At 63.8% G+C, this 55435-nt stretch carries 54 protein-coding genes, 6 tRNA genes and 1 other RNA gene (2 of these 61 running past the window's edge); 29 read left to right on the forward strand and 32 right to left on the reverse strand.

Annotated elements, in window-relative coordinates; all coding sequences use genetic code 11:
• From ACUY2Y_RS00830 to ACUY2Y_RS00850, 5 genes are all read right to left on the reverse strand, one after another.
• Positions 1-3275: the 5' portion of an arabinosyltransferase domain-containing protein gene (locus ACUY2Y_RS00830; protein ID WP_448324500.1), read on the reverse strand. The gene continues 136 nt to the left of window position 1, outside the view; 3275 of the gene's 3411 nt are visible here — the first part of the coding sequence; it begins with the start codon at positions 3273-3275; the stop codon falls past the left edge of the window.
• 161 nt (positions 3276-3436) lie between these two features.
• Positions 3437-5440 (reverse strand): galactan 5-O-arabinofuranosyltransferase, encoded by a 2004-nt coding sequence (locus ACUY2Y_RS00835; RefSeq protein ID WP_448324411.1) that lies wholly within the window; start codon positions 5438-5440, stop codon positions 3437-3439.
• 38 nt (positions 5441-5478) lie between these two features.
• Complete coding sequence (locus ACUY2Y_RS00840; RefSeq protein WP_448324412.1) at positions 5479-6243, reverse strand: decaprenylphospho-beta-D-erythro-pentofuranosid-2-ulose 2-reductase; 765 nt, start codon at positions 6241-6243, stop codon at positions 5479-5481.
• Between the two features lie 33 nt (positions 6244-6276).
• Positions 6277-7692, reverse strand: a complete 1416-nt coding sequence (locus ACUY2Y_RS00845) for an FAD-binding protein (protein WP_448324413.1) — start codon at positions 7690-7692, stop codon at positions 6277-6279.
• Positions 7693-7807: 115 nt separating this feature from the next.
• Positions 7808-8029 (reverse strand): hypothetical protein, encoded by a 222-nt coding sequence (locus tag ACUY2Y_RS00850; RefSeq protein ID WP_296146740.1) that lies wholly within the window; start codon positions 8027-8029, stop codon positions 7808-7810.
• 44 nt (positions 8030-8073) lie between these two features.
• Between ACUY2Y_RS00850 and ACUY2Y_RS00855 the strand changes: the two genes are divergently transcribed.
• Genes ACUY2Y_RS00855 through ACUY2Y_RS00865 form a run of 3 tightly spaced genes read left to right on the forward strand, consistent with a single transcriptional unit; the run spans position 8074 to position 9968 of the window.
• Complete coding sequence (locus ACUY2Y_RS00855; protein ID WP_448324414.1) at positions 8074-8559, forward strand: hypothetical protein; 486 nt, start codon at positions 8074-8076, stop codon at positions 8557-8559.
• A 20-nt stretch (positions 8560-8579) separates the two neighbouring features.
• The gene (locus ACUY2Y_RS00860) at positions 8580-9503 is read left to right on the forward strand and encodes a hypothetical protein (protein ID WP_448324415.1); all 924 of its coding nucleotides are present in this window, start codon (positions 8580-8582) and stop codon (positions 9501-9503) included.
• A 6-nt stretch (positions 9504-9509) separates the two neighbouring features.
• Positions 9510-9968 carry a GtrA family protein gene (locus ACUY2Y_RS00865; protein ID WP_210575222.1) on the forward strand — a complete coding sequence of 153 codons (459 nt, stop codon included), beginning with the start codon at positions 9510-9512 and terminating at the stop codon, positions 9966-9968.
• Between the two features lie 22 nt (positions 9969-9990).
• Here ACUY2Y_RS00865 and glfT1 read toward each other — a convergent pair whose 3' ends face one another.
• The gene (glfT1, locus tag ACUY2Y_RS00870) at positions 9991-10941 is read right to left on the reverse strand and encodes a galactofuranosyltransferase GlfT1 (protein WP_210575224.1); all 951 of its coding nucleotides are present in this window, start codon (positions 10939-10941) and stop codon (positions 9991-9993) included.
• A 76-nt stretch (positions 10942-11017) separates the two neighbouring features.
• Here glfT1 and ACUY2Y_RS00875 point away from each other — a divergent pair, with 76 nt between their 5' ends.
• Positions 11018-12004: a hypothetical protein gene (locus tag ACUY2Y_RS00875; RefSeq protein ID WP_448324416.1), complete on the forward strand. Its 987-nt coding sequence runs from the start codon at positions 11018-11020 to the stop codon at positions 12002-12004.
• A gap of 146 nt (positions 12005-12150) precedes the next feature.
• Here the strand turns inward: ACUY2Y_RS00875 and wzt are convergent, their stop codons facing one another.
• Both wzt and wzm read right to left on the reverse strand, forming a co-directional pair.
• The gene (gene wzt / locus ACUY2Y_RS00880) at positions 12151-12954 is read right to left on the reverse strand and encodes a galactan export ABC transporter ATP-binding subunit Wzt/RfbE (protein ID WP_448324417.1); all 804 of its coding nucleotides are present in this window, start codon (positions 12952-12954) and stop codon (positions 12151-12153) included.
• 17 nt (positions 12955-12971) lie between these two features.
• Positions 12972-13868 carry a galactan export ABC transporter permease subunit Wzm/RfbD gene (wzm, locus tag ACUY2Y_RS00885; RefSeq protein ID WP_448324418.1) on the reverse strand — a complete coding sequence of 299 codons (897 nt, stop codon included), beginning with the start codon at positions 13866-13868 and terminating at the stop codon, positions 12972-12974.
• 107 nt (positions 13869-13975) lie between these two features.
• On the opposite strand from wzm, the gene ACUY2Y_RS00890 reads away from it, so the two are divergent.
• Entirely contained in the window at positions 13976-15226 is a 1251-nt protein-coding gene (locus ACUY2Y_RS00890; RefSeq protein WP_448324419.1) for an aminotransferase class V-fold PLP-dependent enzyme, read from the forward strand.
• 78 nt (positions 15227-15304) lie between these two features.
• Positions 15305-15389, forward strand: a tRNA-Ser gene (locus tag ACUY2Y_RS00895).
• A 9-nt stretch (positions 15390-15398) separates the two neighbouring features.
• Here ACUY2Y_RS00895 and ACUY2Y_RS00900 read toward each other — a convergent pair.
• From ACUY2Y_RS00900 to hisC, 4 genes are all read right to left on the reverse strand, one after another.
• Positions 15399-16298, reverse strand: coding sequence for a GDSL-type esterase/lipase family protein (locus tag ACUY2Y_RS00900; protein ID WP_448324420.1), 900 nt, complete (start codon positions 16296-16298; stop codon positions 15399-15401).
• Positions 16299-16522: 224 nt separating this feature from the next.
• A complete protein-coding gene (locus tag ACUY2Y_RS00905; protein ID WP_210575233.1) occupies positions 16523-16906 on the reverse strand; it encodes a phage holin family protein in 384 nt (127 codons plus the stop codon).
• Positions 16907-16933: 27 nt separating this feature from the next.
• On the reverse strand, positions 16934-17362 hold the full coding sequence (locus ACUY2Y_RS00910) for a hypothetical protein (protein ID WP_448324421.1): 429 nt from the start codon (positions 17360-17362) through the stop codon (positions 16934-16936).
• Between the two features lie 33 nt (positions 17363-17395).
• Positions 17396-18427 (reverse strand): histidinol-phosphate transaminase, encoded by a 1032-nt coding sequence (gene hisC, locus ACUY2Y_RS00915; protein WP_448324422.1) that lies wholly within the window; start codon positions 18425-18427, stop codon positions 17396-17398.
• A 79-nt stretch (positions 18428-18506) separates the two neighbouring features.
• Between hisC and ACUY2Y_RS00920 the strand changes: the two genes are divergently transcribed.
• From ACUY2Y_RS00920 to ACUY2Y_RS00935, 4 genes are all read left to right on the forward strand, one after another.
• Positions 18507-18596 (forward strand) — tRNA-Ser (locus ACUY2Y_RS00920).
• Position 18597: 1 nt separating this feature from the next.
• Positions 18598-18673, forward strand: a tRNA-Arg gene (locus ACUY2Y_RS00925).
• Positions 18674-18791: 118 nt separating this feature from the next.
• On the forward strand, positions 18792-20153 hold the full coding sequence (gene mgtE, locus ACUY2Y_RS00930; RefSeq protein WP_448324423.1) for a magnesium transporter: 1362 nt from the start codon (positions 18792-18794) through the stop codon (positions 20151-20153).
• A 69-nt stretch (positions 20154-20222) separates the two neighbouring features.
• Positions 20223-20295, forward strand: a tRNA-Arg gene (locus tag ACUY2Y_RS00935).
• 99 nt (positions 20296-20394) lie between these two features.
• Here the strand turns inward: ACUY2Y_RS00935 and ACUY2Y_RS00940 are convergent.
• Complete coding sequence (locus tag ACUY2Y_RS00940) at positions 20395-21582, reverse strand: IS481 family transposase (protein ID WP_448324424.1); 1188 nt, start codon at positions 21580-21582, stop codon at positions 20395-20397.
• Between the two features lie 283 nt (positions 21583-21865).
• Entirely contained in the window at positions 21866-22924 is a 1059-nt protein-coding gene (locus ACUY2Y_RS00945) for a prephenate dehydrogenase (protein WP_448324501.1), read from the reverse strand.
• A 57-nt stretch (positions 22925-22981) separates the two neighbouring features.
• On the opposite strand from ACUY2Y_RS00945, the gene ACUY2Y_RS00950 reads away from it, so the two are divergent.
• The 8 genes from ACUY2Y_RS00950 (at position 22982) to ACUY2Y_RS00985 (ending at position 28920) form a co-directional block, all read left to right on the forward strand.
• Entirely contained in the window at positions 22982-23506 is a 525-nt protein-coding gene (locus tag ACUY2Y_RS00950) for a tRNA adenosine deaminase-associated protein (RefSeq protein ID WP_448324425.1), read from the forward strand.
• A 7-nt stretch (positions 23507-23513) separates the two neighbouring features.
• Complete coding sequence (locus tag ACUY2Y_RS00955; protein ID WP_448324426.1) at positions 23514-23975, forward strand: nucleoside deaminase; 462 nt, start codon at positions 23514-23516, stop codon at positions 23973-23975.
• A 105-nt stretch (positions 23976-24080) separates the two neighbouring features.
• On the forward strand, positions 24081-24293 hold the full coding sequence (locus ACUY2Y_RS00960; RefSeq protein WP_210575257.1) for a CsbD family protein: 213 nt from the start codon (positions 24081-24083) through the stop codon (positions 24291-24293).
• Between the two features lie 66 nt (positions 24294-24359).
• Positions 24360-24447, forward strand: a tRNA-Ser gene (locus tag ACUY2Y_RS00965).
• Positions 24448-24543: 96 nt separating this feature from the next.
• Complete coding sequence (locus ACUY2Y_RS00970) at positions 24544-26961, forward strand: MMPL family transporter (RefSeq protein ID WP_448324427.1); 2418 nt, start codon at positions 24544-24546, stop codon at positions 26959-26961.
• Positions 26958-28223, forward strand: coding sequence for a tRNA guanosine(34) transglycosylase Tgt (gene tgt, locus ACUY2Y_RS00975; RefSeq protein WP_448324428.1), 1266 nt, complete (start codon positions 26958-26960; stop codon positions 28221-28223). The genes ACUY2Y_RS00970 and tgt overlap by 4 nt, the downstream gene beginning before the upstream one ends.
• 41 nt (positions 28224-28264) lie before the next feature.
• Positions 28265-28504 carry a type II toxin-antitoxin system Phd/YefM family antitoxin gene (locus ACUY2Y_RS00980; RefSeq protein ID WP_448324429.1) on the forward strand — a complete coding sequence of 80 codons (240 nt, stop codon included), beginning with the start codon at positions 28265-28267 and terminating at the stop codon, positions 28502-28504.
• Positions 28501-28920: a PIN domain-containing protein gene (locus ACUY2Y_RS00985; protein ID WP_448324430.1), complete on the forward strand. Its 420-nt coding sequence runs from the start codon at positions 28501-28503 to the stop codon at positions 28918-28920. Before ACUY2Y_RS00980 ends, ACUY2Y_RS00985 begins: the two co-directional genes overlap by 4 nt.
• Here ACUY2Y_RS00985 and ACUY2Y_RS00990 read toward each other — a convergent pair.
• Positions 28917-29591 (reverse strand): queuosine precursor transporter, encoded by a 675-nt coding sequence (locus ACUY2Y_RS00990; protein ID WP_448324431.1) that lies wholly within the window; start codon positions 29589-29591, stop codon positions 28917-28919. The two genes, ACUY2Y_RS00985 and ACUY2Y_RS00990, sit on opposite strands and share 4 nt — an antisense overlap.
• A 19-nt stretch (positions 29592-29610) precedes the next feature.
• On the opposite strand from ACUY2Y_RS00990, the gene gluQRS reads away from it, so the two are divergent.
• Complete coding sequence (gene gluQRS / locus ACUY2Y_RS00995) at positions 29611-30528, forward strand: tRNA glutamyl-Q(34) synthetase GluQRS (protein ID WP_448324432.1); 918 nt, start codon at positions 29611-29613, stop codon at positions 30526-30528.
• 297 nt (positions 30529-30825) lie between these two features.
• Here gluQRS and ACUY2Y_RS01000 read toward each other — a convergent pair.
• Positions 30826-30911 (reverse strand) — tRNA-Ser (locus ACUY2Y_RS01000).
• A gap of 157 nt (positions 30912-31068) precedes the next feature.
• Between ACUY2Y_RS01000 and ffs the strand changes: the two genes are divergently transcribed.
• The 3 genes from ffs (at position 31069) to ACUY2Y_RS01015 (ending at position 33088) form a co-directional block, all read left to right on the forward strand.
• Positions 31069-31165, forward strand: an RNA gene (gene ffs, locus ACUY2Y_RS01005) — signal recognition particle sRNA small type.
• A 91-nt stretch (positions 31166-31256) separates the two neighbouring features.
• Positions 31257-32528: an aminotransferase gene (locus ACUY2Y_RS01010; protein WP_448324433.1), complete on the forward strand. Its 1272-nt coding sequence runs from the start codon at positions 31257-31259 to the stop codon at positions 32526-32528.
• A complete protein-coding gene (locus tag ACUY2Y_RS01015; protein WP_448324434.1) occupies positions 32528-33088 on the forward strand; it encodes a suppressor of fused domain protein in 561 nt (186 codons plus the stop codon). The genes ACUY2Y_RS01010 and ACUY2Y_RS01015 overlap by 1 nt, the downstream gene beginning before the upstream one ends.
• A gap of 22 nt (positions 33089-33110) precedes the next feature.
• On the opposite strand, the gene ACUY2Y_RS01020 is transcribed toward ACUY2Y_RS01015, so the two are convergent.
• On the reverse strand, positions 33111-33755 hold the full coding sequence (locus ACUY2Y_RS01020) for a response regulator transcription factor (protein ID WP_210575292.1): 645 nt from the start codon (positions 33753-33755) through the stop codon (positions 33111-33113).
• Complete coding sequence (locus tag ACUY2Y_RS01025; protein WP_296146271.1) at positions 33752-34429, reverse strand: sensor histidine kinase; 678 nt, start codon at positions 34427-34429, stop codon at positions 33752-33754. The genes ACUY2Y_RS01020 and ACUY2Y_RS01025 overlap by 4 nt, the downstream gene beginning before the upstream one ends.
• Before the next feature lie 92 nt (positions 34430-34521).
• On the opposite strand from ACUY2Y_RS01025, the gene ACUY2Y_RS01030 reads away from it, so the two are divergent.
• Both ACUY2Y_RS01030 and ACUY2Y_RS01035 read left to right on the forward strand, forming a co-directional pair.
• Complete coding sequence (locus ACUY2Y_RS01030) at positions 34522-35202, forward strand: ABC transporter ATP-binding protein (protein ID WP_448324435.1); 681 nt, start codon at positions 34522-34524, stop codon at positions 35200-35202.
• A complete protein-coding gene (locus tag ACUY2Y_RS01035) occupies positions 35199-36593 on the forward strand; it encodes an FtsX-like permease family protein (protein ID WP_448324436.1) in 1395 nt (464 codons plus the stop codon). The genes ACUY2Y_RS01030 and ACUY2Y_RS01035 overlap by 4 nt, the downstream gene beginning before the upstream one ends.
• A gap of 234 nt (positions 36594-36827) precedes the next feature.
• On the opposite strand, the gene ACUY2Y_RS01040 is transcribed toward ACUY2Y_RS01035, so the two are convergent.
• Together ACUY2Y_RS01040 and ACUY2Y_RS01045 are read right to left on the reverse strand one after the other, a co-directional pair.
• Positions 36828-37022 carry a hypothetical protein gene (locus tag ACUY2Y_RS01040; protein WP_259902493.1) on the reverse strand — a complete coding sequence of 65 codons (195 nt, stop codon included), beginning with the start codon at positions 37020-37022 and terminating at the stop codon, positions 36828-36830.
• 383 nt (positions 37023-37405) lie between these two features.
• Positions 37406-37651, reverse strand: a complete 246-nt coding sequence (locus ACUY2Y_RS01045) for a ribbon-helix-helix domain-containing protein (RefSeq protein WP_259902491.1) — start codon at positions 37649-37651, stop codon at positions 37406-37408.
• Between the two features lie 93 nt (positions 37652-37744).
• Between ACUY2Y_RS01045 and ACUY2Y_RS01050 the strand changes: the two genes are divergently transcribed.
• From ACUY2Y_RS01050 to recR, 3 genes are all read left to right on the forward strand, one after another.
• Complete coding sequence (locus ACUY2Y_RS01050) at positions 37745-40279, forward strand: DNA polymerase III subunit gamma and tau (RefSeq protein ID WP_448324437.1); 2535 nt, start codon at positions 37745-37747, stop codon at positions 40277-40279.
• 89 nt (positions 40280-40368) lie between these two features.
• Positions 40369-40728 (forward strand): YbaB/EbfC family nucleoid-associated protein, encoded by a 360-nt coding sequence (locus ACUY2Y_RS01055; RefSeq protein WP_259902489.1) that lies wholly within the window; start codon positions 40369-40371, stop codon positions 40726-40728.
• A gap of 8 nt (positions 40729-40736) precedes the next feature.
• Entirely contained in the window at positions 40737-41363 is a 627-nt protein-coding gene (gene recR / locus ACUY2Y_RS01060; RefSeq protein WP_296146291.1) for a recombination mediator RecR, read from the forward strand.
• Between the two features lie 62 nt (positions 41364-41425).
• Here the strand turns inward: recR and ACUY2Y_RS01065 are convergent, their stop codons facing one another.
• The 10 genes from ACUY2Y_RS01065 to ACUY2Y_RS01110 form a co-directional block, all read right to left on the reverse strand.
• Positions 41426-42154, reverse strand: coding sequence for a type 1 glutamine amidotransferase (locus ACUY2Y_RS01065; protein WP_448324438.1), 729 nt, complete (start codon positions 42152-42154; stop codon positions 41426-41428).
• Positions 42147-43457, reverse strand: coding sequence for a MurT ligase domain-containing protein (locus ACUY2Y_RS01070; protein ID WP_448324439.1), 1311 nt, complete (start codon positions 43455-43457; stop codon positions 42147-42149). Before ACUY2Y_RS01070 ends, ACUY2Y_RS01065 begins: the two co-directional genes overlap by 8 nt.
• A gap of 86 nt (positions 43458-43543) precedes the next feature.
• Entirely contained in the window at positions 43544-44545 is a 1002-nt protein-coding gene (locus tag ACUY2Y_RS01075) for a DNA polymerase III subunit epsilon (RefSeq protein WP_448324440.1), read from the reverse strand.
• A 71-nt stretch (positions 44546-44616) separates the two neighbouring features.
• Entirely contained in the window at positions 44617-45642 is a 1026-nt protein-coding gene (locus tag ACUY2Y_RS01080; protein WP_448324441.1) for a hypothetical protein, read from the reverse strand.
• A 59-nt stretch (positions 45643-45701) separates the two neighbouring features.
• Entirely contained in the window at positions 45702-47519 is a 1818-nt protein-coding gene (gene leuA, locus ACUY2Y_RS01085) for a 2-isopropylmalate synthase (RefSeq protein ID WP_448324442.1), read from the reverse strand.
• 242 nt (positions 47520-47761) lie between these two features.
• Positions 47762-48373 carry a response regulator transcription factor gene (locus ACUY2Y_RS01090; protein ID WP_448324443.1) on the reverse strand — a complete coding sequence of 204 codons (612 nt, stop codon included), beginning with the start codon at positions 48371-48373 and terminating at the stop codon, positions 47762-47764.
• Positions 48370-49515, reverse strand: coding sequence for a sensor histidine kinase (locus ACUY2Y_RS01095; RefSeq protein WP_448324444.1), 1146 nt, complete (start codon positions 49513-49515; stop codon positions 48370-48372). Before ACUY2Y_RS01095 ends, ACUY2Y_RS01090 begins: the two co-directional genes overlap by 4 nt.
• 21 nt (positions 49516-49536) lie before the next feature.
• Positions 49537-50343, reverse strand: coding sequence for an ABC transporter permease (locus ACUY2Y_RS01100; RefSeq protein WP_448324445.1), 807 nt, complete (start codon positions 50341-50343; stop codon positions 49537-49539).
• Positions 50340-51275, reverse strand: a complete 936-nt coding sequence (locus ACUY2Y_RS01105; protein ID WP_448324446.1) for an ABC transporter ATP-binding protein — start codon at positions 51273-51275, stop codon at positions 50340-50342. The genes ACUY2Y_RS01100 and ACUY2Y_RS01105 overlap by 4 nt, the downstream gene beginning before the upstream one ends.
• Before the next feature lie 137 nt (positions 51276-51412).
• Positions 51413-52270 carry a DMT family transporter gene (locus ACUY2Y_RS01110; RefSeq protein WP_448324447.1) on the reverse strand — a complete coding sequence of 286 codons (858 nt, stop codon included), beginning with the start codon at positions 52268-52270 and terminating at the stop codon, positions 51413-51415.
• 129 nt (positions 52271-52399) lie between these two features.
• Between ACUY2Y_RS01110 and ACUY2Y_RS01115 the strand changes: the two genes are divergently transcribed.
• Entirely contained in the window at positions 52400-53665 is a 1266-nt protein-coding gene (locus ACUY2Y_RS01115) for an aspartate kinase (protein WP_448324448.1), read from the forward strand.
• Between the two features lie 32 nt (positions 53666-53697).
• Positions 53698-54729, forward strand: a complete 1032-nt coding sequence (locus tag ACUY2Y_RS01120; RefSeq protein ID WP_448324449.1) for an aspartate-semialdehyde dehydrogenase — start codon at positions 53698-53700, stop codon at positions 54727-54729.
• Here the strand turns inward: ACUY2Y_RS01120 and ACUY2Y_RS01125 are convergent.
• Positions 54726-55190, reverse strand: a complete 465-nt coding sequence (locus ACUY2Y_RS01125; RefSeq protein ID WP_448324450.1) for a hypothetical protein — start codon at positions 55188-55190, stop codon at positions 54726-54728. The genes ACUY2Y_RS01120 and ACUY2Y_RS01125 overlap by 4 nt on opposite strands.
• A 12-nt stretch (positions 55191-55202) precedes the next feature.
• Positions 55203-55435, reverse strand: the 3' portion of a protein-coding gene (locus tag ACUY2Y_RS01130; RefSeq protein ID WP_259902468.1) for an RNA polymerase sigma factor. 310 nt of this gene lie beyond the right edge of the window; only the last 233 of its 543 coding nucleotides appear in the window; the start codon falls outside the window, past its right edge — the gene reads right to left on this strand; it ends in the stop codon at positions 55203-55205.

Consider the following 55435-nt stretch of genomic DNA (forward strand, 5'->3'; position numbering starts at 1 on the left):
TAAGCCGAACCCCAGTCGCGGTGCCAGTCCTGGTCAAGGTAGCCCGGCATCTCGTAGGCAGAGTTCACGGCCTCGGCGGTAGACATCGCGCCGCCGCCCATGAAGTCCTGGAAACCGCTGAGCTGCTCCTTGCCTGGGGCATCCGGAGCCACGCGGAACTGCGGGATCTCCGTGACACCGGCGTAGTGGTTGAACGTGCGGTGGCACGGGAACTGCAGCGCGACCGGCCAGTCGAGCAGACCCGGGGTGTCCGAATCGAAGACATCGGTGATGTGCTCGAGCTTCGGGTTGCGCAGCGGGGTCAGCGCCATCCACTCGTACGGGTCGAGGTTCAAGTCCTCGCCCACCAAGCGCACGACGTTCGCGCCCTCCGGCAAGTCCGAGATGGGGTAGCGGAGGTTGCGCCACTTAACGCGCGGGCCCGGATCCATCATCTCCACCTCGCCGATGTCGGTGACGGAGCCGCCCTCATTGCGGGTGCCGTACTCGAGCTTGATGGTCTGGCCTTCCTTCTCCTCGCCGTTGATGTCGTGGTGCGCCAGACGGCCGGCGACTGAGGTGACCAGCAGCGGCGCTTCCTCGGTGGCTTCCGGCAGCTCGAACCAGGACGTGGTGATCTCGGAGGAAGACTGGGCCTCTTCATCGAAGGTGCCCAGCACCGGGATGCGGTTGTAGTCCAGGTTGAACGGAAGGCGCACCGTGGAGCCGTTGATGCCGATCTGGTCCTCAGAGCGGTTGCCCTGGGTGCCGGCGCGGCTGGTGGACTGGACGGTGTCGGAGGTGACGTCGTCGCCCTTGGTGTTCGAGCCGGTGGCGGTGTCAGTGCCCGTGTTGGTTCCGGCGCTTGCGTTCGAATCTGAATTGTCGGCATTCGCCGCATTCGCCGAGCCCGTAGCAGTGCCTGCACCCGTGTCGGCGTTTGCGGCCGGGTCGTTGCCGATGGCGCCGACGCTCGCCGAGCCTTCGTTGTCCGAGTCGATGTAGGCGGGCACACCTTCGGGGTGGAAACCGCGGACGGTGCCGGACTCGAGCGAGGATCCGAGCGGGACGCCGTCGACGGGGGTGAGGAAGGAGTCGTTGGTGTTCGTCTCCAGCAGCACGTCGCTGCTGAGCTGGCAGGTATTGCCCTTCAGGGAGCGGACGTTGCCCATGCCGACGGAGTAGGCGGGTGCCTGGTCAATAAAGGACTTGGTGAAGGTCAGGCAGGAAAACGCCACGATCAAGATGGAGGCAACGGCAATGGGTGCGGTCATGGCGGTGCGGAAGCGGGAGCCTTCCGCGGCCTCGGCAGCCTCGAATTCTTCGACTCGGCCGGCTTCTTCGGCTTCGGCACGGCGCTGGTTGTAGCGCAGGGACTGGACGACACCGACGATGACGGTGATCAAGCACAGCGCCAGCATGACCGAGCTGGCTTCGATGCCCTTGAGCTGGACGGTCTTGTCCCACCATGGGACGGCGAACGAGGAGACGTACCACCATGCGTTCCAACCGGCCAGCGAGAGCGCCATGAGGAACATCACGGCTGCGAGCGCGAAAGTGCGCGCGCGGGCGGACTGCGCGGCGATCTGGGCAAGCACGACAGCGCCGAGAGCAGCTGCGGCGCCGGCGAGGCCCGCGTAAATGCCGAAGTGGTGGGTCCACTTCGTCGGGGTGAACATGAGGAAGAACATGGACAGCGCGAAGATCGCGAGCATGCGCTTCGTCGGGGCCTTTTCCGCACCCTGCACGCTGCCGAAGCGGGACATGCTCCACAGCACCAAGCCCAGGCAGAACAGCAACGTGAACATTGCGTATCGACGAGTCAGCGACCCGTCCACCGCCGCCTCAAAGAGCGTGGAGTAGCGGACGTACTCGTTGAACCACTCCAGTGCAGGGCCGACCTCCGAACGGACAGAGGTGGCCTCCAGCACCGCCGCGAGTGTCTGGTCGTGGAAGACCGGGATCATCACCGCGAAGCCCAAGCCGAGGAACGGCAGGACGAATGCTCCCTGAGGAGCGATCGAGGTGCGCTCGCGCACGATGCGCAGCAGATGCGGCAGGCACACCAGGAAGACGCCGACGGCGGTCAAGCCAGTCGGGCCGCACGCCAGGGTGAAGGCCGCGAAGACAGTGCCGAACGCGGCGGGCAAAAGGCGTCGCGAAGCGATGGCGCTTTCAAAGGATGCCCAGGTGACAATCGTGCCGAGAGCGATGACCGGCTCCGGGCGCAGACCGTTGTCGTACGGCATCCAAAACGCCAGGAACATGAACGCAGCGGTCCAGTACGCCACGCGCCGGGTGGCAATGGACCTGCCCAGCCGCGGCAGGATCTCGCGGGAGAGCACCCACCAGATGGCGATGCCGGACAGCAGCGTCGGAATGCGCATCCACGCCGAGGCGGTGCTGACCTTCGCCAGAAGCGACAGCAGGTTGTAGAACGGAGCGCCGAACGGCGATTCAGGAACGCCGTACCAGCGGTAATAATTGGCCATGTAGTCCGAGTCGTTGGCCACGCGCGCCATGGTGAGCAAGAAGCCGTCGTCGGAGGTGTTCGCACCGAAGAAGTGCCAGAACAGCAGCAGACCGACGACCACGGCGTCGAGAGGCTTGAAGGAATGCCATTCCTTGCGCAGTGGACGCAGACGCTTGCCGTCTAGCAGGTCGAGGCGCGCCAAGGACCACAGAGCCACGATCGCGGACAAGGTGCCGGCGATCATGGCCAGCCACTTCACTGCGGTGGGCTCAGAGGTGAAGCGGGAATTGATGTCGACGTGGGCGGAAAGGCCGGCGTCGATAAGCTCTTGCGCCTGCTCTTCCGAAAGTTCGCTGTAGATGCCTGTGAGCTGGGGGCGCATGTCTTCGTCGGTCTCTTCTGCGAAGTCCGTGCCCGGTACCTCGACCGTGATGCCGTCGCCCGTGGCGGAAAGGTGCAGCGCCGCATCCTCGGTCTTGCGAGCTTTGTCCAGCTCAGCGGGTGTGAGCTCGAAAATGACCTCGTTGAGCGAGGAGACCGTCAGCCCGCCGTCCTCCGGGACCGTGATGAACAGGCCGCGGTCCAATGCCTCCGTCGAATCCTGCGGCAAGGTGGACAAGATATTCGTCTGATTCGGGTTCAGCGCATCCGTCACGCTCAGCGGAATAGTCAGGTCCATCGACTCCGGCGCCAGCGAAATCAGCGGCGCGTTCACCGAATTGAGCGACCCGTTCTGCGGCCAATCGAAAGACGACTGAACCTGCTTCACCGGCAGAAGCGGCGTGAGAACGAAAAACAGGAACGCCAAGATGCCCGACAGCATCGCCGTCCGGCTCAACCAGCGGGGACTCCTTTTCGACGTGGACGCGACGCGGGTGCTGCCCGCGGTGTCGTTACTAGTCGCGGTGCGCGCGTCTGCCTGGTTTGTTTCTTCCACCTTGCTCACCTTGTTCACGGCGGGTGATTCTACTTTCTGCTTCTTGCTCACTTGTTGCGGACCACCACCACGAACGGGCCGAATTGCTCGACCGTCCAGTCGGCGGAATCGAATGCCTTCGGGTTGAAGAACAACGCCTCATAGTGGACATTCGGCTGACTGGGGAAGATGTCGTGGGCGATGTGGGTCTTCCACGGTTCGTCCGGGTCGTCCTCGCTTCCGCGCAGCAGGAAGACCTCGGGCGCGCGCCAGCGGTTGTTCGTCTCATCGATGGCGGCGGTGAAGGCAGCGGGATCCGACAGCTCGCCAAACGAGCCGCGGGCCCACGACGCGATGTGTTCGTTGCGGGCGTCGAATTCGCCGAGCGGATTCGCATAGTGGCTGGTGAAGGCGTTGAACCCGTGGTACGGGTGGTAGGCCATGAAGTTGATCTCGTCGGTGAACATCACGGTGTCGGCGGGGGTGTAACCCTGCTGTTGGATGAAGTCGTGGATCTGGATGTAGTAGCGCCCCACATCGGATTCGCGCAGGTCAGCGCGTTCGCCATTGCCGTCGGTGCTGGTGTAGGCCTCGTCGATGAAGCTCTCGTTCTCGTCCGGAATCTGTTGGACATAGGCCAGCGTTCCGGCGCCGAGCAGAACGACGAAGACAGCCGTGACAATGCGGTTGCCACGCTCGCCGAGCCTATCCGGGTAGAGCAAGTCCACGCCGACGAGCCGCAGGTCCGCGATCGCGAAAATGCCGGCCGTGGACAAAAGCAGCGCGATGAGCACCTCCACGCGGAAGCCGAGCAGGGTCGTGCCGGTCAACGCGACGACCATGGAACCGAAGACCCAGGCGTAGCAGACGCTCACCGCCGTGGCGAGGTAGGTGATTTCCGGTTCACGGAAGCGCACGATGATGTAGATGAGACCGATCAGGCTGAGCGCGCCGATGGCGGTCAACGAGAAGAACGGCAGCGGGATCGTGGTGCCCTCAGACGGCAGGAAGTGCTGCGCGGTCGACTTCACTGCCTCCGGGCTGCGGATCAGTCCCAGCAGGTACGGAGCCCACGCCACCAGGGCGATCGCGATGGAACCGAAGCCGATCACGGCCAGCTGCCGCACCGGCACCCACCAGCGCTGCCAGCTGGGGCCGGAGGCGATGGCGGTGGCGGTGAAGGTGGTCATCATCAGCGCCAGGATGCCGGTGAAAAGGGTGTAGAAGCAGGCGGAAATGCCCAGATACACCATCAGCCCGATCGTGGAGGCCCACGAGCCGCGCATCGCGCGGAAGCCCATCACGGCGGCGGCGGGAACGCCCATGGCCACGACGGCGGCGTACGGCTCGTCCGGCACCATCGTCAGGCAGATCGCCGTGGTGGTGATAGCGATGCACGTGGCGATCGGCAAAGACCCGAGCAGTTTGCGCCACACCGGCACCAGGGCGGAACCGGCAGCGGCGATGGAGACCAGAGCCCACGGCTGGTACACCTCCCAGCCAGGCATGCCGAGCAGGTTCGATAGGCGCCCGCCAAGCCAGAACCACCCGAGCGGGTAGAACGACGGCAGGTCCACGTAATTCATGTCCTGGTTCGCGGCGGTCTCCGCCATGCGCGTCAAAAACTGGGTGCGGAAGCCCTGGTCGACCTGAATGCCGTCGAGGTACAGCTTTGTCGCGGAAAGCGGAATGCCGAGCGCGGATACGACGAGGCCAGCGGGGGCGAGGGTGCACACGATCTCCGTGAGCACCGTGCGCCAGCGGGGCCGCGGGTTTTCGCCGTCACGCAACCACAGCCAGATCAGCACACCGACGGCGACGACGACCAAAAGGGAGCACGCCGTGGAAAGCGCGCGGGTGACCATGGAGACGTTGAACGCCGCGAGCGACACCGAGTGCAGCACGTACCAGCAGGCCAGCGTGAAAACGGCGCCGCCGAGCAGGGCGCAGACAAAACGCACCAGGGCGGCTGGCGTCGATAAGCCGTCTGGTGCGTACGCGGAAACGCGCCTGCGCTCCGCAATTGTCGATCCTGACTGCCGTTCGCGCTGCTCGGTGAGGTGCTCTGTCATACCTGACAGTCTCCCACAGCGCGGGGCAGTTCCCGGTATTAGAAGCTCAAGCGGCGCATGATCGGTGCCGGGATGTGCTGCAGCACGAGCGAGATCGGCCCGAAGAGCTTGTGCACGAACACATTCGGCTTGCCAGCAAGCGTGGCGTTCACAGCAGCTTTCGCCACATCTTGCTTATCGACGGTCAACGGCGCCTCATCCAGCCCCTGCGTCATCTTCGTGCGGACCTGACCCGGACGGACGACGGTGACCGTCACGCCCGAATCACGCAGCGCTTCGCCGAGCTGGGTGTAAAAGCCGTCCATGCCTGCCTTGGTCGAACCGTAGACGAAATTCGAGCGGCGCACCTTCATGCCCGCAACGGAGCTCATCGCGATGATGCGGCCGTGGCCCTGCTCCTTGAGCTTCTGACCCAGCAGCACGCCAACCGAGACCGGAGCGGTGAAGTTCGTCTGCGCGGAGGCGACCGCCGCCTCCTGGTTTTGCCAGAGTTCTTCCTGGTCGCCCAGGGTACCGAACGCGACGATGGCCACATCCACGTCGCCGTGCGCGAAGGCCTCCTCGATGACGGCCGGGTGGGATGCGGTGTCGAATGCGTCGAAGTCGATCACGCGCACCTCGCCGGCACCGTGGCTGGTGACCTCTTCCACGGCGGCGTCGATACGCGGGCTGTTTTTGCGTGCCGCGAGCGTGACTGCCGGGGAGCCGCCGCGCGATGCGATCTCGTCGACAATCGCGAGACCGATCTCGCTCGTGCCGCCGAGAAGAAGAATGTTCTGTGCCTGTCCAACTGCGTTGAGCATTGTGTTTCCTCTTTTTCTTCAGGTAGGGCGGGGCTAGGAGAGTTCCAAGCGGCGGGACATATCGGAGGCGAAGACCCCGGTCGGGTCGATGGCGCGGCGGGTCTTAAGCCAGCTCTCCATCTCCGGGTACATCTTGTGGAAGTTCTCGGCGGAGGTGCGGGACTCCTTAGCCAGGTAGAGGCGTCCGCCGAACTCCATGACCTGCTCGTCGAGGCGGTCGAGGAAGGCATGCAGGCCGTCGCGGATCGGGAAGTCCACGCACACATTCCAGCCGCGCATCGGGTAGGACAGCGGCGCGCGGTTGCCCTCGCCGAACAGCTTGAACACGTTCAGCGCGGTGTAGTGGCCCGACGACTGGATGTCGTAGATGATCTGCTTGAACGGCTCGACCGCGTCCGTGGGCACCACGAACTGGTACTGCAGGAAGCCTGCCTTGCCGTAGCCGCGGTTCCACTCCGCGATCATGTCCAGCGGCTGATAGAACTGCGTCAGGTTCAAAATATCGTTCTGGCTGGGCGAACCCATCATGTAGTACGCCTCGCCAATCGCCGACAGCGTCAGCTTATTCATGGTCCAGGACGGGAAGATGTCCGGCACCGTCATCAGCTGCGGGGCGGAGAATTTCAGCGGGTTCTTCGCCAGCTTCGGCGCGTATTCTTCCAGCTGCGCCAGCGTTGCCAGCGAGCCGCGGGAGATCGTGGAGCGGCCGGTCTTCGGCGGCGCGGAGATCGCGTCGAACCACGCCGACGAGTAGGTGTAGCCCTCTTCCTGGCCGTGGGAGTGCTCCTCGATCGTCTCGTCGAGAGTCGTGGTGCGCACCGTGTCGGAGATGAAGTAGGCGGTCTCCGTGAAGGTCATCTGGATGCGAGCGCGCAAGATGATGCCGGTCAGGCCCATGCCGCCGACCGTCGCCCAGAACAGGGAGCCGTCCGGGTCGTCCGTGGAGCCCTCCGGCTCCAGGTGCAGCACGCGGCCGTCGGCGACGAGCAGCTCCATGGACAGGACATGGTCGCCAAACGAGCCGGCGGAGTGGTGGTTCTTGCCGTGGATATCCGGGCCGATCGCACCGCCGATGGTCACCTGGCGGGTGCCCGGCAGCACCGGAACCCACAGGCCGTACGGCAGTGCCGCCTTCATCAACTGGTCGAGGGTCACGCCCGAGTCGACGTCGACAATGCCCGTGGACGGGTCAATGTCGTGGATCTTGCTCAGCGCCTGGATGTCGACGACCAAGCCGCCGCCGTTTTGCGCCGGGTCGCCGTAGGAGCGGCCCATGCCGCGCGCGATGACACCGCGGCGACGGTTCACCGGCAGCGTCGCGTTGTCCTCGGCGACCTGGCGGACTGCTTCCTTGATCACATCCACATCCGGCGTGGACAGGACGTGAGCGGTGGTCGGAGCCGTGCGGCCCCAGCCGTAGAGCGATTTCGTGGTGGTGTGAAGTTCCATCTCTTCCATCCCCATAGGTTGTGGTTGCCCATTTGGGCACTGGGGGCCAGCCTACTCCCGGAACTTCGGGTGCCCGGGGGTCAAAATGCCTCGAGGAGGGGGACAGCGAGAAGAATCACAACTCCATGATCTCGCGGATCCGCTCTGGCAGATCCTCCTGGCTCGTGATCGTCGGCTTGCCGGATTGCTGGTATTCGCGCAGTTCTTCGTAGACGATGCCGCGGCTCGTGCTATCTAAAAGCGGCAGTTCCTGCGCCACCAAACGCGTCATGAAATCATCCAGCGGCAGGTCGGTGAGCTGGGCGGCGATGTGCGGGGAATCATCATGATTGGCCATGTGAGCCATCTTACGGCGGGCCTTCACCCCGGTAGGATGGCGGCATGACGGAGCAGACTAAGCAGCAGACAGTCCAGGAGCAGACGGGCGAGGAGCGCATCGACTACAACGCCCTGGACAACACCACCGGCGGCCGGTTGATCCAGGCCGCGTTCGCGGTCGCGTTCACGGCGGTGCCGGACTACGTGCGTTCGACTCCGGGACGCGTGGCGGCCTGGGTGGGCATCGCTGCGGCGTTCGGCGGCACGGTCGCCGCGTTCAACGCCTTCGACGAGGACCCGCGCAATGACCTCACCGCGCGCGTGGAGAACACGCCCGAGACGGGCAGCCCGGCCAAGACATGGGGCCTTCTCCTCGGCGGTCTCGCACTGCTCGTCGGCAGTACGCGCCTGAGCATCGCGGTACAGAGCAAGCTTGCCGACGCCCTGCGCCGCCGCGGCGTAAAGCGCCCGAACACGGTGCTCGGCCTCATCGGCGGCGCCCTAATTTTCGCTGGCTCGGAGGCCGAGGCTCGCGCCACTGCACGTTAATCGGCACTAGGGTGGGGCCTATGCCGAGTACGTTGTATCGACCGCGACGCCGCCAGCAGGTGGCGTCTGTCGTCGACCTCGACGCAGCTCGCGCCCGCCTCCGCGGCGTCCGTCGCAGCCGCACGTTGCTCGTGCGTTGCGGCACATCGCTTGCCGACGAAGAGATCATCCGCCACATCGGCCTTTGCTCCGACAGTTCTCTTGAGGATGTCCAGCGCGCCCTCCACATCGCCTTCGCGGTGCCGGGGGACACGCCCACCCCGAGCCGCTTCACCCTCGCCCCTGCTGATTCCGGCCGGCTCGAACTTACCGCCACCCTCGGCGAATTCCTGCGCGACGGTGGCGACGAATTGTTCTTCCACTGGGGCTTGTGGTGCTTCAGGCTGACCCTGCTCGATACCTATCCCCGCGACAGCGCCACCCCGCGTGCACTCTGTGTCGCCGGTGCCGGTGATTTCGCGGGCTCGCCTTTCGACGTTTCCGCCATCAACGCCCAGCTCCTCGGCCCGTTGGCTGTCGAGAACGTGATGGCTAGTGTCCGCCCCGAGGTCGTCGATGTCGTCTCACGCTCCAAAGCGATGGATTTCATCCCGCTGCTCCAGGCCCTCGACCTGTCACGGCCCGCATACCTCACCCCCTCCGTCGACGACATCCTGCAGACACTGCCGCGCGAGAAAACCCCCCAAGCCCGCGACGCCTTTTGGTGCACGCTCCTCGCCCTGTCTTGCCTTGTCGACGACGCCACCACCGATGACGTCACCGAATCCGCCATGGCGGCCCTTGGCTGGACCGCCGCCGACGGCAGTCCTTTGTGCGCCAGCCAGATCCAGCAACTCTGCGCTGGCTCCCTGGTGCGACTCGCATCCGTGGGGGGATATGGGGCGGGGGGAAGGTCGGCCGTCGATAAGCTTGATCTTTATCGCGCACTGCTTCGGGTAAAGTAATCCGGCGTGTCATCCAAGGTTGAAGTGAGCCGGCCCGCGAACGCGAAGAAACAGCTGGTCAGGTTCCTCGCTGTCGGCGTATTCTGCGCCATGCTCGATTTCGGGCTGACGTATACGCTCACCCACGTTGTCGGCTACGACCGCCTCGTGGCCAAAGTCTTCGGCTGGTGCCTGGGCACGCTCGTCGCGTACCTGCTGAACTCCAAGTACACCTTCCAGGCGAAAATCACAGGTAAACGCGCGCTCGCCGTGTTCATCCTTTACGCCTCTACCCTCGGCGTGCAATGGGTGCTCTACGCCGTGACCAATGCTCCGCTGCGCGCCCTCGGTCTCGTTGATCCGTGGAAGGATGCCGTCTCGTTCGTCATCGCTCAAGGCGTGGCCACCATCACCAATTTCGTGCTTCAGCGCGTGCTCATCTTCCGCGAGCCCTCGCGCGTCGTCATCGAGGAGGAGCCGCGGTAGGTCGCTGCTTCCGGGTTGTAGCTTAGGGGCGCTGGAAGTCTTCCTGCGCGCCCATGCGCAATAGCTTCAGCCACTCCCTGAATTCCTGCGGGCTGCGGCGCTGAACGAGGAAGAACCACCCGAAACGCACCAGCTCCTGCAGCTTCATTTTCTGCATTCCGCGCTGATTGATGATGTACCCGCGGTTGCGGTAGGTGAAATAGCGCTTCGTGTCGTTGTCTGGCCACTGCGCGTGTGCGCGTCCGCCCATGATCGGGTGGAATTCCGCCGACCCGTCCGGATGCAGATACGCCGTGGTCAGCGCCGTTCCGTACTTCAAGCCCGACTGCGCCAGCCGACGGTGGTACTCCACCTCGTCGCCGCGGATGAACAGGCGGTAATCCGGCACTCCGATCCGTTCCATCGCTTTCGCACTGATCAGCGCGCCGTTGAACAAGCTCGCGTACTGGGGCAGGAAATCCCCCTCCAGCTCATCGCGGCGGCGGTGCCACGTCAGGCCTTGTCTTAGCGGAAAAGCGAGGCGGTTCGGGTCGTCGATATTGCACACCACCGGTGAGACCTCTGCGAGCTGCTCCCGTTGAGCGACTGCGTACAAGGTCTCTAGGACGTTCGCGTCCGCCGGACGGCCGTCGTCGTCCGCGCACCAGATCGCGTCCGCCCCCAACGCCAGTGCGTGCAGGAAGCCGTACGCGAAACCGCCCGCGCCGCCGAGGTTTGTCCGCGACGGCAGGTAAACGGCTTTCTCGCCTGCCATTTCATTGACCAGGTCCTGGACTTCAGATTCGCAGCCGTTGTCGACCACGACCACCCAGTTCACCGGGTGCGTCTGGTTCACGACCTGCTCCAACGAGTGCCGCAGCAGCTCCACCCGCTTATGCGTCACGATCACCGCAGCCGTCGTGCCCTGCGGATTCAGCGTTGCATCGGCGTTGGCTTCGGCGTTGTCGCGGGAGCTTCCAGCGGGGGAATTCATGCGCCCCATTCTGCCACGCGGCACGGCTCACACCAGACACGGAACCACCGTGCAGTTCGGGGAAGTCTAACCGTGTATGAACTCGAAGAAACCCACACCTATTCGCAAGACCGTCGCCCTGCGCAACAACATGGATGTCACAGGACTGGTCCATACCTTCCTGCGGGCCGATGGTGTTGGAACCCCAGTCTCACGACAATACTTCACTACTGACCCGGTGTTACTCCCTTTAGAACTCGCAGGTAAAACCTCGCTGTTTCATCCGCGCAAGATTGTTTATCGGGTGCCAGCGGCTGCTCGTGCAGTGGCAATGGCACTAGAACGCCCAGATCATTCGGTAGGGGGAATGAGCGCTTTGGCGATCTACGGCCTCCGGTATTTCGTTGATTCCTGCGATACCGCGCTATACGGCCCAGTTGCCAAAACGGAATTTGGTTCTGTGTATGCGCCAACGGTCTTTCGGGCTTCGGACCGCGAACTATGGGTCGTGAGATATCAGGGCCACAAAATCCGGATATCTACCCCGTACGATGCCTTGACCGAGGCGCTGAAGCATCTTCGTCAAGGCATCAATGCATGGGAAGCTCACTCAATCGCTGGGGTCGATCCGGGCACTGTTCGCGCGATTCAGCTTGTCGACGCCTGCCGTCGCAGGTTCGACCTCGATCCCCTCCAGATTGAACAGGCCGGTAAGCAGCGCCTAGCTCAGAGGTGGCTGCGGAAAGTCCTCCGGCTGTCCAGTGATGGTTCTGATTCACCGAAAGAAACGGAGATGCGCTTGCTGTGCTCTACCGTCTGCCAAGCTCATCGCTTGGAATTGAAAGAGCAGGTGGTGCTCATTGATGACGGGAAGATCTTGACGGTTTTTGACCTCGCTTTACCTGAGTTGAAGATCGGGATCATGTACGACGGTGAGGATCATTTGAGTAGACAACGTCGGAATCGGGATTCGCGGATCAACATGCGAGCCGCGATTTTTGGATGGACAGTGTTAAGGGTGAGCAAGGAAACACTAGGGGCGGTGGGCAAGGCCCTTGATGAGTTGATCCGCAGGCGCTCTTGAAAAAATCGACACGCCAAAATCCGGCGTCTAATAAAAACGCAGGTCATGGCGTTGCCGGGAATCGTTGGCTTGCGGGGGATGTCGATTTTTTCAAGGACGCATTCCGTTCACAGACTGGGAGGTCCACCAGCTGCGTTTGTCTACCGTTAGGCCTCTTCATCGTCCTCCTCGTCGAAGCGGGTGAGAAGGTCGCGGACGTAGTCTCCGGCTTCGGGGCCTTCGTAGGCTTCGACGACTTCGTCGACGAGACCGGCTTGCTTGATCTCGCCCTTGTCCACCCAGAGGGCGGTGTTGCAGAGCTGGGCCAAAAAGTCATTCGAGTGGCTAGCAAACACCAGGATGCCCGAACGCTTGACCAGTTCGGCGAGGCGGACGCGGGCTTTGGCCATGAAGGCGGCGTCGACGGCGCCGATGCCCTCATCCAACAGGAGGATCTCGGGCTCGATGGATGTCACGACTCCGAGGGCCAGGCGCACGCGCATGCCCGTGGAGTAGGTGCGCAGGGGCATGGAGAGGTAGTCGCCGAGTTCGGAGAATTCGGCGATCTCGTCCATCTTGTCTTTCATCTGCTTGCGGGTCTGGCCGAGGAAGAGTCCGCGGATGATGATGTTCTCGTAGCCGGAGATCTCCGGGTCCATGCCGACGCCGAGGTCGAAAACCGGTGCGACCCGGCCGCGGACATCGGCGACACCGCGGGTGGGCTCATAGATACCGCTGAGCAGGCGGAGCAGCGTGGATTTACCAGCACCGTTGTGGCCGACGAGACCGACGCGGTCGCCTTCGCGCAGGTGCAGGTTGATGTCCTTGAGCGCCTCGACAACGACGGTATTGGAGTCGTTCTTCCCGATGGCGCCGCCGGCGGAACTCATGACCGCTTTCTTCAGGGAGCGGGACTTGGCGTCGAAGATGGGGAAGTCGACGCAGGCGTTGTAGGTGTCAATGGAAACCATGGTGTGAACTCCTTGATCTACACCCAGTACGGGACTCGGAAGCGCCACTGGCGCATGGCGATCATGGCGAGGAATAGGCCGATGACGGTGCCGGCCAGCACGATGCCCCAGTGGTAGGCGGCCAGCGGTTCGCCGATGAGCGGGGCGCGGACGACTTCGAGGTAGTGGTAGAGCGGGTTGAGCTCGGCGATGCGTGCGCGCTGCGCGACTTCGCCGCCCTGTTCGCGCAGGGTCTTGGCGGTCCAGACGATCGGCGTGACGTAGAACAGCAGCTGGACGAGGGCTTCGAGCAGGGGAGCGACGTCGCGGAAGCGGGTGGCGATGATGCCGAAGAGCATGGTCACCCACACGCCGTTGATGACCATCAGGGCGAGCGCCGGGATGAACAAGAAGACGTTCCAGCCCAGATCAATGCGGAACACCAGCACGAGGATCAGCCAGATCACCATGTTGTGGGCGAAGAACAGGAGCTGGCGCCACACCAGGCGGTAGACGTGCACAGACAGGGCTGACGGAAGTTGTTTGATTAAGCCTTCGTTCTCGATGAAGACGTTCGCGCCGTCCTTGATGCAGCCGGAGATGAAGCCCCAGACGATGAAGCCCACGGTGACGTGGGGGAGGAATTCACGCACGGAGATCTGGAACAGCATGGAGTACAGCAGGCCGAGGGCGAGGGACATCACGCCGGTGGCGATGGTGATCCACAGTGGTCCGAGCGTCGATCGGCGGTAGCGCTGTTTGATGTCCTGCCAGCCGAGTTGGAGCCAGAGTTCGTGTTGGCCCCAGCCGCGTGCGAGGTCGGAGGCGGCAGCGCCCAGGGTGGTGGACGTGGACGGTGGGGTGTGGTCGTGGGCCGCCGAGGTCATGCGGGAGACGTCGGCAAGCAGCTGTTCGTTGTCCTGCACTTGTCCCACCCTAGTGCCCTGCGGGGGCCAAGTTGTGCAGGCATACTTGTTGCTTGTGGCGTGGGTGGTGTTCAATAGCCACACACTGTGATTTCGTCCGGGAAGGGAGCGTCGGCGTGGCGTACGATGTGGCCAGCGTGCGCGGGCTTTATACCTCGCTTTCGGATGGTTGGACGTATTTGAATGCGCATGATTGCCCGCAGGTGCCGGAGCGTGTGTCGGCGGCGGTGTCGCGGTCGTTCCGGATGGCTACGGCGGTGCCTGCCCCGGAGGTGAATGCGGGATCGCATTCGCGTCAGGCGTTGGGGCGTCCGGAGGGGGAGACGTTCGTGGCGTCGGCACGCCATGCGGTCGCGGATCTCGTGGGGGCGTCGGCGGAGCGTGTGGTGCTGGGCCCGAGTTTGCCTGTGCTCTATGCGTCGTTGGTGACGGGGATGAAGCCGTTGTTCCGGCATGGTTCGTCGCTGGTGACCAGTCCGCTCGACAGGCCGGAGATTACCGCGGCTGTGCGTCGCGCCCCGGCCAAGGTCCGCACGGCTCACGCGGATTTGGGTACGGGCGAGCTTCCTGCGTGGCAATACGCAGAGCTTATCGACGGCTCAACTCGCCTCGTCTCCCTCCCCGCCGCCCATGCGACGCTGGGAACGGTGGCTCCTGTTTCCGCGATTGTCGATCAGGTGCGGGAACGCTCTCGCGCCTGGGTTGTCGTGGACGCCTCTTCTTATGTGCCGTACCACGGGATCGATTTCGATGAGTGGGGTGCCGATGTCGTCGGCATCGATCTCGGTGCGTTGGGCGGGCCGCACATGGCTGCGCTCGTGGTGCGCGATACCGCGATGTTCAAGCGGATGGAATCGCTCAGCGGTGATGAGCGTGTCACGGGCGCGGAGAAGCTGCAGCTCGATGTCTCGCCGGGTCTCGCCGGCGGTGCGACCGCGCTCGTCGACCACCTGGCGGACCTCGTGCCTGATCAGGGCGGGCGCGCCACGCGCCGGGCGCGCTTGACGCGGTCGATGGGGCAGATGACCGCCTACTTGGACGGGCTGCGCGATGATTTGTACACGTTCCTGGGCACCTTGCCCGCCGTCCACATTCTCGGTGTGACAGGCGAAGCCGCCTCCGGGGCAAGCACCGACCGCACCCCGCGCCTGTCTTTCGGCGTCCGGGGAGTGCCCGCGGCGACGGTGTACGAGCGGCTCTTCGACAACGGCATCGTCACCACGCTGACCACGCCGGATCAGGCGACGCCCCTGCTCACCGAGATGGGCATCGAGGAAATGGGCGGCGCCGTCACCGTCGGCTTGGGCCCGTTCAACACGGAGGCCGACGTGGAGCAGCTCATCCGCGTGGTGGCGTCACTGGCATAGAAGGCAGGCATTCCGCCGTTGGCGGAGCCCGCCGTGCCGTGTTGTAAAGTGGGTGAGTCGCAATTGCTTTGCGACGAAGGAGACGTGGCAGAGCGGCCGAATGCACTGGTCTTGAAAACCAGCGAGGGTCACACCTCCGGGGGTTCAAATCCCCCCGTCTCCGCAGGTACAACTACAGGTGGCGGGAAATCTCCTCCGCCATGAATCGCGAGCCAGCCGGCGTCGGGTGCAGCCCCATATTGTGCTGTGCGTGGGGGTCGATCACGCCGGCGACCCAGCGCTGGGAGTCCCGAGCACAGGTGCTGTGGTGGCGCGACGGGTGCATCATTTCCACGTAGGTCGCGCCGGAGGCGGCGGCTGCTGCGCGCTGGTGGCCGCGGTTGGTGTGCTCGATCTGGTGCAGGGTGGGCATCGGCACGCCGAGCGGTGCATTAGGTACCACGTTGATGAAGCACAGGCTGTTGAGGCGGTCCGGTTCGGTGACGGACAAGGAGCCACTGAGAAGAATCTTGGCGTTCGGTGCGGCAGCGCGTGCCTTGGAGACGCCTCGGCGGATGTTGTTGATGTAGTCGCTGCGCATCTTGGCGGCGTTGAACGGCTGCGCGCCACGCTGGATGCCGTAGGGGCCGAAGTCGTTGATGCCGACGGCGATGACGATTGCGCGGGTGCCGCGGTGAATGTCTCCGGCGGCGATGGCCTTGTCGATCTTGCCGGGGATGACGTGCGAGGATTCCGCGGTGCAGGAATAGTCCGAGATGGGTGCGCGGGCGATCGAACCGAGCTGGCGGGGCCAGTTATTGGGGGCTTGCAGGCAGCCGAGGCGGCTGGGGTAGGTGCCCCACACGAAGTGGTGGACGTCGGGAATCGGAACCTTCTTCAAGGTGTTGCGGAGCTCGTCGGGGTTAGAGGTGTAGGAATCACCGAAGGTAACGATGTTGCCGTTCGGCGCGGAATTCGCTTCGGGAACGCCAGCGCCGACGGCGCCGATGCCTGCCGCTGCCAGCGCAGCCGTGGTAAGTAGGCGGGTCAGGCCGAAGCGTCGGGGTGCGCGGCGGGTACGGGAGGCAGACATGGAAACTCGTTTCTTCACTCGGGAGAGGCGGGAGGGCGCAACTGGTCGAATCAATAGTCACATCCGCCACATACGTCACACCATGCTAACTGATTCACGGGGAAACTGACAGCTTGCGCTCAATAAACTTGGAGTCAGCCACATTACTGGGCGCAGCGAGGCAGAAAAAATCCCGCTTCCACGAAGGAAACGGGATGACGCAGGAAGTGCTTGGGGGCCGAGTTTTAGTTCTTGGACTTGTCGCGGGACAGACCGGTGGCCTTGAATACTGCCTCGACGATCCAGCTCGCGATCGCCATGACGATCGCGCCGAAGAATGCCGCCCAGAAGCCGCTGAGCTGCAGGCCGCTGCCGAGCCCGTCGGAGATCCAACCGACGATGGAGAACAGCAGGGTGTTCACCAGCAGGGAGAACAGCCCCAGGGTGACGATCTTCAGCGGAATGCTGATCAGGTTCACAACTGGAGAGATGAAGGCATTGACGAACATGAACACCAGCGCGACCCAAATGAACGCGCCGACGCCACCCATGACCTCAACGCCGGGCACGATTAGGGTGACCAGCCACAGGGCGACCGCAGTCATGACGACATCGATGAGGAAACGCATGATTGATTCTCCTAATTGCTGGGTTGATTAATGCTCAAAAAGCTCGTGGATGATGTGGAATTGGCGGTCGCCAGGGACGTCGATAAGCGCGTTTTGTGCTTTTCGACGCGCGGGGCCGCTCTTTGCCGCAACCACGCGCACCGCGTCGAGGCCGATCGGGCGACGCGTCTCGACGGTCGCGCTCGCGTCGCTGGCGTAGGAAAGCTGCTGCGGATCGAGTGCGGTGTCGATGTCGATGCCCGCTTCGCCGACCGGGACACCGAGCAGGAGAGTGTCCTCGGTGAGCTGCGGGATTGATCGCGGAGTCAGATAAAAAGTAGTGCCGAGCGTGGTGTCCGCGGTGAAGTCTGCGGATGGAACCGGAGCCCAGGCGATCCATGAGGAGACGTTGTCCCGGGTCGGCGTAGCGCCGTCGCCCGAGGCGAAACCAGTGTTGAGAGAGTAATTCAGCTTCATGCCCGCAATCCTAGTGATTTCTATATTTCGGCATCATTTCGTTGTTGAATGAATCGCTTTCCATGCTGAGAGGAATTCTTCAGCTTCGTCACGGTTCGTCACCGTGACGCGCAGGCCCTCGGGGAAGGCGCGGACAAGGATTCCACGGGTTGCCAACTGGCGGGCGAGAGCAGCGGAGTCCACATCCGGCAGCCACACGAAATTGGCCTGGGAACGCAGAGCGCCAATGCCGTCGGCGACCTCGTCGCGTGCCTCGATGGTGTCCTCGACGCGGGCGAGGAGCTCCTCGGAATGCTGTAGCGACGCGATCGCGCCGGCTTGCGCGATAGCGCTGACCTGGAAAGGAATCCCCATCTTGTCCAGCGCTTCGATCAGGTCAGGGGCGCCGAATGCGTAGCCGACGCGGGTGCCAGCCAGGCCGTAGGCCTTGGAAAAGGTGCGCAAGCAGACCAGGTTCGGATAGTCGCGGAATACGCTAGTGCCCTCGACTGCGTCTGGATCTCGGTTGTACTCCACATACGCCTCATCCAGCGCCACGGTCACATGCTCAGGCACGCGCTCCATGAACGCGGCGAACTCGGATCGGGTGATTACCTGACCACTCGGATTGTTGGGGGAGCAGAGGAAGATCAGGGAGGTGGAATCGTCGATAAGCGAAAGCATGCGCTCGAGGTCGTGCTTGCCGTCGGAAAGCAGCGGGACCGGGCGTGCCTGTGTGCCCACGACCTGGCAAAAGATCGGGTACGCCTCGAAGCTGCGCCACGGGAAGATCACGTTGTTTTCCGGCGTCGACGTCGCTTGCACGAGCTGCTGGCACAGCGCGGACGAACCGCAGCCGACCGTGACATTCTCCGGCTCGACACCCAGGTGGAGGGCGAGCGCACGGCGCAATGACACCGCACCCATGTCCGGGTACCTGTTCGCTCCGCGCGCCGCGGCGACCATCGCGTCGACCGCTGGCGGCAACGGGCCCTGCGGGGCCTCATTCGAGGAAAGCTTTAGCGCGTCCGGGTCGCTCTTGCCCGGGACGTAGGACGGAATGTCGGCGAGGTCACGGCGAATCATGCTTTAAGAGTCTATTCCCACGCGCACCCAAATTTTTTGGTCCGGCTGCACCGTTGTGGGTAGTGTGTAACAAGGCTATGGAGATGTGCCAGAGTGGCCGATTGGGGCTCCCTGCTAAGGAGTTGACCTTTCACGAGGTCCGCAGGTTCAAATCCTGTCATCTCCGCCATGCGCCCGTAGCTCAACGGATAGAGCATCTGACTACGGATCAGAAGGTTGGGGGTTCGAATCCCTCCGGGCGCACCACTTATTTTTGCCGGTCAGAGGCTTCTCTGGCCGGTTTTTCCTTTTGCGATGAGTGTTCCTGCGGGGTGAAGTAGATTCGGTGGGCGGATAACGCCCGCGGTGAAGAAAAGAGGACGCCATGGCCACGACGCAGGAGCGTGATGCTTTGCGCGAGCTAGAAAAGCTCGTGGAAACGCGGTTGCGCGGTGACCGAGCCGAAGAGATTTCGGGTCTGCTCGCAGAGGCGAAGTTGAGTGAGATCATCCGGCTCATCGAGCATTCGCCGATCAAACGCGGAGCCGTACTCTTCCGCCTTCTACCGCCGGAGCGTGCGGGTGCCGTATTCGATGCGCTCGATCCGCGACACCAGGCGGATATGGTGCACGCGCTGGGCAGCGACAGCGTCGGCGAGTTCTTCGAGGACATGGGCGCGGAAGACCGCGTCATGCTTCTCGACGAGCTCCCCGGGTCCGTCGCCGAGCGCCTCCTCAAAGAGCTGGGCGAAAAGGACAAAGAGAATACTGACGCGGTCCTGGGATACGAAAAGGGGACTGTCGGCCGCGTGATGTCCCCGGAGATCCCGGAGATCTACGGGTCGATGACGGCGCACGAGGTGCGTGAGCTGCTGCGCCAACAGCACGAGGACCTGGAGACTCTGTACACCCTTCCGGTGATCGACCGGGACCGGCAGCTGACCGGCATCGTGAAGATGCGCCGGCTCTTCCTCGCCGACGGTGATACGCAGATAGCGGAATTGCTGGAGGAATCGCCGTCCGTAATCGCCACCGCGAATGCGGAGGAGACTGCCCGCTGGTTCCTTCCGCTGGCGCTGCTTGCATTGCCTGTGGTGGATTCCGGCAACCGCCTGGTGGGCATCTTCACCTTCGACGAGGCACAGCATGTCGTGGAGAGCGAGGACTCCGAGGACAGTGCGCGACAGGGTGGTTCTGAGGCCCTCAAACAGCCGTATCTGTCCACCCCGCTGACCAACCTGGTGAAGTCGCGCATCGTGTGGCTTCTCGTGCTCGCGGTCTCCGCGATTCTCACCGTCCAGGTCCTCGACGTCTTCGAGGAGAAGATGGAGCAGGCTGTGGTGCTCTCCTTGTTCATTCCGTTGCTCACAGGCACGGGCGGCAACACGGGCAACCAGGCGGCGACGACAGTGACGCGAGCATTGGCGCTTGGCGACGTCAAGAAATCCGATGTCCTCAAAGTCATGTGGCGCGAAGTCCGGGTGGGCTTGATGCTCGGCGCTGTCCTCGGCGCATTGGGCTTTACCCTGGCTACCTTGGTCTACGGGCTGGACATGGGAATGGTGATCGGCCTGACCCTGTTGTCCATCTGCACCATGTCGGCGACGGTGGGCGGCGCTATGCCGATCGTGGCCAAGACCGTCGGCGCGGATCCAGCAGTGTTTTCTAACCCGTTCATCTCCACCTTCTGCGATGCGACGGGCTTGGTCATTTACTTCCTAATTGCGACGTCGATCCTCGGCTTATAACACCTCAGTGACCAGCGGATTTTGCCTGCTGTTCACCGTGGTGTACCGTTACATCTCGTTGCAAAACACGCGCCCGTAGCTCAACGGATAGAGCATCTGACTACGGATCAGAAGGTTGGGGGTTCGAATCCCTCCGGGCGCACGCTTGTCATCAGTCGGGACATAGTTGACAGATCAGTCGCGACATGGTGGACAAACCGGTGTCTTGGTTTTTATTTTTCCAAGGCGCCGGTTTTGGTTTTTAGGTCAGTGGGGGTTGGCCTTTTCGCCAGTAGGGTTTTTGGTAATTGCGGGATGTGTCGATGTAGTGCTCGGCGATGGGTTCGCCGGTTTCTTTTAGTGATGTTGTGATGTGGTTGTCGGTGATGATCATCAGGACTTCTTCACCGCTGTAGGCGCGTCCGATTCCTAGGCTGTAGAGCCTGCCGGCGTAGCGGATGGTGACTTTGCCGCTGGGGGCGACGACGTCGTTGCGGACGCGCCATTCTTCTTCGGGGGTGTGGTTGGGTTCGGCCTTGGGTCCTGTTGTGTATGCCTGTTGTGGGGTGCGCCGCCCAAGTGATCTGTGGGGGCGTTCGGTGTTGTAGTAGGCGGCGAATTCGTTGAGTTGTCGTTGAAGGTGGGGGATGGTTTCGGCGGGTGGTTGGGCGTTGATCCAGCGTTTGAGTGTTTGGTGGAAGCGTTCGATTTTGCCTTGTGTTTGTGGGTGTCCTGGCCGGCCGTTTTTCTGTTGGATGCAGTTGTCGGTGAGGACTTTCTCAAAAGCGTTGCGGCCGCCTTTTCGTCCGGCTAACCGGGCGGTGAACACCAGCCCGTTGTCGGTGAGTGTGGATGCTGGTGGGCCGAAAGTATCGATGAGGCGTTGGAGTTCTGCTGCGACAGCTGGGCCTGTAAATGCTGGCCGGGCGGTGATTGATAGCAGGTAGCGGGAGTGGTCGTCGATGAAGTCGAGGACTTCTACGCGTCTGCCGTCGATGAGAAAGAGGTAGGTGATGTCGGCTTGCCAGCATTCGTTGGGCATGGCGGCTTCAAACCTGATGTAGGAGCTGCGCGGTTTCTTCTGTGGTTGCGGGTCGACGAGTCCGGCGTCAGTGATGATGCGGCGGATTGTCGATGTTGACGGGATGCGAAGCCCCTGCCTGTCTAGGTGGAAGGCGATGGTGTCTGGGCCTGCGTCGAGTCCTGCTTTGGTGAGTTCTTTGCGCATGTCGATGATGTGGTTGCGCAAGCTGTCCGGCACGGCATTTGGGTGGGTGTGCGGTGCACGGGATTTCGGGGCGATGGCCTCTGCGCCGCCGGCGTCGAACTCAGAGAGGATCTTGTAGACGCGTTGGCGGGAGATGCCGAAGCGTTTGGCGACTTTGATGACTGGTTCACCTTGATCACGGACGGCTTTGACGATGGCGAGGTTGCGGTTCGGGCTGTTCATTTGTCAACGATGTCCCGACTGATCCCCACATCGGCACCAGACGCGCGGGGGTAGCGGAAGGTGTCAACGATGTCGCGACTGAGGTGTCAACCATCACCCCAGAATGTTTCGTCAGACTAATTGTCAACCATGTCGCAGCTGAGGTGTCAACCATCAGGAATGCTCCCCCAGGCACGCCGTGTCAACTATGTCATGACTTCAGACACCTCCGGGCGCACGCTTCAGCCCGTGACCTGGCAGCTACGCCAGATCGCGGGCTTTTCTGCTTTCCGTGCACCCCCGTTTAGAACACGTCGATGCGCCCGCCGAGCGACTCGGTCTGACGGAGGGCTTTGACCCAGCCGTGTGCGCCGAGCTGGATGCGCATGACGGGGCGGGAAGAGATCTTGATCGGCGAGACCGATTCGGCGCGGGCGCCCTTGCGCGCACCCATGCGGGTGACGGCGCGGTAGCCAGCGCCGACGAGCTGCTCCAAGTCGGGCTCGGGCGCGGCCAGCGAAGAGCGGGCATCCTGCAGCAGCGGGATGATCTCGTCCAAGGTCTTCACCACGGCATCGGCGTTGGTCTCGCACATCGCGCGCACCAGTTCGGGCTCGGTGCCAGCAACACGGGTTGCGCCGCGGAACGAGCCGGCAGCCAGGGACTGGGCGAGGGTGCCGCCGCGGTCGCCGACGACGGCGAGTGCTTCAGCCAGCACGTGCGGCAGATGGGAGACGCGGGCGACTGCCTCGTCATGCTTCTCCACCGACACGGGGACTGCCTCCGCGCTGCACACGCGCGCGAGCTCGCAGACCTGGCCGAAGATGTCCACCCAGTCCGTGGGAACGCGGCGTCCGGCATCTTCGCATTCTTTGGCGTAGTCGTATGTGATCGCCCAGGCGGCGCGGGTGAACAGGCCGGCGCGGGAGGCACCCCAGCCGGAATCCTCCGTGCCCGACATGGGGTGGCCACCGACGTAACGTTCGCGCATGCCGCGGGCGCGCACCAGCTCGTCGACGGGCTTTTTCACACTGACCACGTCGGTGATGCCGCAATTCGGCGCGTACATCGCGATGGAATCGAGAACGTCCTCCACCGCGTGCATGGGCACGGCGATCACGATGAGCGCGTGGTCGGAGGACGCACGGGAGAGCACGCGAGACAGGTCATCGGAGACATCGAAGCCTTCGCGCGCGGCGTCGCGCATGCCGGAGCGGGAGTGCGTGTAGCCGTAGACCGGTACCCCTGCGGCATCTAAGTCGCGCATGATGGATCCGCCGATGAGCCCCAGCCCGATAATGCAGGTCGTGGGCAGGGTACGCCGCCCTCCGACGCGTGCGTTGGACCCCTGGTTGCCTGACATACCGTGTTGCTCGTTCACGCTGACAAGCTTTCCACAACGCGAGTAGTCTGACTAGGCATGAACGACGGACACGCGGAAGCTGGCTCAGGCGACGGGTATGACAGCGCCTTTGAGGACGGCTACGCGGTCACTGTGGCCAGGCGCGACGGTGAGTGGGTCGTCGCGGAATTCGACGACGATTTCGAGAATCTAGATACGTCCATCAACGCGGTGCGCGGCCTCCGCAGCGAAGGTGCGGCGTTCGCGCTCCTCAATGTCGAGGAGGAGTACCTCGTCATCGTGCGTCCCGGCCCGTCGCGCACGCGCGTGCTCATCTCGGACGCGACGATGGCGGTCGACGATGATTTCGCGGCCGAAGTGCTCGACACCGCGGGCATCGAGATCCCAGACATCGACCCGGATGAGCTGGACAATATCGACGGCTGGGCCGACGGCGACTTCAAGATTCTCGAGGATATCGGTTTCAGCGAGGAGCTCATGAGCGTGCTTATCGACGACTCCGATGACGACCCCTCCGACATCATCGACCGGATCGCTGACGAGCTCGGTTTCATCGACGAGCTCGACCGGGCGCTGAATTAGCCCCGTCATGAGCCAGCTGGAGCAACGCGCCGAACAACGGATGCGCCGCGCCATCGAGGTCGCCCGCACCACACCAGCAAGGGACATCCCGGTCGGCGCGGTGATTTATGGACCGGACGGCACCGAAGTCGCCACCGGGACGAACCGCCGCGAGACGGATCAGGATCCGGTCGGGCACGCGGAGGTCGTCGCCACGCGAGCAGCCGCGCGCGCCCTGGGCACCTGGCGGCTCGACGGTTGCGAGCTCGTGGTCACGCTTGAACCGTGCACGATGTGCGCGGGCGCGATCCTCGGCGCGCGCATGAAAAGCGTGGTCTTCGGCGCGTACGAGCCCAAGACGGGAGCCGTGGGATCGCTTATCGACGTCCTCCGCGACCCGCCCCACCTCCACACCGTCGAGGTGCGCGGTGGCGTCCTCGAGGCTGAAACCGCTGCGCTGATGACTGGGTTTTTCGACTGTTTGCGCTGATCAGTAGTTCGCGCCGTGGATTGACATGGAATCGTTACCCAACCGTCACCTTGATTTCTCTAGCATGGGCCGAGTAAGCGAAATCAACTTAGAAGGAGACAGATCATGGCTGATCTCAACGGCAAGCTGGACCAGGTCAAGGGCGACGCTAAGGAAGCTCTGGGCAACGTCACCGACAACGACGCTCTGAAGAACGAGGGCAAGGCTGACCAGCTCACCGGCGGCGTCAAGGACAAGCTGAACGAGGCTGGCGACAAGATCAAGGACAAGGCCAACGAGGTCGCTGGCAAGATCCAGGATTCCCGCGACGAGAACTAAACCGTCGCTTGAGCCGAGTGCCTAGGAATTTGGTTCACCGGCGACGCTACCGCTACTCTGTTCTGCGGTAGCGTGTCCGAGCGGCCGAAGGTACTCGCCTCGAAAGCGAGTGAGGGTAAAACCTCCGCGGGTTCAAATCCCGCCGCTACCGCCATTTTCAAGAAGTTCGTGGTGTGGGTAGAATTCGGCGAAATATCGCCGTTTTTCATCTCCACACCACGAATTTTTTGTTTTTAGGAAAGGGATCCCAGTGGCGAAGTTCCTCTACCGGCTAGGCAAATGGTCCTTCCTCAATAAGTGGAAGGTCATCGTGGCGTGGTTGCTGCTCTTCGCTGCTGGCGCTGCGGGCGCCGCGACCCTGTCGAAGCCGCTGTCGTCGGACTTCCAGATCACGGGCACCCCGGCGATCGACGCTCTCGAATCGCTCGGCGAGAATTTCCCCGGAATCAGCGACCCTGTCCAAGCGCCCTCGGTGAACTTGGTCTTCAAGGCACCGGACGGGCAACGCCTCGACGACCCGGCGAATATGGCTGCGATCGACGAGACCGTGGCCTATATAGAGGACAACCTGCCGGAGATGGGCGGCAAAGACCGCTTCGGCAATCCCGTCACCGTGTCTAACGCGCAGACAGAGCAGATCATCTCCCAGATGACGGACATGGGTCTGCCTGAAGAACGTGCCAAGGCCGATGCCGATAATGTCCGCCTCTTGTCCGAAGACGCGCGAATCGGCTACACCACCTTCGAATTCGGCGCGGAGACCTCTATGCAGGTCACAGATGAGGAGCGCGCCGTGGTCAACGAGGCGCTCGACCTCGGCCGTTCGAAGGGCCTGCAGGTCGAGGCCGGTGGGCCGGGCTTCGGCGATCCCATCGAGATCAAGACGACCAGTGAGATCATCGGCATCGGCGTGGCTTTCGTGGTCATGCTGGTCACCTTCGGTTCACTCATCGCCGCAGGCATGCCGGTGATCACCGCCGTGGTCGGCGTGGGCTTGGGCACCTTCCTCATTCTCATGGCCACGCGGTTCACGGAGCTCAACGAGGTCACCCCGGTCATGGCGGTGATGATCGGCCTGGCCGTGGGTATCGACTACGCGTTGTTCATCCTCTCCCGCTACAAGCAGGAGCGTGAGCGCCTCCCCGGCCCGGAAGCGGCCGGTCTGGCTGTCGGCACCGCGGGCTCATCTGTGCTTTTCGCCGGCATGACGGTGTTCACCGCCCTGGTCGCGCTGGTGCTGGCGCGCATCGAGTTCCTCTCCTGGATGGGTTTGTCCGCCGCGGCCACCGTGGCCATCGCAGTGCTGGTCGCGATCACGTTGCTGCCAGCCCTGATGGGCCTGCTCGGCGATAAAATCTTCGCCGGAAAAATCCCCGGTGTGGCTGGCAACCCCGGTCCCGGCGACCGCCTTGCGAAAGACTTGGATTCCCGCTCGCTCGGCCGCGCCTGGGTGAACACCGTGCGCCGAGTCCCGGCGCTGGTCATGGCCGTCGTTGTTGTCCTGCTCGGCGTGTGCTCGCTGCCGGTGCTGCAAATGGAAATGTCCCTGCCTTCGGACTCCAACGGCGATACCGACACCACCCAGCGCAAGTCCGCCGACCTCATGGCCGAAGGCTTCGGTGCAGGCGTCAACGCACCATTCCTGCTCGTCGTCGATGCCCACGACGTCAACCCAGACTCGCAGGCACTCGCCCCGTACATGAAGTCGATCCCGGATGAGGCGGTGGAAGGCGCAGGGGACGTCGATAAGCAAAAAGCTGCGTTGTCCTCCTTCATGTACGCGATGGAACGCGCTGGCACTGTGACCGGCGTGCGTCACGCGCAGCTCGTCGGCGTCAACGACGACATGACCGCTGCGCAGATCCTGGCCACGCCGGTGACGGGTCCCGACGACCAGTTCACCGTCGACACCGCGCACGCCCTGCGGGAAATGGATGCTGAGATCGAAGACGCCACCGGTACCGATGTGGGCCTGACTGGCTTTACCGCCGTGCAGATGGACATCACTGAGGAACTCGCCGGCGCGATGCCGCTCTACCTCGGCATTGTGGTGGGCCTGGCGATTCTGCTGCTCATCATCGTCTTCCGCTCGATTCTCGTGCCGCTTGTCGCGGGCTTGGGCTTTTTGCTGTCCGTCGGCGCGGCCTTCGGTGCGACGGTGCTGGTTTTCCAGGAAGGATTCACGGGCCTCGTGAACACCCCGGGGCCGATCCTGTCCTTCCTGCCGATCCTGCTGATCGGCGTCACCTTCGGTCTGGCCATGGATTACCAGGTCTTCCTGGTCACCCGCATGCGCGAGCAGTACACGCGCCTGCGCCGCCCCGGCGACGAACCGGAAGCCGTCCTCGACGCTGTCGAGGAATCCACCGTCGAAGGTTTCGTCCGGGGTGCGCGCGTGGTCACTGCCGCCGCCATCATCATGATCGCCGTCTTCGTCGCGTTCATTGATCAGCCGCTGCCGTTCATCAAGATTTTCGGTTTCGCGCTCGGCGCGGCCGTGCTTTTCGACGCCTTCTTTGTCCGCATGGCCCTCGTCCCCGCCACCATGTTCATCCTGGGCACCACCACCTGGTGGATGCCGAAATGGCTTGACCGCATCTTGCCCAACCTCGACATCGAAGGCGAAGAACTAGAGCGCGAATTTGAAAAGGAGCACGTCAACGCATGACCGACACCCCTCATAAGGCCGATCTCAGCTTCGAGGTAGGCATCCGTCTCGAGGAGGCCCCGGGCCGCCATGGCCGTACCGGCGTGATCCATACACCGCACGGCGACATCCAGACACCCGCATTCATCCCGGTGGCTACCAAGGCGACCGTGAAAACCCTGACCCCGGAGCAGATCCGCCAGACGGGCGCGCAGGCCATCCTGTCGAATGCCTACCACCTCTATCTCCAGCCCGGCCCCGACATCGTGGACGAGGCCGGGGGAGTGGCCGCCTTCGAGAACTGGCACGGCCCCACCTACACCGACTCCGGCGGATTCCAGGTCATGAGCCTGGGCGTCGGGTTCAAGAAGGTCCTGGCCATGGACGTCGCCGGGCTCACCGACGAGGACATCCGCGCCGCCAACAAGGACCGGATGGCGCGTGTCGACGACGACGGTGTCGACTTCAAGTCCTTCATCGACGGCTCCTCCCACCGCTTCACGCCGGAGGTGTCCATGCAGATCCAGCACCAGCTCGGTGCCGACATCATGTTCGCCTTCGACGAGCTGACCACACTCGTGGACACCCGCGCCTACCAGGAGCATTCCGTCGAGCGCACCCGCCAGTGGGCACGTCGCTGCCTGCTCGAGCACGAACGTCTCACCCAAACCCGCCCCGATAAGCCTCTGCAGTCTCTTTGGGGAGTAGTGCAGGGCGCCCAGTACGAGGACCTGCGTCGCCAAGCGACCCACGGCCTGATTGCCCTGGACGAGGAAGCCCGCGCCGAGGGGCGCCGCGGTTTCGGCGGCTACGGCATTGGCGGCGCCCTGGAGAAGGAGAACCTGGGCACCATCGTCGGCTGGGTCACCGATGAGCTGCCGGAGGACAAGCCCCGCCACCTGCTGGGCATTTCCGAACCCGACGACTTGTTCACCGCCATCGAAGCCGGTGCCGACACCTTCGACTGCGTCGCCCCGACCCGCCTCGGTCGCCGCGGCGGCGTGTACACCTTGGACGGCCGCATGAACCTCATGGCCGCCCGCTTCCGCCGCGACTTCACCGGCGTGGACGAGGAATTCGGCGGCTACGTCTCCGAGAACTACTCCCGCGCGTATATCCACCACCTGCTGCGCGCGAAGGAATTCCTCGCCGGCACCTTGTGCACCCTGCATAACCTCGAGTTCATGGTGCGCCTGGTGGACAATATCCGCGCCGCGATCGACGCCGGCGACTACGAGGCCTACCGCGACGAGTTCCTCGGCCGTTATTACGCGGGGCGCTGAAATATCCTAGGATGTAGGTATGTACCTACAGGAGGTGTGGGATGACAACGCTGAGCGCCCGGGAATTCAACCGCGATGTCAGCGCCGCTAAGCGCGCTGCACTAGAAGGGCCAGTGGTGATCACTGACCGCGGCCGTGCATCGCATGTGCTGCTGTCGGCGGAGCGTTACAAAGAGCTCGTGGCGAACACGTCCAATTGGGCGAGCCGCCTCCACATGGAAGAGGACATTGAGTTTGAGCCGCCCCGGATGGATTTCGGTCTGAGGAATCCGGAGCTATGAGTTTCCTGCTGGATACCAACGTGGTCAGCGAGCTTCGAAAGCCCGCCTCAAGAGTCAATCCCGGAGTGTTGGCTTGGTCGACAAAACACCCGCTTGTCGAGCAATTTCTCTCGGCCGTCTCCATCTTCGAGCTTGAGCTGGGGGTGTCGCTGAAGGAACGCCGCGATCCAGTGCAAGGCGCGAAGCTGCGGGCGTGGATCGAAGATCAGGTGAAACCGTCCTTCGAAGGGCGGGTACTACCGTTTGATGCTGCGGTTGCTGCGCACGCGGCTCGCCTGCACGTGGATGATCCTCGCCCTCTGGCGGATTCTTTCATCGCGGCAACAGCGCAGCTACATGGTCTTGCTGTTGTGACCCGGAATGAGCGTGACTTCATCCCATTCCGGGTACCGTGCATCAACCCCTGGTCGGATTAAGCCGTCACCGCGCTCGCGCGCTCCTCGGCGCGGCGCACGGCGGCGATGGTCGGGTAGGTGACCGGCAGCAGGACGACCTCCATGAGGGTCTTCCACAGGAACCCGACGATGACGTAGTTCACGAATGCACCGATGGAATCGATGCCGATCACACCGGCGGCGATGGAGCAGAACAGCAGGGTGTCGGCGAATTCGCCCACGATTGTCGAGCCGATCAGGCGTGCCCACAAATGGTCGGTGCCGAAGCGGTCCTTAATTTTCTGCAGCACCCACGCGTTGAGCAGCTGGCCCACGACGTAGCCGGTGAGCGATGCTAGCATGATGCGCGGCAGCAGACCCAGCACGGCGGCGAAGGTGTCCTGCATGTCGTAGAAGCTGGCGACGGGCATCCAGATCGCAATATAAAAGGACAGCACCGCGAGCACGGCGACACCGAAACCGGTGAACACAGCACGGCGGGCGGCTTTGAATCCGTAGACCTCAGCGATCACGTCACCGATGACGTACGAGATGGGGAAGAGGAAGAACGCGCCGTCGGTGACCAGTGGCCCGAGTTCGACGCCTTTCTGCGCGGTGATATTGGAGATGAGGAAGACCGCGCAGAACACCGCGAGCAGGTACGGGTACGGCGAGCGCGCGATGGGGTGCGTGTGGGAAACGGGATTCGACATGCGCAATATCATTGCACATATGTCTCACTCACAACCTTCAGCCGGCCGTTATGCACCGAGCCCGAGTGGGGATCTCCACTTCGGCAATTTGCGCACGGCGGTGCTCGCGTGGTTGTTTGCGCGTCAGTCGGGCCGCAATTTCTACATGCGCGTGGAGGACATTGATTCGGAGCGTTCCAGCATGGAATCGGCCCGCCGCCAGCTCGAGGATCTCGCGGCGCTCGGCATTGAGTGGGATGAGCCGGTGATTTACCAGCACGAGCGCGGCGATGCGTACGCGGCGGCGTTGGCCACGCTCGACACGTATGAATGTTATTGCTCCCGCCGCGATATCCGGGAGGCGGCGTCCGCGCCCCACGCGCAGCCGGGCATGTACCCGGGCACGTGCCGCGACCTCACGGAAGAGCAGCGCGCTTATCGACGTTCCCAGCTCGCCGACCAAGGCCGCCTCCCCGCCATCCGCCTGCGGGCGCATGTGGATGAGTGGACTGTGTCCGATTACTACAAAGGCGAATTCACCGGCCCTGTCGACGACGTGATTCTCAAACGTGGAGGCAATGTGAACCAGGCGCAGGCGGGGGACTGGGCCTACAACCTCGCCGTGGTGGTCGATGACGGGTTCCAGAATGTGGACCAGATCGTCCGTGGAGATGATCTTCTGGAATCAGCGCCCGCGCAGGCGTACCTCGCCGACCAACTCGGCCTGCCCCAGCCGACCTACGTTCATGTTCCGCTCGTGGTAAATGCCGAAGGAAACCGTTTGGCGAAGCGCGACGGCGCGGTCACTTTGCGGGACATGTTGGCTCACCGAACTATCACAGAAATTGTCGAGCAGCTCTCCGCCTCAGTCGGTGTCGCGGGCGCTACCAGCGCGGATGAGTTGATGCAGAAATTCACGCCGGAAATGCTTTCCTGCGAGCCATTTTTGTGGACATGACGTCAATGAAATCACTTGACCGCACATGGTCCTCACCTGATTGTGATGCCTTTAGGCCCTCCGCGGTGGGGCGGGTGAATCTGTTTACATTGAAAATAATGGGTGGACTTAAACATGCTGGTTAAAAAGTTGGGGCTGGCAAGCAGCCGGCGTGAAATGTAAACAGATTCACCGGCACTCATTGTCGCGCCTGGCTGGAGTCGCGTGGGCCGAGCAATCGGGCGGGGGGAGGGGGAATCAAGCGCCGGGGAAAGACCAAAATTCCCCCAGCCCTTATGTGTGGGCTGGGGGACATTGCGGAGGATGTGGGATTTGAACCCACGAGGGTCGTGAAACCCGCACGCGTTCCAGGCGTGTGACATAGGCCGCTAGTCGAATCCTCCAGCGACGTTTCCCGCCTTGCAAGCATGGCCTGCGCAGCGCGTCGAGCCACTACTTTAGCGGATACTGGGGTGGGGACAAAATTGGTGGTGGGGCGGGGCGTCGATAGGCGGAATGCGTGCTTTTTTGAACTGGTTGCCGCAAGCTACTAGACTCTCCCCCAGGATCTCACGCGGTGTTTATCTTGTGAACTCCCCCAGGGCGGGAACGCAGCAAGGGTCAGCGAGCTCTGGCAGGTGCGTGGGGTCCCTTTATTTCGCGCGGATGCGGTGGGGGCCGCGCCAGCGGGGCGCATGTAATCTGGGCGACGTAAACGGTTCCACTCCTTAAAGGAAGTGATCTCCCCCATGTCCCTGCTCAATCTGGACGCCGCTGCCCGCGAGGAACTCGCGACGAAGGTGCGCGAGGAATATGAAACGCTGAAAAGCCGCAACCTCGATCTCGACCTGACGCGCGGTAAGCCGTCGTCGGAGCAGCTGGACCTCAGCAACGACCTGCTTGAGCTGCCGGGCAAGGGCAACTACGTGGATGCCGCCGGCACGGATGTGCGCAACTACGGCAACCTCAAGGGCATCAAGGACATCCGGGAGATTTGGGGCGAGCTCATCGGGGTGCCGGTGGACAACCTCTACGCGGAGGATTCGTCCTCACTGAACATCATGTTCGACCTGATCAGCTGGTCCTTCATCTTCGGAAACAACGACTCGGAACGCCCGTGGCGCGAAGAAGAGACCGTGAAGTGGATCTGCCCGGTACCGGGCTACGACCGCCACTTCGCCATCTCGGAGAAGTTCGGCTTCGAGATGGTCACCGTGCCCATGCTTGACGACGGCCCCGATGTCGACGCCGTCGCCGAGCTGGTCAAGGATCCGGCGGTGAAGGGCATGTGGGTCGTGCCGATGTTCGCCAACCCGTCCGGTGTGACTGCGACTGAGGAAGTCGTGCGCGCACTCGCGTCGATGGAGACCGCCGCGCCGGATTTCCGCATCGTGTGGGACAACGCCTATGCCGTGCACACCTTCACCGAGGACTTCCCGCAGATCATCGACGTGCTCGGTGCGGCTGAAAAGGCCGGCAACCCGAACCGCTTCTGGGTGATGAGCTCCACCTCCAAGATCACGCACGCGGGCGCGGGCGTGGCCTTCTTCGCGTCGTCGACGGAGAACCTGGAATGGTATGCCTCCATCGCTGGGATCCGCGGTATCGGCCCGAACAAGATCAACCAGCTGGCCCATGCAAAGCTCTTCGGTGACGCCGACGGTGTGCGCGCCCTGATGCAAAAGCACGCGCAGATCCTCAAGCCGAAATTCGACGCGGTGTTGGAGATCCTCGAGGGTCGCCTCGGCGAGTACGAGGTCGCGCGCTGGACGACCCCGGCCGGCGGCTACTTCGTCTCCCTCGACGTTATTGACGGCACGGCCAACCGCGTGTGGGAGCTCGCCCGCGAAGCCGGCATCACCCTGACCAAGGCCGGTTCCGCATTCCCTAAGGGCGAGGACCCGAACGACCGCAACATCCGTCTCGCGCCGTCGCTTCCGCCTCTCGACGAAGTCCGCACCGCCATGGACGGCGTCGCCACCTGCGTGCTGCTCGCGACACTGGAGAAGCTCGAGAACTAGTGACTCCCGCCGAAACACACGCCTGGCTCACTGACGTTCTCGGTCCGATGGACCTGCTGAATGTCAATGGCATGACCGTCGGAGTCGCGCCTGTGCTCCCAGCGGCTGTGACCGTCGGGTTCAGCGAGATCGATAGCGGTCTCGTTGTCGACGACCCGGACGCGGATAGCGCTGGGCTGACCGAGGTTCGCTGCGAAATCATCTGCGCCGCAGACGGCGCGACCCCGCAGCAGCGTGTCATGGCGGTCGCGGGCGCGTGGAACACGCTGGTTAACGCTGGTATTCCCGGTCAGCCGGGTACGGCTCTTCCGGGGCTGGTGAACGACCCGGCGCTGACCGTCCATCACGGCCTGCTTCGCGAACCCGAAATCTTCGATCGCGGGACACCCTTGGTCAACGAGCCCGCCACCGACGACGCTCCGGCACGCATGACACTGCTGCTGGAGCTGGTCCTGCTCACCGACGACGAATACGAGCTCGCTGAGGAGCAGGGGCTCCAGGTGCTCGAGCGCCGCCTCCGTCGCCGTCAGACGAGCCTCGGCGATTGGGCCCGCGAGTAGCCCCGCGATAGGTGATCTCGCGCTAGGTGATCCCGCGCTCGGACAGGTACATCAAGATTGCACGGACGCGGCGGTTCTCCTCGTCGGGCGTGAGCCCTAGTTTCGAGAAAATGGCGGAGACGTGCTTTGCCACAGCGGCGCCAGAGAAATACAGCTTCTCCGCGATCTCGGCGTTGGATAGTCCTTCGGCCATGAGCTCGAGCACTTCCCGTTCGCGTGGGGTGAGCGTGGTCAGCCACTGGGAGCTGGCCGCCATGAGCTCGCTGGCTACATCCGGGTCGATGACAACGCCACCGGATGCGACGGTCTCGCAAGCCTGAACGAAATCCTTCACCTCGGCGACGCGGTCTTTGAGCAGGTAACCGGTACCGCCGTGGCCGCCGGAGAAGAGCTCGCGGGCATAGGCAGGGGCGACGTATTGCGACAGCACGAGCACATTCACTGGGCCGGTTTCGCGCAGCTTGAGTGCAGCCTGAAGGCCGTCGTCACGCATGTTGGGAGGCATGCGCACATCGGTGATCACGAGGTCGGGAGCATGCTTATCGACGGCACCCGGCAGCGCATCCGCATCCCCCACCTGCTCCACCACCTCGTGGCCCCGCCGGGTGAGCAGACCTGCGACACCTTCGCGCAGCAGTGCCGAATCATCGGCGATCACGATCTTCATTGCGCTAACCCACTTTCTCCTCGGTACAGCAATAACGGTATCCGTGCGGTGATGGTGGTGGGGCCGCCTTGGGGTGAATTGAGCTCGATCGACCCACCGAACGCGGCAATGCGCTCGCGCATCCCGTCGAGCCCACCACCAGGCACAATGCGGGCGCCGCCGTTTCCGGAGTCGGTGACAGCGACGTTGAGGGTCGCATCGGAGGTGATGAGCACACTGACGGGGGCGCCGGGCGCGTGCTTCGCGGCATTGGTCAGGGCTTCGGAGGTGAAGAAATAGGCGGCGGCGAGGACGGAGTCGTCGATAAGCGGTAAATCGTGCGGTGCGCGGACGGTGACGTGCGGGCCGTACTGCGCGGCGGCTGTCTCGACGGCTTCGACGAGCCCGCGGTCGGTCAGCTCGCGCGGGTGGATGCCGCGCACGGTGCGGCGCAGGGCGTCGAGGCCGTTTTTGAGGTCGCGGGCGGCTGCGTCGAGAAGCGGCGAGTCTGTTTCAAGCTGCGCTTCGCCGAGCTTCATCGCGGCTGCCACGAAATACTGCTGCGCGCCGTCGTGCAGGTCGCGCTCGATGCGGAGCCGTTCGACCTCGTACGCTTCGGCGATCTTCCGCCTTGATGCCGTCAGCTCGTGGATCGCGCGCGCTGCCTCGGCCTCGTGGTTCTTCTTCCGCCACATGATGTTGAGGGTAGCGGGGTAGTGCTGGCACTACCCGTATTCGGGAGCCTGCGCCATGGTGGACGCGCGCGGCAGACGGTGAAATAGGAACCATGCTCGAACTGAACGACATCACGAAATCATTCACCCAGCAACGGGTCCTCGAAGGAATCAGCCTGAACATCGGCCCCGGCGAATCCGTCGCCATCATGGGCCCGTCCGGCTCTGGCAAATCGACGCTGCTGCACTGCATGTCAGGAGTGCTCGTGCCCGACCACGGCGAGGTCCGCTTCAACGGGCGCGACATCGCATCGCTTGACGACGCCACCCGCTCCCAGCTCCGCCTCGACCACTTCGGCTTCATCTTCCAGGACGGGCAGCTCATGCCCGAACTGACTGCGAAGGAGAACGTGGCTCTGCCGCAGATCATGCGTGGCGAATCACGCTCGAAGGCCCACGCGGAGGCCACGGACATGCTCACGCGGCTGGGGCTGGGAGCGTTTGTGGACCGCTTCCCGGGCCAGCTTTCCGGCGGGCAAGGCCAGCGCGTCGCGATCGCCCGCGCCCTGGCTGGTCCTCCGTCGGTGGTCTTCGCCGACGAGCCGACTGCCGCACTCGACCAGGCCACCGGTCATGAGGTGATGCAGCAGATCACGGCGGTGTCGAAGAAATTCGGTGTGACGCTCGTGCTGGTCACCCACGACCCGAAGATCGCGCAGTGGTGCGACCGCCGGATCGAGATCCGTGACGGCCTCATTCACGCTGAGGCCCCGAGCAAGGTGATGCCGGCATGAGCACCCTGACCTTGTTGTCTGCCGCGCAGTCTTCCTCCAGCGAGGGCCGCTCCCAACGCCAGACCGGGGAACGCTGGGTGCGCGTGTTGTCTCTCGTGGCGTTTTCCGTGTCCACGTGGATCCTCTGCACCCTGGCTGCCGGAACGTGGATGTTCGCGCAACGCCACATGCACCCGCATGAACGTCTCGTTGAGGTGCAGGAGAGCGCGGGCGGACCCCTGTCTATGTTTTATATCTTCCTTGCTCTTTTCGCGTCGCTGCTGGTGGTGCCGACGCTATTGGGTTTGCTCACCCAAGCTGCGCGCGCGAACCTCGGCGGCCGTGAAGAGCCGCTGGCCATTCTGCGCCTTATCGGTGCGACTTCTGGTCAGGTGCGCGGAATGATGATTCTCGATGCACTGCGTCAGGCCCTTGTCGGCCTCGGCATCGGCACCGTTTTGTACCTGGTCAGCGTGCCCGCCTGGTCGCTGCTGACCTTCCAGGAAAAGCGAATTGAGACCTGGGAGATGTTCACGTGGTGGGTTGTGCCCGTTGCGTGGGTGGTCGTCCTTGTTCTCGCCGCTGCGTCCGTGTGGCTCGCCCTGCGCCGGGTCGCTGTCACCCCGCTCGGTGTGACCAAGAAGGTGCCGCCGAAGGGGCAGAATGTGATCACCCTGGTCATCTCGCTTGTGGCCGCAGTCTTCTTGTACCGCTACCTGAACACGTTGTCCATCGCCCCGGGGGCCGATGCCACCGAGTTCTTTGTGACGCTCATTGTCGCCGCCGGCGTGCTGATGGTCAACGCACTCATCGCTGTCGGAGTGATTCAGCTGATCGCCCGCATCAGCTACCTGCTGCCCGGCTCCGCCACCTACGTGGCCACCCGCCGCGTCGGCCGCGGGGTGAGGACGACCTGGAAGCGTGTCGCCGCGCTATACTTCGTCGCGTTCATCGCGGGTGCTGGCAGCAGGTTCTCTGCCGTCCCGCAGATCGAGGATGACCCCGCTCTGAAGATGGTCACCTCCGACATTCCCTCCGGCGTGGCCATCACCGCGATCTTCGGCGCCGTGCTGCTTATCGCCTCCACGCTGCTCACCCAGGCGTTGGCTGTGGTGGAGCAAAAGCAGCTGACCAAGTCCCTCTACTTCATTGGCGCTCCCGCGAAGTTCCACACCTCCGTGGCGATCCGCGAGGTGGGAATCCCGATGGCCCTGGTCACCCTCATGGGCTTCGGCATGGGCAGCATGATGGGACTAGCGTTGGTCATCGCACCGGTCGATGCCCTCCTGACGCGGCACGCACTGTTCGCCGTGCTGATCGTGCTTGCGCTTGCCGGCTGCGTCGCTGCTGTCGCCGCCACCGGCAGGCTCCGCGAGCGCGTGCTGTCGGAGACCGGCCGGCTCAACGACTAGTGCTTCGCTGCTGCGCATGGACTGATCTTCATGGACTAAACCGCATGGACTGAGTGAATTTTCGGCTGAATCAAAAGAGATTGCTCGGCCACACGGTTGATGCAGGTTAGTCCATGTGGGGGAGTTCATGGGGAGTCATGGCGCGATCACCATATGATCCAGCGCCGTGACTTCGCGGGTAGGGGCTGCAGCCTTCTCGTTCGTCCGCTCCGTGTAGTCCCTAAGCGTCTCGATCTAGCCGGGAAGCATCGGAACTACCTCGACGTCGAACTCTGTCGGTGCGAGCCCTGACTGGTGCGCGAGCGCTTCGACCACTTCATCTTCGGCGCGGTCCAACCGGCTCGTCTGCGAGACCACCCCGAGCTCTGTGCATTCCAGCACCCACACACCGCTGGTGCCGCGCTCGGCGGTCACTGTGAACGTGTTCAACGCCACCATCCCTTTCCCAGCTCTGCGTCCTTTGCATTCTGATTACCGCATGTTGATCCTAATTCAATTATGCGGCGAACCATTCAGTCCACTGACTTTTGACGGAACTGCTTTAAGCCTGGACCAAGGGGCGGTAGCCGAGCTTTATTCGAGGAGCCGCGAATATTGGGGGCGGGCTTTCATGGAGTGGATGAGCAGCTCGTCCCCATCTTCTGCGACTACAACGACAGTCTCAAGGAGTCTGGCGTGTGTGTCGAAACCGAGTCGCAACTCTCTCCACTGGGTCGTCTCATCGTCGAGTGGTTCGACCCATAAGGGATTGGAAGCCGCCTGTATGCCATCAGATGTCGTGATGCCGTGTTTGGTGGCGGACTTCGCGCATCTCATGCCGCGGTGAAGGCGTCGATCGCTTGGCGGATGAGCTCGGACCGGGTCACGTTCTTCTTGGTGGCGAGATCGTCGAGTGCTTTCAGTTCATCGTCGGTGAGGCGGACTGCGACGACCTGTGCTGGAGCTGATCCCCGTCCCGGGCGCCCGCGGCCACGCTTCTTCAGGAGCTCTGGGTCGTAGCCGATCTCGGCTTCGGCGACCCAGGCGTCGAGCTGTTCTTGGCTGGCGTTCACAGGCATGTCAATACTGTATAACGAAAATATCTGCGCTGGCAACGCCCGATCGCAGGCTGACCCACGGTGGGTGTCGCGGGCGCCTAGTAGGGTGAAACCGTGGCTTTGTACCGGAAGTATCGCCCAGCCTCGTTCGCCGAGATGATTGGGCAGGAGCAGGTGACGCGCCCGCTGTCCACAGCGCTGGATAACGGGCGCGTCAACCACGCTTATTTGTTCTCGGGGCCGAGGGGAACGGGCAAGACGTCGTCGGCACGCATTCTGGCGCGATCGCTGAACTGCGTCCAGGGGCCGACGTCGACGCCGTGCGGAGTGTGCCCGTCGTGCGTCGCGCTCGCGCCGGGCGGGCCGGGCAACCTGGACGTCACGGAGATGGACGCCGCGTCGAACGGCGGCGTCGACGAGATGCGTGAGCTGCGTGAACGCGCGTATTTCGCGCCGGCGGAATCGCGCTACCGCGTGTTCATTATCGACGAGGCCCACATGATCACGGGCGCGGGCGCGAATGCCTTGCTGAAGATCGTGGAGGAGCCGCCGGAGCACCTCGTGTTCATTTTCGCGACGACGGAGCCGGAGAAAATCATCGGTACGATCCGCTCGCGCACGCACCACTACCCGTTCCGCCTGCTTACGCCGCAGGCGATGCGCCAGCTCGTCGAGCGCACGGTCGCCGCGGAAGGTGTCACGATCGACGAGAACGTCTACCCGCTGGTCATCCGCGCCGGCGGCGGTTCCCCGCGCGACACCCTGTCCATCCTCGACCAGCTGCTCGCAGGAGCCGGCCCCGAGGGCTTGACGTACGAGCTCGCGTTGCCGCTTCTGGGGGTCACCGATCTTTCGCTTATCGACGCTACCGTGGACGCCCTTTCCTCCCGCGACGCCTCCGCCCTGTTCCAGGCCGTCGACGATGTGATTGAGGCCGGCCACGAGCCCCGCCGTTTCGCGATCGACCTGCTCGACCGCCTTCGCGATTTGATGATCATTCACGCCGTCCCGGACGCCTTCGGTCAGGGGCTCGTGGATGCCCCCGCCGACCGCGCCGAGATTCTCACCGCCGAGGCCGACAAATTCCCTGGCAACCAGCTCGCCGCGCTTGCCACCGAGGTCAACGAGCGCATCACCTCCCTGCGCGGCGCGACGTCCCCACGCCTGCTGCTTGAGATCATGATGGCCCACCTCCTCGGTGTTCTCACCGGCACGCAGGCACCTGCCGCCGTCGCTGGCCTCACTGAGCTCCAGGACGCTGCTTCCGAGGCCGCCGGCATGGGTGACAAGCCCCGCGGCGCTGCCGCGGCATTGGCTGCCGCCGCCGCAGTGCAGGCAACCGCCAACGTCACCTCCCAGTCGACACCCGCCCCGCGCGAGGCCCCCAAGCCCGCCCGCGAACAACGTGAGCCGCAGCGGGAGCAGCCCGCGGCACCTGCGCAGCAACCAACGCAACAACCAGCTCAGCGACCAGCTCAGCAACCGGTCCCGCAGCCAGCGCCCGCGGAACCAGATCAAGCGACGACATCGCAGGACGAGTCTCCGCGTGACACGCAGCGCGAAGTGCCGCAGCAGCCGGAACCTGAAACGCACATTCCGGAACCGTCGGCGAAAACGGAGACTGAAGTGCCGGCAAGCAGTCCCGGAGACACTGGTGGCGCTGTCGACGCAACGGAGCTCATGGAGCGGATCCGCAAGGAGTGGATCAACTTGCGTCAGTCGGTCGGCGAGCGCAACAAGGTCGCCGAGATCATGCTCACCGAAGCGACACCGCTGGGAATGGATGGAACGACGCTGGTGGTCGGGCACAACACCGGTGCTCTGGCGAACAGCATCAACTCGAAACACAACAACGACGACATCGTTGCTGTGCTGACCGACAAGCTTGGCACCGAGGTCGCGGTGCGCTGTGTGGTGGGCACGGACCCAAAAGCCGCGGGCTTTGAGGCCCCTGCTCGTGCGCCGAAGGCGTGGAGCCCGCCGAGCGCACCGAAGCAGCCAGAGGCACAGGGACCCGAACATACCAGTCCGAGCGATGACGAGGCTGATTCCGGCGACGAGGACCCGCATGCCGCCGACGGCAATGAGCCGGATGAGCCGACCCCGACGAGCGATGGCTCGCTAAGCAGTGAGAATGAGGCTGTGACACCGGAGCCGGCATCCGCGCCGGTGCCGTACGACCCGTGGGCGTCGACACCGGCAAAGACGGTGAACCCAGAGGACAGCGGCGCTGAAGCCCAGCAGGCGCCTGCTGCGCCGTCGCCTGAACCGTCCCCGCAACCGGTACCTTCGCAGCCCGAGCCGCCTGCACCGGAGGCATCCGGTCCCGCGGCGGCTGCGGCAGCGGCTGCTGCGGCGGCAGGTGCAGCAGGTGTCGTGAGAGGGGCGGCTCCGCGGGCCACGCCCGACCCGACGGATGGGCCGAACACAGGTTTTGGAGAGTCGACGAGCTTCAGTAGCGGTGTGCCGTTGCCGCCGGAGCCGGAAGACGAACCGCCGATGGAGGAAGAACCGGCGCCCTACACGCGCGAGGATGAGGAACGCGACATGGTCGACCAGTCCCAGGAAGCGGGCACATTCGACCGGCGCAGCCCCACCGAGGTGGCCATGGAACTCCTCGCCGACGAACTAGGCGCACGGCCCCTGTAGGGGACTCGGTACACTAGTTCACGGACGCAGTCGAAATAGTCGGCTGCGTGACAGACATACTTACAACAGTCCAAGAAAGGTCGACGACCATGACTCAGCCCGATCAGAACGGTATGCCCGACATGCAGGAACTCATTCGCCAGGCGTCTGAGGTCCAGGCACAGATCCAGCGGGCGCAGGAAGAGATCCTCGCCGCGACCGTTGAGGGCTCCGCTGGTGGCGGTCTGGTGCACATCACCATGACCGGTGGCGCAGAGATCCAGGATCTGTCCATCAAGCCGGAGGCTGTGGACCCGGAGGATGTCGAGACGCTGCAGGACCTGATCCTCGCCGCATACCGCGACGCCCACACCAAGGCGGGCCAGCTGGCACAGGAGAAGATCGGCCCGCTGACCCAGCAGGGCCCGGGTGAGGGCAACGACTTCACCCAGATGTTCGGCGGAAACTAAGCCGCTGTATGTTTGAAGGCCCTCTTCAGGACCTCATTGACGAGTTCTCTCGCCTCCCCGGAGTGGGGCCGAAAAGCGCGCAGCGCATCGCGTTCCACCTGTTGAAGACAGATCCGGACGATATCGACCGTCTCCGCAGCGCTCTCGGCGCTGTGCGCGACGGCGTGACGTTCTGCCGGATTTGCAACAACGTCTCGCGCGAAGAAGTCTGCCGCGTCTGTGCAGACAGCGGCCGCGACACGGGGTTGATCTGCGTGGTGGAGGACGCCAAGGACATCCAGGTCATCGAGCGCACAGGGGAGTACTCGGGGCGCTACCACGTTCTCGGCGGAGCGCTCGACCCGCTGGCGAATGTGGGTCCGAAAGACCTGGCTATCTCCTCGCTGTTGCAGCGCATCGGCGGCGTTTTGCCGGACCGCGACGGCGAAGATGCCCCGGATATCCACGAGGTCATTCTGGCGACTGACCCGGACACCGAGGGCGAAGCGACCGCGTCGTATCTGGCGCGGTTGCTGAAGGACTTCCCGGATCTCACGACGTCGCGTCTGGCATCCGGCATGCCGCTCGGCGGCGACCTCGAATTCGTCGACGAGCTGACGTTGTCGCGCGCGCTGACGGGGCGCCTGCAGCTCTAGATCCAGCGCGGTTCAGTCACGCCGCAGCCCGACCCGAACTGCGGAGCTGCGGCGTGACGCTGTTAGCGCCCCATGCGCTCGAGACGCAGGCGGTCGACCTCGGGCAGCTCCAGCGGATCAAGCTCAGAGAGCGGGATGCCCATGGCGCGGGCGAGGATCAGGTCGGCCAGCTCGGGATTCCTGGCGAGTGCGGGGCCGTGCATATAGGTGGCGATCACGCTGCCCTGCACGGCCCCTTCGCCGTTTCCTTCCCCCTCGCCGCCGTTGCCGTGACCGTTTGTAACGGTGCCCAGCGGTGAGGCATCAGCGCCGAGGACGGTGCCGCCCAAGTGGTTTTCAAAACCGGTGAGCGGCTGGGTCAGCTCAGAGGCGGCACCGTTTTTTGCCGGGGTGGAGGCGACTTCGCCGATGGCGCGGGAGGAAAGGGGGGAGGTGGTGGCGTCGATAAGCGATAAGCCTGCGGTCTTCTTACCGTGGGCGTGGAAGCTTTCGCCGAGGATCTGGAAGCCGGCGCATACTGCGAAAATGGGGCGTCCGTTCGCGGCGGCGCGCGCGAGGCCGCCGTCGGCGATGAGGTGTTCCGCGGCGAGCACTTGCGCGCTGTCTTCGCCGCCGCCGAGCGTGTACGCGGCGAGGTCGGTGGGGACGGATTCGCCCAGCTTGATGGGCAGAATCTCTGCGTCGATATCGCGCATGCGTGCACGCCCGCGCAGGACGAGCGCGTTGCCGTCGTCGCCGTAGGTGCCCAGCACGTCGGGGAGCACGAGGCCAATGGTCAACGAATCAGTCATGGTTAGCCTCCTTGACCAGCGCCTTCTTCAGGTTGAGCAGAGCGGTGTAATTCGCGAGCACCTCCACGCGTCCGGGCGGGCACGCCATGATCGCATCGAGGGGGTCGTGGATGAGCTCGTGCTCGATCTCCGCGTACAGCAAGCGCACGGCGAGGTCGGTGCCGCGCTCGCCGGCGGCTTTCACGGGAATGTCCTCGAATTCTTCGAAGCGGACATCCCACAGCCACGACAGGTCGGCGCCGTCGCCCTCCTGCCCGTTGACCGCGATGACCAGGCCATCAGCGTCGCGGTCCACCATCGACAGGGCTTCTTGCCAGCCGGCGGGATTCTTCGCCAGCAAAAGGTGCACGTCACGGTCATTCCAGGAGATCGTCGTGTAGCGGCCGGCGACATCGTCGACGCGTTCAGCCGCGGCAATCGCAGCATGCTTATCGATGCCGAATGCCTCCACCGCCCCCGCAATCGCCTGCGCCGCATTGCCCCGGTTGGCCCTGCCCGGAAGCGCGAGCTGAAGCGGGTGCACAGTCCCGTCGGGTCCGGTCAGCCCCTCGTCGGTGACGGTCCAGTGCGGGGTGGGGCGGCGGAATTCGCGGCCGTCGGCAAGTGGCTTCGTGGCGTACCAGTCATCGTCGGTGCGCACGATGTACCCGTCGCCCCGCGGGTTCGACACCGAATCCCCGACCCAGCCGGGGCCAGCGGACACCCACACCACATTGGGTGCGTCAAAAGCGACTGAGGTGACCAGCACGTCGTCGCAGTTCGCGATGACCGTCATATCCGGGTGCGCTTCCACCGCCGCGCGCAGCTTGCGCTCGATGGAGTTGATCTCGCCGACACGGTCCAGCTGGTCGCGCGTGAGGTTGAGTAGCACCAACGCCGTCGGGTTGAGCTTGTCCGCCACCGCCGGAACGTGGAGTTCGTCGACTTCCAACACCACATGGGACGCTTTCTCGCCGGCGAGAAGCGCCGAGATAATCCCGGCGTCCATATTGTCGCCGCCCTCGTTGGTGGCCACGGTGTAGCGCGATGCCACCGCGCCGGCGAGCATCCGCGTCGTGGTGGACTTGCCGTTCGTGCCGGTGACCAGCACTGCCGGGCGCCCGCCGCCGAGCTGCTCCAAAATCCCTGGGTCGATCGCGCCCGCGATGAGGCCGCCGATCATGCCGCCGGCTCCGCGGCCCGTCGCGCGCGAGGCTTTCGTGGCCAGCTTCGCCGCGGTGATCGCCGCTGTACTGCGCAAACGCTTCAAAGTGCTTGCCTTGCCCGCCCGGTCGCGTGAACTTCCGGATGTGCTTGAATTCATGGGCTAAACCCTAGTTCATCGCTGCCCGGCAAACGTTGAGTGACGAGGGGGCAGCGCGCAGAAAACTGTGGCGGAGCGTCGGGGCGTCAATTCCCGCGGGCGTCGTGAGCGGCGCGCACGGCTGCGAGAAAATCCTCGTCGGAGACCAACGGAATTCCTTTGCGCTGCGCGTGCATCGCTTTGCCGCGCAGGTCAGCGGGGTCGCCGGTGGCGTTAGTGACCACTAGGGATGTCTCGCGGGTGAGCTTCTCGGCGTAGGTCATCTCCAAATCGAGGATCGCCTGGATCAGCTCGTCGTGCTCGGCGCAGATATCGTCGGAGACCACCACCTCCATGCCGGGGCGCAGGCCGGACTTGTTGGTGAACTGGCCGGGGTTGCCGTGCTGGGCGGGAGCCTTCTCGGCGTCGACGCGCAGCTGGGTGCGCTGCAGCCCGAACCGGTCCGGGGCCAGCTCATCTGTGGTGCGGGTGACCAGCGGACCGGCATTGACCAGCGCCAGGTACAGGCCGACGAGCGCGAGGGTGCGCTCGCGGGAGGTCTCCTCTTCAGGCTGGGCGGCGCGCTCGACAGACGCAGCGGCAAGGGGAACTACGACGCCGGAGAGGGAGGCGACGGCTTCGAGGCGTTCGTCGATAAGCACTGCTCCTTGTTTACGCGCGGTTGCGAGCGTATCGACGATCCCCTCTGGCCGCGGCACATGCCCCACCCGCTGTCGACGGCGGCCACCCCGACGGTTGCGCGAACGATTCGCGCGCGCCGCCGCATTCATCGCGCGACGTGCCTCCGAAACAATGAAGCCCCACACCAGCGCCGCATCGTGAACGACGAGCGTGCGGCCGTCGAGGAATTTATCCAGTTTCTTCAAATGGCGGGAGAATTTCGCGGCGCGCTCGAAATCGTTGCGCTTCACACCGTGCGTGTGCATCGGGCCCGGGTCCCCGCCGACGTTGAACACCGCGTGGAATTCCTCGCCGACGACCCCCGATTCGTCGAATGCGACACCATCGAGGGAGACCAAACGGCCGCTCGACGGATGAATATTCGTCGTCTGCGCGGTGAACGCGGCGAACGGGAATTTCTCCGTCATGCTCGGCTCATGCTGCTGGGAATCTGCGTCCTGTGCACGGCTGGATGCGCTGGTTGTGGGGGTGTCGTTGTCTACCATTGAAGCTCAAAAATCGGTTGTGGATCAGGGGCGTTGTCGGCACCGCCGCCGCCGTTGCCACCGTTATCCGGTGCGGGCGCGGGGGCTGGCGGGGGTGCTGGGTTCGGATTTGGGTTCGGCGGCGGTGCCGGATTCGGGTTCGGCGCAGGAGCGGGCGCTGGGGCAGGTGCGGGCGCAGGAGCCGGTGCCGGATTCGGGGCAGGGTTCGGGTTCGGGTTCGGCGCGGGCTCTGGTGCCAGATTCGGATCCTGCGCAGGCTCGGAGACGTCCTCGCTGTCGGATGCGGAGCTGGGCGCCGTGGATGAGGTGGATGAGGTGGTCGACGCAGACGACTCGGACGACGGGGAGCTGGGCGCGGAGCTTGTGGAGACCGTCTGGGACTGAGTGGTCTCGTCGGTGGAATCCGTGAACGCGGTCATCTCGCGACCGTCCTCGTTAAGCCCGTAGTAGTAGCTGAGCAGGCCGACAAGGCCGATGGCCAGGGCAAAGGAAAGAATGGTGACTGCCTGTAAATTCCTGCTCTGTGGCTTGGTGCGTGCGACGGTGCTTCCACCGGTGGTCGGAGCCGTGGAAGCGTCGGCGGCGAGCGCGGCGGCCTCGGCTTCTTGATCGGCGGCGAAAGAGTCCGCGATGGGGAGTGATTCCGTGGACGCGTCCGCCGAGTGAGCGGGCGAACGCGGTGCTCCCAGCGGGTCGGCGTGAATGGTCAGCGCCGGTTGGTCGTCCACAGTGGTGAACGAGCCGCGAGCCAGCGCGACCAAGCCGCGGGCCTCCAGCAGGCGTAGTGACGGGCTGAGGTCAGCCGAAGCTTCAGCATCGAAGTGGCCGAGCATGTCGCCGTCCATGCATGCGACGACATCGCCGGCGGAGTCGAAGCAGATTTCCACGACGGCGGGGGAGCCGTCGGGGCAAGGGGCAGCGTCGATAAGCACTGTGCGCTGGGTGCCCGCCGGGAGCCACACGCTGCTCGTGTGCGGCGACAGATCAGCGCGGTCGTCCGCGGCATTATGCTCGCTCATGCTGATCTCCTCTGGTTCAACGCACTATCCCCAGAGAAGACTAGTACTCACCGCTGAAATTAATCCAGTGCGCGGTTCACGGCAGACACCATCGCCTTGATCGACGCGCGTGTCGTCGACCCTGCAATGCCCACGCCCCACGCTGTGGCACCGCCCACCTCGCTGTAAATGAAGCAGGCCGCGTCCGCATCGCCGCCGGCCGTGCGGGCCTGCTGACGGTAGTCCTTGACCTCGTACTTCAGACCCAGCGAGCGCAATGCGTCAGCGAAAGCCGCGATCGGGCCGTTGCCCGCGCCGGTGATCTCGCGCTCGGCGCCGTCGAAGACGACCGTCGCCGCGACCTTCGCCTCGTCGTCGTCTGTCTCCGCTGCGTCGACGTGCAGATTGACCAGCTCGACGTGGCTATCCAAATCCAAGTACTCGCCGGCGAAGACATCCCACATATTCTTCGAATTGACCTCGCCGCCCTCCGAATCCGTGATGGCCTGGACAGTGGAGGAGAACTCGGCCTGCATCTCCTTGGGCAGGTTGATGCCGTGGTCCGTCTTCATGATGTACGCGACGCCGCCCTTGCCCGACTGGGAATTGACGCGGATGACCGCCTCGTAGTCGCGGCCCACGTCCTTCGGATCGATCGGCAGGTAGGGGACCTCCCACACCGTTTCGCGCAGCTCCTCCCACGCGACGTCGGTGGAATTCGCGTCGGGGCGGACCTTCTGCGCCAGGGCGTCGAGGCCCTTGTTGATCGCGTCCTGGTGCGAACCGGAAAACGCGGTGAAGACGAGCTCGCCGCCGTACGGGTGGCGCTCCGGCACGCGCAGCTGGTTGCAGTACTCGACGGTCTCGCGGATGCCCGCGATATCGGAGAAGTCGATCTGCGGGTCCACGCCCTGGGTCAGCATGTTCAGGCCGAGCGTGACCAGGTCGACGTTGCCGGTGCGCTCGCCGTTGCCGAACAAGCAGCCCTCAATGCGGTCCGCGCCGGCCAAGTAGCCGAGCTCAGCTGCCGCGATGCCCTCCCCGCGGTCATTGTGCGGGTGCAGGGACAAGATGATGCAGTCGCGCTTGGCGAAGTTGCGGTGCATCCACTCGATCGAATCCGCGTACACATTCGGGGTGATCATCTCCACCGTGGCCGGCAGGTTGATGATCATCGGGTTATCCGGGGTGGCCTCCATGATGTCCACCACCGCGTCACACACGTCCACCGCGAAGTCGAGCTCCGTGCCGGTGAAGGACTCCGGCGAGTATTCCCAGCGCCAGTGCGTGTCCGGGTAGTCCTTCGCGATGCGCTTGATCAGCTCGGCGGCGTCGGTTGCCAGCTTCTTGATCGCGGCGCGGTCCTTGCGGAACACCACCTCGCGCTGCAACTTCGACGTCGAGTTGTAGAAGTGCACGATCACGCGCGGCGCACCGGCGCACGCCTCGAAGGTGCGGCGGATCAGGTGCTCGCGTGCCTGCACCAGCACCTGGATGGTCACATCATCCGGGATCATGTCCTCGTCGATGATCTCGCGCACGAAATCGAAATCCGTCTGGGATGCCGACGGGAAACCGACCTCGATCTCCTTGTAGCCCATCTCCACCAGCAGCTTGAACATGCGGCGCTTGCGCTCAGGGCTCATCGGGTCGATCAGCGCCTGGTTGCCGTCGCGCAGATCCACGGCGCACCACTGCGGGGCGACGGTGATCTTCTTGTCGGGCCACGTGCGGTCCGGCAGCGTGATGTCTTCTACCTCTTTAGCGAAAGGCAGGTAGCGCTCGAACGGCATTGACGAACCGCGCTGGGAATTCCAAGCGGGCTGGCCCTCGTTGCGGGGGCCGTTCGGCGTGCGGGTTTCTGCGGGTGCGGCAAAGTGTGCGTCAGACGGGGTCATTGCTATACATCCTTAAACTGCTAAACGCTGGTGCGTGCTGAGGCGGGGTATTACATCAAATGTACGGCCGGCAAGCACAACATCCGCGGCGGGGCGTCGGCCGTGTGATTGATCGGGGAGCGATCAGGGCCTAAATCCCGCCGCGGCGTAGAAGGAGTAGAGCGCGCTGCGACATGTGACGCAGTTTACACAAAAAACGTGCGCTCGCGCCGGGAAATGGCTCAATGCTTGGGCGGGGCCTGCTAGACCCACCCGCGTTCGAGGGCGATGGTGTAGGCCTCGAAGCGGTTCGCAGCATCTGTTTTGGCCATGGCAGAAGAAATGTAATTGCGCGTCGTACCCGGCGCGAGGTGCGCGGCTTCAGCGATCACCTCGACGGAGCCGCCGCGCCCGGCGAGCAGGAGCACTTCGGCTTCCCGATCCGTCAGCGGCGAGTCGCCCGCAGCGATGGTGGCGGCAGCCAACTCTGGGTCGATGTGGCGCTTGCCGGCGTGCGCGGCGCGAATCGCGGCGGCGAAGCCCTCGGCAGAGGATGTCTTCGGCAGCACCCCGAGCACACCAGCAGCAAGTGCCCGCTTGACGGCACCCGGCCGACCGTGACTGGTCACCACCACGACCGCAGCATCGATCTGCCCTGCCACCTCGATACCGTCCATGTCACCGCCGAGCTGTAGGTCAGTGACCACCACATTGGGCCGGGTCCCGGGGTCGGTTGCTGCCGTGGCCCACCAGGTGAGGAACTCGTGTGCGGAATAGGCGACGTGGGAGACGTCGATGTCTTCCTCCAGGCTGATCAGGGTGGCCAGGGAGTTGGCGACAAGGGCTTCGTCGTCAAGCAATGCGACCGTGATCATACACCCACCTTAAGCGCGATCGTGAACTGCTCGGGGGATTGCTCCACCACAAGGCGGGCACCGTGGGGCGCGGCACGGCGGCGCAACCCCTCCAACCCGGCACCGGGGCGCTCGGACGGCTCCGGGTGATCGTTCGTCACGGTGACCCCCTCCGGGCCCAGGTCGATGGTGACCTGCGTGGCCTGGGAGTGGCGCAGCACGTTCGTAGCGGCCTCACGGACGAACCAGGCAGCGGTCTCCCGCAGGCCTGCGGGAACATCGGTGCTCGTTCCACTGATGGTGACCTCAGCTCCCGCTTGGGTGAGCACCTGTTGTGCCCCGGTCAGCTCCGTGGCCAGGTCGGGGGTGCGGTAGCGGTTGACCACGTGGCGCAGGTCTGCGGCCGCTGACTGGGTGAGCTGGTGGAGTTCGTCGAGCTCCTCTGTGAGCCTTCCGTCACCCCGGGCGGCAAGGGCTTGGGCGAGCTGCGTCTTAATGGTCATCGCCGCCAGGTGCTGGCCCATGGTGTCATGCAGGTCCTGGGACAGGCGCAGGCGTTCCTGAGCGGCAGTGAGCTGCGTTTCCAGGCGGCGAGCGCGCTCCGTTTCAATCATCGCACGCGAAAACCACGTGCCCATGGGGACAAACAGGGCGAAAACCACGCTGTAGGTCAGCACCATGATCGTGTTCTCCCGGTCAGTGACCCGGGCGGTCACCGCCACGGCGGCCGCGATGAGCAGCGCCGAGGAGACGAGGCTGTGCGGTAGAAACGGCAGGTAGGCCACTAGGATGGTCAAGTAGATGCCCAACGCCGCTGTCGTCGCTCCACGGGTGAACTCCTCTGGTGCAAACGCAGCGACGGCGCAACTGAGAGCGAGCGCCACGAGCTGGCCTACGAGGCCGATCTTCAGCCATGCCTCACCGCGCGGGTGCGGCTGAAGCCGCAGTTTCTGGTTGGTGTGCAGGGCGATGGACCCGGCGGCGCAGGAAACGAACGCCACTGCGACACCGGCGAACAATTCCGGCCCCCAGTGCCGGGCGTGCACGATCGAAGTGAACGCGAGCACTGCGGCGATCAGCCACGGACCGGCCACCATGGACCACCGGTTCACCGCCAAAAAGCGGGCGGAATAGTCCATCTCGCGCCAGCTTGTCGTTGCCATAGTGAATCCCAAGCGTAGCGGCTAGCGGTGCGTTTCCCAGCGCATGTACTGGTAGGCGCCCCAGATCAGCGCTACTGCCCACGCCGCGAGGGTGAGCAGCTGCGTCCACGAGTCTGCGAAAGTGGCGCCGAAGCCCTCGCCGAGCCAGCCTTTGCGGAACAGGTCTATGGCAAGCGCAAACGGTGTGATGTCCAGGATGCTGCTGACGTTGTCGGGCAGCATGTCGCGGAATTGAGTTTGGGAGAAGATCATCAAGAGCAACACCGGCATCGAGGTGATCTGCGCGTTCTCCGCATTCGCGGTGAAACGGCTCGTCACAAGGGCCATTCCGTGCGAACAGGCGATGCCGAGCACCATGACCAGCGCCATGAGCACAGGATTGACAGGCCACACATGCGGTACCGGCGCGGTGACGGGCATGAACATCGACATCGTGGAAAATGCCACAACCATGATGAGGGCGAGCACCACCACCAGAACCGAAGCCGGTAGGCCGATGGCGGTGAGGATTTCCCAGTCACGCGCCTGGCCGGTGCGGAGCCGCTTGAGTACGTTCTCGTCGCGCCGGGTCACCGCCATGGACAGCACCGGATAGAAAACGCCGAAGCCGAGGGCGAAGAGCAGAAATATCTCAGATGCGGTTGCGGTGGATTGCACCGATTGATCCCCAATCACCCACAAAACGAGGGGCAGCACCGCGGGAAACAGCAGCGCCATGAAAACGACGACGCGGTTACGGGTGAACTGCAGCCATTCAGCTCGGCCTAAAGCGCGCAGTCTGCTTGTCGACGCCCCATCGCCGCGGTTCATAGTCTGTACGGAGGTCATGCTGCTTCCTTTCCGGTGGGGGCGCTGGCGCTGGAGTCGAACCCAGCGCCGGCGATGTTGTGGAATACCTGCTCCAGGCTCGCGGGCCGGGAGGCGAACTGTTCGATTGCGACACCGTGCTCGTTGGCCCAGCTGAGCACGGCGAGCGTGTCGTCTTGGAGGCGTGAGGTGGCAATGGAGATGCGCTCACCGGTGCGTGTGGTCGTTGTGCCCGGCAGGTTGGGGAGTTCGGTAGTGGTGTCGGGGAGTGTGAACGTGATCTCCGAGGCCACTGTCTCGGTCAACTCGGCCTGGGTGCCCTCGATCTCGAGGCGCCCGCGGTGCATGATGGCGATGCGGTCGCACAGTTGCTCGGCCTCTTCCAGGTAGTGGGTGGTCAGCACCATTGTCACGCCATTGTTTTTGAGCCCGTGCAGCAGTTCCCATACGCGGCGGCGCGACTCGGGGTCTAGACCTGTCGTCGGCTCGTCGAGAAACAACACCGAGGGGTTGCCCACGAGAGCGCACGCGAGATCCAAGCGGCGCTGCTCACCACCGGACAAGGACCCCACCTTCACATCGGGTCGGTGGTCAAGCTGCACGGCGTGCAAGACATCTTTGACATCCAACGGCTCCGAGCATGTCCCCGCCCACATCGTGAGCGTCTCGTCCACCGTGAGCGCCTGCGGCATGCCGCCGGACTGCAGCATGATGCCGGTGTGCGGCCGCACCCGCGCGCGATCGGCTACGGGGTCCATGCCCAGTACTCGCACCTCGCCCGCACTCGGCGCTGCCAAGCCCTCCATCACCTCGAGCGCGGATGTCTTGCCCGCGCCATTGGTGCCCAGTAGCCCGTACATCTCGCCGGGCGCGATGCACAGGCTCATCCCGTCGACTGCGGTGTAGCCGCCGTAGTCCCGTCTGAGATTTCTCACTTCGATTGCGTGGTTCATGCTTTACACCCTGCCGTGCGGGTGTCGTGCCTGGTAGAGGCGTATGTCAGCAATCAGGGGTGACAAATGTCATCGAAGACGCTTGTCCCGCCAGTTGCGCGTGCGCTCAACAACAATCCAAAGGCCACGCCGCGCGATCAGAGGGATTTCCGCGACAGGAAGAAGGTGGCCACGAACATCGCGATGACAGCCAACGCCATCAGCGCCCAGCCCCACACGGTGGTCACTGTGAATTTCTCGCCGAGCAGCGTCATCCCCAGCGCGTAAGCGAGCAACGGCTCGAAGATCTTCATCGCGGGCAGCGATTGCGATAAATTCCCCGCGCTGAACGCATATTGCTGCACGATCGTGCCCACGATCGCCGCGCCAAGCAGCGCATACAGCGGCCACGTGGTCACCATCTCGGGGATGCCTCCGCGCACGAACGCATCGACGGTCGTCTTTGAAAACACCGCAAGGTAGCCGAAAATCGCGCCGCACACCGCGCCCAGCAGGAACGCGCGCAGCACCGACCGCTGTCGCCTCGCCACGGCACCAGTCACCGCCATCACCGCAGTTCCGGCACCCACAGCAGCAAGCCATTCGCTTATCGACGCCTCCCTCGTCCCCGGCTCCGGCTTCCCCAGCACCACCAGCACGCCCACGGCGATAGTGAGGACCGTGGCCCAGAAAGTCTCGTCGATCTCCATGCCGCGCCGCTCCACCCGCGCCGCCAGCAGCAGGGTGAGCAGCAGCGACAGCACTAGCACCGGCTGCACCACCAAGAGAGTGCCGAAAGCCAGCGCCACAGCCTGGAAGCCGTACGCAAGCCAGGCCAGCGACAACGACAACCACCACGTCGGCCGCTTGATCGCCCCGATCGCCCCCGACGAGCCTTTCTCCCCCTCGTGCTCCGCGTTGTGGCGCAGCACGATCTGGTGGCGCCATACGGTGCCGATCGCGATCGTCAGCGCGGACGCGAACGCGAACAAGACGGCGAGGGCATTACTGTGCACCCGGATCATAGTAGTGGCACCAGATTGCAACTTAATGGCGGGTTTTAGAGGTGTGTCCGGGTATCCTGTTTCACACAGATTGACCGCTTGACAGTAAAAGCGCACAAAGACGCAGAAAGGCGGACCAGGGTGGCACTGATCGTCCAGAAATACGGTGGTTCCTCGCTTGAGAGCGCTGAGCGGATTCGTGCCGTCGCGGAACGTATCGTGGCCACCCACAAGGCGGGCAATGACGTCGTGGTGGTCTGCTCCGCGATGGGCGACACGACCGACGAGTTGCTGGACTTGGCCGCGCAGGTCAACCCGACCCCGCCGCCGCGCGAAATGGACATGCTGCTGACGGCGGGGGAGCGCATCTCCAACTCGCTGGTGGCGATGGCGGTCGCAGGGCTCGGTGCGCCGGTGCAGTCCTTCACCGGTTCCCAGGCCGGTGTGATCACCACTGAGCGCTACGGCAATGCACGCATTCTCGAAGTGACGCCGGGGCGCGTCAAAGATGCGATCGACGCGGGCAAGATCGCCATCGTCGCTGGCTTCCAGGGCGTCAACCGGGACACCCGCGACGTGACCACCCTGGGCCGCGGCGGTTCCGACACCACAGCGGTAGCTCTCGCAGCAGCCCTCGGCGCAGACGAGTGCGAGATCTACTCCGACGTCGACGGCATCTACAGTGCGGACCCCCGCATCGTCCCCGACGCGAAGAAACTCGACAAGATTTGCTTCGAGGAGATGCTCGAGCTGGCCGCGTCCGGGTCGAAGATTCTGGTGCTGCGCAGCGTCGAATACGCCCGCGCATTCAATGTTCCCATGCGAGTACGCTCGTCTTACAGCAACGATCCCGGCACGCTCGTGACCGGAGCGATGGAGGATATCCCCGTGGAAGAAGCAGTCCTGGTCGGTGTCGCCACCGACGATTCCGAAGCAAAAATCACCGTATTCGGTATTCCCGACGTCCCGGGTGAGGCCGCGAAGGTCTTCCGCGTGCTCGCCGATGCCGAGATCAATATCGATATGGTTCTGCAGAACACCTCCACGCAGGGCAATAACGTCACCGACATCACCTTCACCCTCCCGATCGCGGACGGGCCGCGCGGCATGGAGTTGCTCACCAACCTGGTGAAGAACGAGGGCTGGGAAGACGTCACCTACAACGACGAGATCGCGAAGGTCTCACTCGTGGGTGCTGGCATGAAGTCCCACCCAGGCGTCACCGCGGACTTCACGGAGGCGCTGCGCGACAGCGGCGTCAACATCGGCATGATGAACACCTCGGAGATCCGCATCACGGCTGTTGTGCGCCGCGCGGATATGGAGGACGCAGCGCGCGTCATCCACGAGAAATTCGACCTCGGTGGAGACGAGCCTGCAGTCGTCTACGCAGGCACCGGCCGTTAAAACGCACAGAACAAAGATTGGAGCAAAAAGACATGACCACCGTCGCCGTCGTCGGAGCCACCGGCCAGGTTGGACAGGTGATGCGGGAGATTCTGCAGGAGCGTGATTTCCCGGCAGATGAGGTGCGCTTTTTCGCGTCCCCGCGCTCGGCCGGCAAGGAGCTCGAATTCCGCGGCGAGACGATCGTCGTGGAGGATCTCACCCAGGTCACGGTCGATTCCGTCAAGGACGTCGACATCGCGTTGTTCTCCGCAGGCGGCTCGACATCCAAAGAGTGGGCGCCGGTCTTCGCGGAGGCAGGCGCGACGGTCGTCGATAATTCTTCTGCGTGGCGCAAGGACCCGGACGTCCCGCTCATCGTCTCCGAGGTCAACCCCGACGACGCGAAAAACCTGCCCAAGGGCATCATCGCGAATCCGAATTGCACGACAATGGCGGTCATGCCTGTCGCCAAAGCGCTTGACGACGCAGCGTCGCTGACCACCATGCGCGTCGCCTCCTACCAGGCGGTGTCGGGGTCGGGTCTGGCGGGCGTCGATACGCTTGCTGCGCAAGTCGCTGAAATCGGTGACCGGAATGTGGACCTCACTCACGACGGCTCCCTGCTCAACCCGGACGAGCTCGGCCCGTATGTTGCCCCGATCGCGTACAACGCTCTCCCGATGGCCGGCAATCTCGTCGACGACGGCTCGTTCGAAACCGACGAGGAGCAGAAACTGCGCAACGAATCCCGCAAGATCCTCGGCCTGCCTGACCTCAAGGTCTCCGGCACCTGCGTGCGCGTGCCCGTTTTCACTGGCCACACCATGGTCGTCCACGCCGAATTCGAACGCGAGATCACGCCTTCCTCGGCCATCGACGTGCTCAACGACGCACCCGGTGTCTCCGTCGTCGACGTTCCCACCCCGCTCGCTGCCGCCGGCAAGGACGACTCCCTCGTCGGCCGTATCCGCCAAGATCAGGCCGTCGACGGCAACCGCGGATTGGTCTTCGTCGTCTCCGGCGACAACCTGCGCAAGGGTGCTGCCCTGAACACGATCCAGATCGCAGAGCTGCTGGTCTAACCTTCCTCGACCACGATGTCCACGGTGTAGGTTGGGCGCGGCCCGTCGTCGTCATGGCAGATACCGGTCACGTCCGGCATTTGGCGGAAGCAATCCGCAACCCTGATGGTGCCCTCGCCAGGGGCCAGCGCAGTCACCACAAGGTAGGTGTATCCGCCGGCGCCAACGATTGAAGGATCCAGCGGACCTTCGTTGACTTCTTCAACCTCGACGATGTCTGGTGCCGGCACCTCAACTAGTTCGTACCACGTCCCCACCGAGTGATTATGCGAGCCGACACCGATCCTCACCGCCTCTCCCGGCTTGAGCACGATAGGTTCTTCGATTTCGCTAATGCTCAACGGCTGCGGCGGTGGAACCGACAGCGCACGAAACATAAGCACGGTCAGCAACGCTGCGAGAAGCACCGCGAATCCTGCAACCGCAGCTACTATCCACGTTTGGCCCTTCTTCCCCGTCATGACTTCAGAATTCTAGTCGCTTGTGCCGGCGACAAGGTCGCGTCGCGCACGCGCCACACGGGAGCGGATCGTGCCGACGCGCACATTCGCGATCTTCGCCGCTTCCTCGTAGGTGTACCCCAGCACCTGGGTGAGGATGAGGGCTTCGCGGCGTTCGGGAGCCAGCGCGTCGAGAAGCGTTCGTGCGTCCATCACCTCGGACCACGTATTCGGGTTGTCGCGGCTCGGCTGTTGCGCCGCCACAT

The organism is Corynebacterium sp. 20-84 (assembly GCF_053479455.1).

Coding starts and splice junctions, on each gene's coding strand:
- ACUY2Y_RS01025 (WP_296146271.1), bottom strand. CDS start 34,429: ATGTGGCGGAAGAAGAACCACGAGGCCGAGGCAGCGCGCGCGATCCAC.
- ACUY2Y_RS01075 (WP_448324440.1), bottom strand. CDS start 44,545: ATGACGGAGAAATTCCCGTTCGCCGCGTTCACCGCGCAGACGACGAAT.
- hisC (WP_448324422.1), bottom strand. CDS start 18,427: ATGATTCGCCGTGACCTCGCCGACATTCCGTCCTACGTCCCGGGCAAG.
- ACUY2Y_RS01100 (WP_448324445.1), bottom strand. CDS start 50,343: ATGACCTCCGTACAGACTATGAACCGCGGCGATGGGGCGTCGACAAGC.
- ACUY2Y_RS00945 (WP_448324501.1), bottom strand. CDS start 22,924: ATGTCAGGCAACCAGGGGTCCAACGCACGCGTCGGAGGGCGGCGTACC.
- ACUY2Y_RS00980 (WP_448324429.1), top strand. CDS start 28,265: ATGACAACGCTGAGCGCCCGGGAATTCAACCGCGATGTCAGCGCCGCT.
- ACUY2Y_RS00855 (WP_448324414.1), top strand. CDS start 8,074: ATGACGGAGCAGACTAAGCAGCAGACAGTCCAGGAGCAGACGGGCGAG.
- ACUY2Y_RS01090 (WP_448324443.1), bottom strand. CDS start 48,373: ATGATCACGGTCGCATTGCTTGACGACGAAGCCCTTGTCGCCAACTCC.
- recR (WP_296146291.1), top strand. CDS start 40,737: ATGTTTGAAGGCCCTCTTCAGGACCTCATTGACGAGTTCTCTCGCCTC.
- ACUY2Y_RS01020 (WP_210575292.1), bottom strand. CDS start 33,755: ATGAAGATCGTGATCGCCGATGATTCGGCACTGCTGCGCGAAGGTGTC.
- ACUY2Y_RS01045 (WP_259902491.1), bottom strand. CDS start 37,651: ATGCCTGTGAACGCCAGCCAAGAACAGCTCGACGCCTGGGTCGCCGAA.
- ACUY2Y_RS01105 (WP_448324446.1), bottom strand. CDS start 51,275: ATGAACCACGCAATCGAAGTGAGAAATCTCAGACGGGACTACGGCGGC.
- ACUY2Y_RS01010 (WP_448324433.1), top strand. CDS start 31,257: ATGTCCCTGCTCAATCTGGACGCCGCTGCCCGCGAGGAACTCGCGACG.
- ACUY2Y_RS01030 (WP_448324435.1), top strand. CDS start 34,522: ATGCTCGAACTGAACGACATCACGAAATCATTCACCCAGCAACGGGTC.
- ACUY2Y_RS00835 (WP_448324411.1), bottom strand. CDS start 5,440: ATGACAGAGCACCTCACCGAGCAGCGCGAACGGCAGTCAGGATCGACA.
- ACUY2Y_RS00845 (WP_448324413.1), bottom strand. CDS start 7,692: ATGGAACTTCACACCACCACGAAATCGCTCTACGGCTGGGGCCGCACG.
- ACUY2Y_RS01065 (WP_448324438.1), bottom strand. CDS start 42,154: ATGACTGATTCGTTGACCATTGGCCTCGTGCTCCCCGACGTGCTGGGC.
- leuA (WP_448324442.1), bottom strand. CDS start 47,519: ATGACCCCGTCTGACGCACACTTTGCCGCACCCGCAGAAACCCGCACG.
- wzt (WP_448324417.1), bottom strand. CDS start 12,954: ATGGTTTCCATTGACACCTACAACGCCTGCGTCGACTTCCCCATCTTC.
- ACUY2Y_RS00940 (WP_448324424.1), bottom strand. CDS start 21,582: ATGAACAGCCCGAACCGCAACCTCGCCATCGTCAAAGCCGTCCGTGAT.
- ACUY2Y_RS01080 (WP_448324441.1), bottom strand. CDS start 45,642: ATGAGCGAGCATAATGCCGCGGACGACCGCGCTGATCTGTCGCCGCAC.
- ACUY2Y_RS00905 (WP_210575233.1), bottom strand. CDS start 16,906: ATGCGTTTCCTCATCGATGTCGTCATGACTGCGGTCGCCCTGTGGCTG.
- ACUY2Y_RS00900 (WP_448324420.1), bottom strand. CDS start 16,298: ATGTCTGCCTCCCGTACCCGCCGCGCACCCCGACGCTTCGGCCTGACC.
- ACUY2Y_RS01095 (WP_448324444.1), bottom strand. CDS start 49,515: ATGGCAACGACAAGCTGGCGCGAGATGGACTATTCCGCCCGCTTTTTG.
- ACUY2Y_RS00875 (WP_448324416.1), top strand. CDS start 11,018: ATGAACTCGAAGAAACCCACACCTATTCGCAAGACCGTCGCCCTGCGC.
- ACUY2Y_RS00860 (WP_448324415.1), top strand. CDS start 8,580: ATGCCGAGTACGTTGTATCGACCGCGACGCCGCCAGCAGGTGGCGTCT.
- glfT1 (WP_210575224.1), bottom strand. CDS start 10,941: ATGAATTCCCCCGCTGGAAGCTCCCGCGACAACGCCGAAGCCAACGCC.
- gluQRS (WP_448324432.1), top strand. CDS start 29,611: ATGTCTCACTCACAACCTTCAGCCGGCCGTTATGCACCGAGCCCGAGT.
- ACUY2Y_RS00990 (WP_448324431.1), bottom strand. CDS start 29,591: ATGTCGAATCCCGTTTCCCACACGCACCCCATCGCGCGCTCGCCGTAC.
- tgt (WP_448324428.1), top strand. CDS start 26,958: ATGACCGACACCCCTCATAAGGCCGATCTCAGCTTCGAGGTAGGCATC.
- ACUY2Y_RS01070 (WP_448324439.1), bottom strand. CDS start 43,457: ATGAATTCAAGCACATCCGGAAGTTCACGCGACCGGGCGGGCAAGGCA.
- ACUY2Y_RS00850 (WP_296146740.1), bottom strand. CDS start 8,029: ATGGCCAATCATGATGATTCCCCGCACATCGCCGCCCAGCTCACCGAC.
- ACUY2Y_RS00840 (WP_448324412.1), bottom strand. CDS start 6,243: ATGCTCAACGCAGTTGGACAGGCACAGAACATTCTTCTTCTCGGCGGC.
- ACUY2Y_RS00910 (WP_448324421.1), bottom strand. CDS start 17,362: ATGAAGCTGAATTACTCTCTCAACACTGGTTTCGCCTCGGGCGACGGC.
- ACUY2Y_RS00960 (WP_210575257.1), top strand. CDS start 24,081: ATGGCTGATCTCAACGGCAAGCTGGACCAGGTCAAGGGCGACGCTAAG.
- ACUY2Y_RS00950 (WP_448324425.1), top strand. CDS start 22,982: ATGAACGACGGACACGCGGAAGCTGGCTCAGGCGACGGGTATGACAGC.
- mgtE (WP_448324423.1), top strand. CDS start 18,792: ATGGCCACGACGCAGGAGCGTGATGCTTTGCGCGAGCTAGAAAAGCTC.
- ACUY2Y_RS00955 (WP_448324426.1), top strand. CDS start 23,514: ATGAGCCAGCTGGAGCAACGCGCCGAACAACGGATGCGCCGCGCCATC.
- ACUY2Y_RS00985 (WP_448324430.1), top strand. CDS start 28,501: ATGAGTTTCCTGCTGGATACCAACGTGGTCAGCGAGCTTCGAAAGCCC.
- ACUY2Y_RS01120 (WP_448324449.1), top strand. CDS start 53,698: ATGACCACCGTCGCCGTCGTCGGAGCCACCGGCCAGGTTGGACAGGTG.
- ACUY2Y_RS01035 (WP_448324436.1), top strand. CDS start 35,199: ATGAGCACCCTGACCTTGTTGTCTGCCGCGCAGTCTTCCTCCAGCGAG.
- ACUY2Y_RS01125 (WP_448324450.1), bottom strand. CDS start 55,190: ATGACGGGGAAGAAGGGCCAAACGTGGATAGTAGCTGCGGTTGCAGGA.
- ACUY2Y_RS01055 (WP_259902489.1), top strand. CDS start 40,369: ATGACTCAGCCCGATCAGAACGGTATGCCCGACATGCAGGAACTCATT.